Source organism: Actinokineospora terrae (assembly GCF_900111175.1).
Classification (GTDB): Bacteria; Actinomycetota; Actinomycetes; order Mycobacteriales; family Pseudonocardiaceae; genus Actinokineospora; species Actinokineospora terrae.
Map to the genome: position 1 here is coordinate 403,701 of NZ_FOGI01000001.1, position 43,666 is coordinate 447,366.

A 43,666-nucleotide genomic window follows, 5' to 3' on the forward strand; every position below is an offset into this window, starting at 1 on the left:
CCTGTCGCACCGCGTGGTCACCAGCGACCCGGGCGACGAGGGCTACCTCAAGTGGTTCCGCCAGGAAGAGGGCTTCGTCGGCTTACCGGACGGGCGCAAGTCGCTGCGCCTGGAAGCGGTGCGGGAACTCGACTACAAGGGCAAGTTCCGCCGGGTCCGGGTACCGGGCACCCGGGTGATGGACCTGGGCACCCCCGAGCTGTTCATGATCGCGCAGGGCTTCAACAGCGACGACGCCGAGCGGCTGGGCTTCAAGCAGGAGGACGTCAAGGTCGACCACCACGACGGCCGCGGCGCCGTCGTCGCGCAGGCCGACTACCTGGCCGGGCTGATGGAGCTCAACGTGCACGGCCGCCTGCGCCGCCGGATCGCCTCCGAGTTCGACAAGGACGGCACCGAGTACTGGGTCCGCCAGATCGCCGTGGGCCACGAGGACGACCCCGAGGTCGGCTGGATCCTGGTGCAGGTGCCCGACTTCAAGACCTTCGACCCGGTGCTCGCCGGGCTCGTGCAGCCGGGCACCGACCGCAAGTCCAAGGAGTACCTGGGCGCGCACCAGCACCTGCTGCGCGAGTTCTACCTGGAGCAGGTCGCGCTGATCACCGAGATCCCGGTGCACGAGCTCGACGAGATCCAGATGCCCTACGGCCCCAAGCTGTTCAGCCTGGTGGAGCGGGTCGGCGCGGACGCGCAGGTCGCCACGAACGGTGTGGTCGCCGGGGATTCCTTCGGCAACGGCCACTTCCTCACCAGCGGCGGCGCCATCACCGGCATGGTCGGGCACGCCTCCCGGGTGTACCGGTACTGGGTGGACCGCGACGCCGGTGTCGCGCCGGAGCAGGCCATCCGCGGTCTGGCCGAGGCGATCAAGAAGGACACCGACGGCTGGTTGCACGTCAGCGCCCAGGAGTTCAGCCAGGCCGTGCCGATCAACTTCGGCCAGGAGCGGATCGCCGCGATCGAGAAGCAGACCGGGCGCTCCAGCAGCCTGCGCGCGCACACCATCGACGCGACCCGCCGCCACCGGCACTCGCTGGTGCCGCTCAACCCGTCCGACTGGCGCAGGCTGGTGATCTACGCGGGCAGGCTGCACACCCACGACCTGCCGCCGCTGCTCGACACCCACCCGCTGTGCCGCGACACCGACGAGGTGCTCATCGCCGACCCGAGTGCCACAGCCGACTCGAATGCCACAGTCGAGCCGGATGTCACCGCTGCCCCGATGGCGGGTGTCGCGCGGTCGTGAACGAGCAGCAGAACCCCGACCACGTCCAGCGGCCCAAGGGCGACGCGTTCGGGTCACTCGGGGAGACCGTGGCCGCGCGCACGCTGCGGGCCGGGCCGTTGCGCACCCTGCGGGAGCGCCAGCAGGCCCTGGTCGTGCTGTGCGTCGGCACCCTGATGATCATCCTGGACGCGTCGGTGGTCAACGTCGCGCTCCCGTCCATCCGCGCCGACCTGGGCTTCTCCGAGTCGGACCTGGCGTGGGTGGTCAACGCCTACCTGGTGCCCTTCGGCGGGCTCCTGCTCTTCGGCGGCAGGCTGGGCGACATCGTCGGCGCCAAACGGGTGTTCCTCGGCGGCCTGGCGCTCTTCGGCGCCGCCTCGGTCCTGTGTGGACTGGCCGCGACCAAGGAGGTGTTGGTCGCCGCCCGGTTCCTGCAAGGCGTCGGTGGCGCGCTGGCGTCGTCGGTGGTGCTCGGCATGATCGTGTCGATGTTCCCCAAGCCCAAGGAGCAGGGCAAGGCGCTGGCGTTCTACGCCTTCGTCGCCTCGGCGGGCGCCGCGATCGGCCTGCTGGTCGGCGCGCTGCTCACCGAGGGCGTCGACTGGCACTGGATCTTCTTCGTCAACGTGCCGATCTGCGTGGTCACCGTGCTGTTCGCGGTGCGGCTGCTCAACGACCGGCGCGACGAGGACACGGTCGGCGTGGACGTGACCGGCTCGGTGCTGGTCGTCGGCTCGCTGATGCTGTGGGTCTACACCATCGTCCAGGCCGTCGACCACGGCTGGACCTCCGGGCGCACCCTCGCCCTCGCCGGTGGCGCGCTGGTCCTGCTGATCGGCTTCGCCGTGCGGCAGCGGATGGCCAGGCACCCGTTGGTGCCGCCCGAGGTCTTGCGGGCGCGCAATGTCGTGTGGACGAACGTGACGCTCGCGTTGGCGGTGACCGGCCCGACAGCCACCTTCTTCCTCGGCGCGCTCTACCTGCAACAGGTGCTGCGGTTCAGCGTCGTCCAGGTCGGCCTGGCGTTCCTGCCGGTCGCGGTGACCATCGCGGCGGTGACGCTGAAGCTGGCGCCGAGGGTGATGCGCAAGGTCGACCCCAAGCAGGTCATGGTGATCGGCCTGGCCTGCCTCGCGGCGGGCCTCGGCGCGCTCGCGTTCATCCCGGTCGACGGCGTGTACGCCGCGCACGTGCTGCCCGGTCTGCTGCTCATCGGCCTCGGCACCGGCCTCGCGGTCCCCGCGACGCTGGCGGCCGCCGTCGCGGGCGCCACCCGGTTCGACGCCGGTGTCCGCTCGGGCCTGGTGAACACGACCCAGCAGTTGGGCGCCGCTGTCGGTCTCGCGGTGCTCGCCACGGTCGCGACCACCCGTGCGAAGGACCAACTCGGCGCGGGTGCGGCGGTCGACTCGGCGCTGACCAGCGGCTACAGCCTGGCCTTCGTCGTCGGCGCCGGGATCATGCTGGTCGGCCTTGCCGTCGCCGCACTGCTGGTCAGGCCCGCGGTGCCGAAGACGGCGCCGACCGAGCTCGACCCGACGCTGCGCCGGACCCCGATCGAGGGCGCGCCCACCCTGGCGGGCGCCAAGGACGCGGACTTCCTGGCCCTGGGCCTCAGCGGCGCCAACATGACCGCGATGCTGTGGTCGATCGCGATGGGCAAGCGCGCCGTGGGCGTCGACCTGCGCGGCGACCCGTACATGGCGGTCATGCACTGGAACATCCGCGAGGACATGTACCACCACCTCAGCGAGATCGACCGGCTGATGGCGCAGCGCTTCGGCGCGGACCGGCTGCCGCGCCGCGGTGACGGGTCGCCGTTCCTGCTGGGGGAGTGCTTCTACAACCCCGACCCGGAGAGCCCCGGCGACGCGCGCGCCGACGAGGTCGTCTCCGGGTGGACGCCGGACTCGCACATCGCCGGTGTGGTGCAGAAAGCCGAGTTCGTCGACGACCGCTACGTCGACGGCAAGCCCGCCCGCACCGTGGAGGCTCTCGGTGAGTACACCGCCCCGGCCGCGCCGGACCCGAGCCGGATCGGCCGGGACATGGGCGAGGTGCTGCGGGAGCGCTCCGGCTTCCAGACCGGCGCGCAGGAACTGCTGATCATCCTGCGCCGCTACCTCAAGGCGATCGAGAAGATGGACCTCGCCGCAGGCGTCGAGCCGCGGTGCAGGCTGTTCCGCTTCCACCGGGTGGTCGAGCCGACCAGGCGCGGCCGCGGCGAGCCGGACGGCTTCACCCGCGACGCGGACGGCCGGGTCCGCGTGCACATCGAGGCGATCCGCGAGATGGACGGCAAGCGCAGCTACGGCCGGGTCCGCGCGCCGGGGACGAAGGTCATCGACCTGGGCGTGCCGGAGCTGTTCATGGTCGCCGAGGGCCTGCACAGCGCGGACGCCAAGCGGCTGGGCATGGAGTTCGACCACCGGCTGGTCGACCACGGCGACGGCCGCGGCCCGGTCCGGGTGGAGGCCGACTACCTGGTCGGGCTGATGACCATCTACGTCGACAGCCGCATCCGGCAGCGAGTCGCCTCCGAGCACGACCGCGACGGCACCGAGTACTGGGTGCGCCAGGTCGCCATCGGGCACGAGGACGACGCCGAGATCGGCTGGATCGGCGCGCAGGTGCCGGACTTCCGCACCTTCGACCCGATCCTGGCCGGTCTGGTCCCGGAGGGGACCGACCCGGACTCGCCGGAGTACTTCGCCGGGTACCAGCACCTGATCCGCGACTACTGGCTGCGCCAGGTCTCGATCATCACCGAGATCCCGCTCAGCGACGTCCGGCGCACCAGCATCGCCTCCACGCCGACGCTGTTCACCGTCGAGGCCAAGTCCGGTGTGGACGCCCTGGTCGCGCGCAACGGTGTAGTGGCGGGCGATTCGTTCGGCAACGGCGACTTCCTGACCAGCGGCGGCATCAACACCGGCATCCTCGGCCACGCCGCGCGGGTGCTCACCTACTGGCGCAGGCGGGCCGAAGGGGCCGACACCGACACCGCGATCCGCGAGCTGGCCGACGGCATCAAGGCCGACACCGACGCGTGGATCGACGTCAGCCTGCCCAACTTCGCCCAACCGCCGCGCCCGTGCGCCGGTGACCCGGCGGCGTGGCAGCGGGTGATCGAGGCGACCAGGGCGCACCGGCGCGCGATCGCCCCGGTCAACCACCGCGACGAGTGGAGCCGGATCAACGTGTTCGTCGGCAGGCTCTACAGCTACCGGCTGCCGGACCTGCTGCCGACGCACCCGGCGACCAGGCCGGAGACCGCCGAGGCGCTCGCCCTGTCGATGACCGGTCGCGCCTCGGTGAACTCCGCGACCGGCCGCGACGACCCACTGCCCTACCACCACGAACCATCCACTCAGGATGGTGCGTCGGGGATGGCCATGGTCGACGTCTGAGCCCCGGCTCCGGAAGTTGTCGAAACGCTGTTCCCGCAAGGGAAGTCGAGCTATGCTCGGACAACCGGTGACGCGAGCCCGCACCGGTTGTCCGAGCCGCAGTCTTGTCCCAGCCGCAGTCCGGTGCGAGCCACAGTCCCTTGTCGACCTGAGTGACGGGTGCCCATGTTCCATTCTCCTGTGAGTGCCACGGCCGATCCCTCGCAAGCCCCCGCCACCTTCGACACCATCGTGGTGGGCAACGGCGGCCTGGGCCTGTCGCTCGGTCTGGTGCTGGCCCGGCGCGGCCAGCGGGTCGCGGTGGTGGGCGAGGCGAGCAGGCCGTTGGCCGCGTCGGTCGCCGCGGGCGCGATGAACGGCTGCTTCGGCGAGGTCACCCCGACCCTCGTGCGCAGTGAGTACGGCAGGCTCAAGCTGGCGATGGACGTGCGGGCCACGTCCCTGTGGGACCAGTGGGCTCAGTCGCTCATCGAGGAGTCCGACGAGACCCGCATCCGCAGCGCCACCGGCACCATCGTCATCCTCAACACCATCGGCGTGCCGGGGATCGACAGCGCCGGGTACGCCGCGATCCGGCAGGCGATGCAGGACTACAAGGAGCCCTACGAGGACCTCGAACCCGAGGACATCGAGTGGCTCGCGCCGGAGCCGAAGTCCCGGCCGCTCAAGGCGATGTTCATCCCCGGCGAGCACGCCGTCGACACCCCCGCGTTGTTGCGCGCCTTGCCCGCTGCGTTCACCAGGGCCGGGGGAGTGCTGGTCGACGCGCATGTGGACCGCGTCGTGCTCGAGGGCGGCCGCACGACCGGTGTGGTGCTGCGCGGCGACGGCAAGGTCCTCTCCGCCGACAACGTCGTGCTCGCCGCGGGTGTCTCGTCGCATGAACTGCTGTCCGCTGTGGACCCCGAGATCCGCGACAAGATCCCGTCGATGGTCGCGGGCGGCGGCGTGTCGCTGCTGGTGCGCACCGAGAACGGCCTGATCCCCGACTCGGTGATCCGCACCCCGAACCGCGCCTTCGCCTGCGGTCTGCACGTGGTCCCGCGCGGCGACGGCGTCATCTACCTCGGCGCCACCAACGAGGTGCTGCCCAAACCCATCTCCACCGCCGCGATCGGCGAGGTCAACCTGCTGCTCAGCGGCATCAGGCAGATGCGGGCCGACTTGGTCAACGGGCACATCCTGAAGATCAACGTCGGCAACCGGCCGATCCCGCTCGACGGCTACCCGCTGCTGGGCCCCGCCGGGGTCGACGGGCTGTGGCTGATGACCGGCACCTACCGCGACGGCCTGCACCAGTCGCCGATGCTGGCCGAGGAGATCGCCGCCCGCGTGCTGGGCGAGCCCCACGACACCGACCTCGACGTGTTCACCCCGGTCCGGCCGCCGTTGCAGTCGATGACCAGGGAAGAGGCGTTGGAGACAGCGGTCACGCACACCATGGCCGTCGGCGTCGAGCACGACTGGCACCTGCCGGAGGACTTCCCGCCGCTGATCGAGGAGCAGTTCCGCCGCTCGTTCCGCCAGGTGCTCGACGAGATGGACCACGACTTCGTCCCGCCGCCGGAGCTGCTGTTCTTCGTGGAGGACGAGATCCACGACGCGCTCCGCCGCTACTACGACGCGCACCGCTAGAGAAGGGGCCGAGACCATGTGGCGCACCCCGGACATCGACCGGACCCCGTTCCCCGCCGGGGGTGACGAGCGCGCGCTGCTGCTGGCGTGGCTCGACCACAAGCGGGAGACCTTCCTGTTCAAGATCTCGGGCCTGACCGAGCAGCAGCTCAAGACCGCCAACGCCGAACCGTCCACCTTGACGCTGCACGGCCTGCTCCGCCACATGGCCGACAACGAACGGTGGATCCGCCGCCTGTTCACCGGTGGACCCGACGACGACTGCTTCTTCACCGACGACAACCCCGACGCCGCGTTCACCGACCTCTCGGGCGCGGATCCCGAGGCGGACTACGGTGTCCTGCTGGCCGAGATGGACCACGTGCGAGCCGCGCTGCCCACTCGGGACCTGGACGAGGCCGTGGTCGACGAGGACGGCGACAAGATGACGCTGCGGGTGGCGGTGTTGCACGTGCTGGAGGAGTACTCCCGGCACACCGGCCACGCCGACCTGATCCGCCAACGACTCGACGGCGCGGTCGGTCACTGACGATTTCCCTTGTGCGCCAAGGAGGGCGGCCCGAATCGGGTCGCCCTCCTTGGCGCTTCACGAGTCTTTGAAGAGAACTTCACAGAGACGTGAGTCTTTCACCGGTTAGGTCGCCATCAGGTCGGGTAGGTCACCCAAGAGCAAGGAGTGCACAGGTCTTCGCCGCGAGCGGACCGGCGGCGGGTGAGGGAGGCGGGATGTTAGGCAGGCGCGGATTCCTGGGGGCGGCGGCCTCAGCGGCGGTGGTGGTGGGGTTCGACCCATCGAGCCGCATGTGGGTCACCGGAGCCGAAGCCGCCCCACCTTCCGCGCCGTCGTTCGACCGCATGCCACCGCTGGACGGTCAGCTGGTGATCGATGACGCCGCGCGTGCGGCCGTGGCGACCGACCTGGGCAACATCGTGCACCGCAAGCCACACGCGGTACTGCGGCCCGGGTCCGCCAAGGACATCGCCACCGTGGTCCGGTTCTGCCGGGAGCACCGCCTCAGCGTCTCGACGCGCGGCCAAGGGCACACCACGCACGGGCAGGGCCTGTCGAACGGTGTGCTCATCGAGAACAAGCACCTCAACCGGGTGCACTCGCTGACCCCGCGCACTGCCGTGGTCGACTCCGGTATCAAGTGGATGGACCTCACGAAGGCCACCTACGCGCAGACTCCCAGGACGACACCGCCCACGCTGACTGCCTACACAGGACTGTCCGTGGGTGGAACCCTGTCCGTGGGCGGGATCGGCGGTCTGGTCGGCGGTCTGAACTCCGGGTTGCAGGTCGACCACGTGCGCGAGCTGGAGGTCGTCACCGGCACCGGGGATGCCGAACGCTGCTCCCGCACGCAGAAGCCGGACCTGTTCGAGGCCGTGCTCGGGGGACTCGGCCAGTGCGGGGTCATCACCAAGGCCACGCTGGACCTGGCCCCCGCCAAGGAGAACGCGCGCACCTACGCCCTGGAGTACGGTGACACCGCCGCGTTCTGCCGGGACCTGCGCACGCTCATCGACCGCCAGGGCGTCGACCACGTCTACGCCGAACTCTTCCCGCCCGGCACCACGGCCACCTACAAGCTCTACGCCACCGCGTTCTTCGACGGCACCCAGCCCGACAACGCCGCCATCACCCGGGGCCTGTCCGCCACTCCGCAGATCACCGACGCGGGCTACCTCGACTACGCCTTCACCATCGACAACGCGATCGACGAGCTGCGCGCGACGATGGGCTGGGACCGGCTCATCAAGCCCTGGTACGACATCTGGCTGCCCGGCTCGACCCTGGAGAACTACCTCGCCGAGGTCGTCCCGACGCTGACCCCGCGCGACATCGGCCCGTACGGCGCCGGACTGATCTACCCGCAGCGCCGCTCCCTCACCACCAGGCCGTTCCCGCGGCTGCCCAAGGCGGACGGTACGCGGTGGGCGTTCGTGCTCGACATCAACACCGTCGCGGAGAAGGCGGGCCCGGACCCGGCGTTCGTCGAGGAGATGCTGGCCCGCAACGCCCGGATGTTCGCCCGCGCCCGCGACGCGCACGGCGCGACCCTGTACCCGATCGGCTCGGTCCCGTTCACCGCGCGGGACTGGCGGCTGCAGTACGGCGACCGGTGGCAGGCGTTCCAGGCGGCCAAGCGGCGCTACGACCCCAGCGGCATCCTCACTCCCGGGCCCGCCATCTTCGGCTGACCGGGGCGCGAACCGGGACCGGTGCCGCACAGTCCGGCTCGGCTGAGCCCGGCACGAAGTCGGGTGAACGAAGACGCACGTGGCGTTCGCGACCGAAAGGGGACACGGTGAACCGACTGGACATCGCGCTCACAGTCAACCACATCGCCATCCAGACCGACGACGTCGAGGCCACTATCGCCTGGTACGCGGAATTCCTCGGCACCAGTGTGGAATGGGAACTCGACGAATTCTCCGACCTGACCCTCTCGCGCCTGCCGGGAATCGGGCGGTTGGCCGAACTGCGCGCCGGGGACGTCCGGCTGCACGTGTTCGACCGGACCGAGCACAGCGGGCACGGCCCGGGGCCGCTCGACCACCAGTTCCAGCACGTCGGCATCGTCGTCGACGACGTCAAGCACCTGGAGACGTTGCGCGAGCGCTGGCTACGCGCCAAGGAGACCACCGACGTCACCTGGCAGCGCGAGGAACCGCCCTCGGACATCGTGATCGACTCCTCCGGGATGAGCAGCCTCTACGTCCTGGACCCCAACGGCCTGGAGTTCGAGTTCCTGCACTTCGCCGAGGCGGACTCGTGACGCACGACCGCAGGCGCCCCCAGGCGTCCACCGACCCCGCGCTCCAGCCGCGGCTGCTGTTCCTCCCCGCGACCGATGGGGACTACGCGGACAGCGACGACACCGCGCACGGTGCGGACCTGGACCACTTACCCGACTACACGCTGTTCGGCACACGCCCGGTCGAGGCGCGGCGGGTGTTCTGGTACCGCTGGCTCGCGGGCCACCAGATCTCCTTCGCGCTGTGGCGGGCGATGAGCGATGTCGTGAGCCGCCGCGGCGACGACCTGCCCTCGGAGCGCGAACTCGAGGTGCTGACGTCCTGCATCGACGGCTACAGCGCCATGCTCCTGTACTCCGCCACCGTGCCCCGCGACCACTACCACGCCAACATCCGCACCAGGATGGCGTTGCAGCACCCGTCGTTCAGCGGCGCGTGGGCCCCGGACTACAAGCCGATCCGGCTGCTGTTCCGCGGCCGGTTCGACTGGCAGGACGACCCGTCGTGCCGGGAGCTGGACGAGGCGGTGGCCCGCAACCGCCGCACCCACGACTTCATCGCCGACCACCTCGTCCCCGATGGCCGCTCGCTGCTGCAGAAGTCCGCCGGGACCGTGCGCCAGGGCGTCTCGCGGGACAAGGAAGACCTCTACGACAACTTCTTCCTGACCATCCGCCGCCCGGTCGGCCACGCGGAACTGGTCACCCAGCTCGACGACCGCGTCGCGGAGCTCGCCGAGGACCTGGCGCACCACGGCCTGTACCCGGAGGTCGACGGCAGGCACCACCCGGTGGTCACCGGTCGGCCGGACCCGGCGCTGCGGCCGCTGGTCGCCGAGATGCCCGCCACGCTGCGCCGCGCGGCGCACCTCGTCGCCGGGATGCGCTACGCGGGAGCCCGATCATGACCGCGGTTCATGTGGGTGCCATGAGGTTCGGCGTGGTCGTGCTGCCCGAGCACGAGTGGAAGGTCGCCGAGCAGCGCTGGCGCACCGCCGACCAGCTGGGCTTCCACCACGCCTGGACCTACGACCACCTGATGTGGCGCTGGTTCGCCGACCGCCGCTGGTACGGCGCGATCCCGACCCTCACCGCGGCCGCGACGGCCACCGACACCATCGGCCTCGGCCTGCTCGTGGCCACCCCGAACTTCCGCCACCCGGCCGCGCTGGCCAAGGACCTGGTCACCGTGGACGACGTCGCCAACGGCAGGCTCGTCTGCGGTCTGGGCGCGGGTGCTCCCGGGCACGACGCGAGCCTGCTCGGCCAGCCGCCGCTGGACCCGCGCACGCGCGCCGACCGTTTCACCGCCTTCGTCGACGTCCTGGACCGGCTACTGGTCCAAGGTGACGTGGACGAGTCCTCCGACTGGTACACCACGGCGAACGCCACGTTCCACCCCCGCGCGGGCCAGGGCGAGCGCCTGCCGTTCGCGGTGGCCGCCGCCGGGCCGAAGGGCATGGACCTGGCCGCGCGGTTCGGCCGCTACTGGGTCACCTCCGGGCCGCCGAACGACTTCGACCCCAAGCCGCTGCGCGAGATCATGCCGGTGCTCAAGCGCCAGCAGGCCGCCGTCGACGCCGCGTGCGAGCGGGCGGACCGGGACCCGGCTTCCCTGCGCAGGCTGCTGCTGGCCGACGCGGCCGTGGGTGGCGTGACCTCGTCGGTCGCCGCGTACGAGGACGCCGCCGGTGACCTGGCCGACGCGGGTTTCACCGACCTGGTCGTGCACTGGCCACGCCCGGACCAGCCGTACCGGGGCGACGAGCAGGTCGTCGTCGACTTCGCCGAGAAGCACCTGGCAGGTGTGGCATGCGCGTGACCGAGACCCGAGTGACCACAGTGGACCTGTTCGGCGCCGCGCCCGGCCGGGGCAGCGCCCTCGACGTCCTGTTCCCCGGCGACCCGGACGAGGCCGCCCAGCACGCACGCGAGTCGCGGGCCGACGAGACCGTGCTGGTCAACCTCTGTGACAGGGCCGAGCGGACCTTCGCCTCGCAGGTGTTCAACGCCAGCGGCGAGACGCCGTTCGCCGCGCACTCCCTCGCGGGCACCGCCGCGCACCTGGTCAGCGCGGGCAGGCTCGCGCCGGGCTCGGTGGGCCGGATCTCCGACGCCGGGTGCCAGTGGCTGTGGACCGACGGCCGCGAGGTTCGCGTGCCGTTCGACGGTCCCGCGGTGCACGAGGAGATCACCGGCGAGGTGTTCGAGCCCTACGGCGGCACCGCGATCACGGCCGGGGTCGGCAGGGCGTTCACCTTCGTCCAGGTCGAGCGGGACCCGCGGGAGTCGCCCGCCCCCGACCTGGACCTGATGTGGGCGAACAAGCGCACCGACCTCACGCTGTTCCGCTGGGACCGCGAGCGCGGCGAGGTGCTGGCCAGGGTGTTCGCCCCCGGGTTCGGCATCCCGGAGGACGCCGGGTGCCTGCCCGTCGCCGCGGCGCTGGGTGTGCTGGCCGTGGCGCTCGACGCCGAGCAGCAGGGCGCGCCGGTGATGGTCCGCCAGGTGACCGAGCGCGGCACGGAGTCCGTGTTCACCTGCGTCAGCGTGGTCGACGACAGCACCGCGACGGTGAACGTGATCGGCCGGGTCTGGGGCGCCGCGGACAGGGGAGGGCAGCGATGACCACGCGACCGGAGATGTGGGGGAGTCGGGGCGCCACCTCGTCGACGCACTGGCTGGCGAGCGCGGCGGGCGCGTCGATGTACGACCACGGCGGCACCGCGTTCGACGCCGCCGTCGCCGCGGGGCTGGTGCTCCAGGTGGTCGAGCCGCACCTCAACGGGCTCGGCGGCGACGTGAGCATCGTCTTCCACGACGCGGCGACCGGCACCACCCGCGCCATCTGCGGCCAGGGCCCGATGCCCGCGACCGCCTCGATCGAGGGCTTCCAGGCACTCGGCCTGGCCACGGTCCCCGGCAGCGGGCTGCTCGCGGCCACCGTCCCGGGCGCGTTCGGCGCGTGGATGCGGCTGCTGGAGGAGCACGGCACCCTGCCGCTGCGGACGGTGCTGGAACCGGCCGTCCACTACGCGACGACCGGTGTGCCGCTGCTGCCCAAGGCGGCCGAGATGATCGCCGCCGTCCAGCCGGTCTTCGCCGAGCACTGGACTGAGTCCGGCCGCGTGTTCCTCGACCGCGACGGCCGCGCACCCCGGGCCGGGCAGCGGTGGCGCAACCCGTACCTCGCCGACACCTACCGGCGGCTGCTGGCCGAGGGCGAGGCCAACGGCCGGACCCGCGAGGGCGTGATCCGCGCGGCCTCCGACGCCTTCTACCGGGGGTTCGTCGCCGAGATCGTCGACGACTACGTCACCGGCAACGCCGTGCTCGACGCCACCGGCGACACCCACGCGGGCCTGCTCACCGGGCAGGACCTGGCGCGCTGGACCGCGGACGAGGAAGCGACGCTGACGCTGGCCTTCGGCGACCGGGTCGTGCACAAGGCGGGCCCGTGGACCCAGGGGCCGGTGTTCCTCCAGCAACTCGCGCTGCTCGACGGCATCGGCTCAACCGACTTCCTGGGCGCGGACTACGTGCACCGGATGACGGAGGTGACCAAGCTGGCCTTCGCCGACCGCGAGGCCTGGTACGGGGACCCCCGCTTCACCGACGACCTCACCCCGTGGCTGCTCGACCCCGACTACAACCGCGCCCGCGCCGCCCTGGTCGGCGACACCGCGTCCCTCGACCTGCGTCCGGGCGTCATCGCGGGTCGTCAGCCCAGGCTGCCGGACCTGCCGCTGGGCGAGCTGGAGCCGACCGACCCGCCGTGGCTGGTGCAACTGCGCGAGGGCATCCCGGTGACCGTGCCGGTGGCGCTCCTCGCGACCCAGACCAGCGGCGACACCTGCTGCGCCACGGCCGCCGACGACAGGGGCAACCTGGTGGCCGCCACCCCCAGCGGTGGATGGCTGAAGAGCTCGCCGGTGCTGCCGGGCCTCGGGTTCCCGCTCGGCACGCGCGGGCAGATGGCCTGGCTGGACGCGGGGCACCCCAACGCGCTGGTCGGCGGCAAGCGGCCGCGCACCACGCTGAGCCCCACGATCGTCGAACGCGGCGGCCGCGGTGAGCTGGCTTTCGGCACCCCCGGCGGCGACCAGCAGGACCAGTGGACGCTCCAGGCGTTCCTCGCGCACACCGCGTTCGGGCTCGGGCTCCAGGAGAGCGTGGAGGCCGCCGCGTTCCACAGCGACCACGTGCCGACCTCGTTCGCCCCCCGCCGCGCGGCGCCCGGGGTGATCACCGTCGAGTCCGGCGTCGGCCGGGACGTGATCACCGCGCTGGAGGCCAGGGGGCACACGGTGAAGGTCGTGCCGGACCAGACCTTGGGCAAGGTGTGTTTCTCCGCCGTGGGGACCGACGATTCCTGTCGGGCCGCCGCCAGTCCGAATGGAAATCAGGCATACGCGATCACGCGATGATTGTTGACCTCGATCTGACAGTTGTCTGATGGTCGCCGAGAATGGATTCCGGATACCGTCAACGCAAGCCGAGATAGCGGAAGGAGGTTGCCATGTCCGTGCCCGGGGAAGTGAACGGTGGGTTCGCCACCGGTGATCTCATCCACCTCAACGGCAATTCCCTCGGTCCGCCGAGGACGGACCTGCTCGACCGGCTGGGCACCGTCGTGTCCGAGCAGTGGGCGAGGGGGCAGGTGCGGGCGTGGTTCCGCGACGGGTGGCTGGATCTGCCGCGCACCGTGGGCGACAAGCTCTCGCCGCTGCTGGGTGCCGCGCCGGGCCAGGTGGTCGTCGCGGGCGACACGACCTCGACCACGCTGTTCAACGCGCTGGTCGCCGCGTGCAGGCTGCGGGACCGCCCGGTCGTGCTCGTCGAGGGCGACGCCTTCCCGACCGACCTCTACCTCGCCGCGTCCGTGGCGCGCCTGCTCGGCCGTGAACTGGTGGTCGAGTCCCGCGACGGCTTCGACGCCTACCTGGGCGAGCACGGGGACCGGGTCGCGGTCGCGCTGGCCGCGCCGGTCGACTTCCGCACCGGGCGGCGGCGCGACATCGGGTCGACCACCGCGCTGTGCCACGCGGTCGGCGCGCTGTCGGTGTGGGACCTCTGCCACGCCGCCGGTGTCCTGCCCACCAACCTGGACACCAACAACGTCGACCTGGCCATCGGCTGTGGCTACAAGTACCTCGGCGGCGGCCCGGGCGCGCCCGCGTTCCTCTACGTCGCCGAACGCTGGCAGTCCGAAGTGGACTTCCCGCTCGCTGGCTGGCACGGGCACGCGGAGCCGTTCGCCATGACGCCGGACTTCGTCCCGGCCACCGGCATCGACCGTGGGCGCAACGGCACGCCGCCGCTGCTGAGCCTCGTCGCGCTCGACCACGCCTTGGACCCGCTCGTGGCGGTCGGCATCGACGAACTGCACCGGCGCGCCAAGGCGCTCGGAGAGGCCTTCCTGGACGCGTTGCGCCCGGACGTCGAGGTGGTCTCACCGCGCGATCCCGACCAGCGCGGCGGACATCTCGCGCTGCGCGTGCCCGACGCCGACGCCGTCGAACACGGCCTGGCGGAACGGAACGTACTCGTCGATGCCCGGCCACCCGACCTGATCCGCGTGGCGTTCGCGCCGCTGTACGTCACCCCCGAGCACGTGCGACGCGCCGCCGAGGCGATCCATAGCGTGCTCTCGCCGCCGAACTGACGCCGTGGAGGTACCACCATGACCCAGGCGCCGGAATACGTCGCCTATGCCCGCATGGACGAACTGCACGAACTGCAGAACCCGCGCAGTGACGCCCGCGGCGAGCTGAACTTCATCCTGCTCAGCCACGTCAAGGAACTGCTGTTCCGCGCGGTCACCGACGACCTCGACACCGCGCGGGCCGCCCTCGGGCGCGACGATGTCCCCGACGCCTGCCTCGCGCTGGCCCGCGCCGTCCGCACCCAGCGGGTCCTGGTGTCCTGCTGGGAGTCGATGAACGGCATGTCGGCCGACGAGTTCGTGGCGTTCCGGCACGTGCTCAACGACGCGTCCGGCGTGCAGTCCTTCGCCTACCGGACGCTGGAGTTCGTGATGGGCAACCGCCCGCGCGACAAGGTCGAAGCGACCTATGTGGATGGACACCCGCTGCTGCGCGCCGAACTGGCCAAGCCCTCGCTCTACGACGCCGCTCTGGCGCACCTGGCCAGGCAGGGCTACGCGGTCCCGACCGATTGCCTGGAGGAAACTCCCGCGCGGCAGCATGAACTGAGCGCGGGCGTGGAAGGTGTCTGGTTGGAGGTGTACCGCGACCCGGCCAAGCACCACGCGGCGCACCGGCTGGGCGAGGCGCTGCTGGAGGTCGCCTACCAGTTCTCGCACTGGCGGGCCACGCACCTGCTCGTCGTGGAGCGGATGCTCGGCGGCAAGAACGGCACCGGCGGCAGCGACGGCGCGCCCTGGTTGCGCGCCATCAACGAACACCGGTTCTTTCCCGAGCTGTGGACCTTCCGCACCCAGCTCTGAGCCGGAACTCAAGCGACACCGACCGAACGGGAGGGAAGGATGAGGGAGCTCGGTAGGGAGATGGCGACAGGGGCCCTCCAGGACGCGCGGCGCCTGTGCGACCAAGACCAGGTGTTCACCCTGCACGGCAAGGAGTGGCACCAGCTGGCGGGTGTGGTGGGCAGCGAGTACAACACCTCCACCGGGTTGTTCGCCGAGTGGCTGCCGTACGCGGGCGCGGCGAGCATGCTGGAGATGGGCTGCGGTTGCGGGGTCGCGGCGGTGACCGGGGCGTTGGCGGGCTGCCGCGAGGTGGTCGCGGTCGACATCAACCCGCACGCCGTGGCCAGCACCAAGCTCAACGCCGAGCGCTACGGTGTGGGTGACCGGGTCGACTGCGTGGAAAGCGACCTGTTCGCGGGGCTCGAGCCGGACGCCCGGTTCGACCTGGTGTTCTGGAACTCGCCGTTCATCGACGGCGACACCGAGCGCGCGGACGGCGACTACTTCGCCGACCACTTCTTCGACCCCGGCTACCGGCTGCACGAGCGGTTCCTCACCGAACTGCCCCAGCGGCTCACCGACAGCGGCCGAGCCTTCCTCGGTTTCAGCTCGGCGATGGGCGACGCCGACGAGGTCGCCGCGATCGCCAAGCGCAACGGCATGGACATGCGGCCATTCCGGTCGGAGAGCTTCTCGGTGCCGCGGCAGGAGATGGGCACCGCCGAGGTGTTCCAGCGCGCCGCGGACGAGCGGGGTGAGATCGTCATCGACCTCTCGCTCGTGGAACTGGTCCGATGACCAAGGCGATGACGGACCTGCCGCCGTTCACCGAGCCCCACGTGGCCCCGCGCCAGTGGGACTACCTCCGCGACGCGCTGGAGAACGGCAAGCTCGACGGCAACGGGCCGTACACCGAGCAGGCGGCCGCGGTGGTGCGCAGGGTCACCGCGGCCGCAGAGGTCCTCCTCACGCCCTCGTGCACGCACGCGCTGGAGATGTCGGCCATCGCGCTGGACATCGAACCCGGCGACGAGGTGATCGTCCCCGCGTTCTCCTACGCTCCGACGGCGTGCGCGTTCGCCCTGCGTGGTGCCCATCTGGTCTATGTGGACAGTCACCCGGACACGCTCAACGTCCGCGCCGACCACATCGCCGCCGCGATCACCGAACGCACCAAGGCGATCGTGGTGCTGCACTACGCGGGCGTGCCGTGCGAGATGGACCCGATCATGGCCATCGCTCGCGAGCACGGGCTGGCCGTGGTGGAGGACTCGGCGCAGGCGTTCGGCAGCACCTACCGCGGCCGCCCGACCGGGAGCTTCGGCCGGTTCGCCGCGCTGAGCTTCCACGCCACCAAGAACGTGCACTGCGCCAAGGGCGGCGCGCTGCTGGTCAACGACCAGGCCGACACGGACCGGGCGAAGATCATCCAGGACCGCGGCACCGACCGGCACCACTACTTCCAGGGCCTGGTCAAGGAGTACCAGTGGGTCGAGCTCGGCTCCAGCTCCATGCTCAACGAGCTGCTGGCCGCGCTGTTGGCCGCGCAGTTGGAGACTTTCGACGAGGTCCAGGCCATCCGCGGCCACTGGTGGAACACCTACGACGCGACCCTGCCCGGCTGGGCCCGCGAGCACGGGGTGGCGACGCCGCACATCCCGGCGCACACCACCCACTCCGCGCACCTGTACCACCTGGTACTGCCCACAGAGGACTCGAAGTCCGCGCTGCTCGACCACCTGGCGGCACAGGGGCTCACGGCCACGGTCCACTACCTGGCCCTGCACGACACGCCCGCCGGACGCCGCTTCGGACAGCCCGGCCCGGGTGGGTGCGCTGTCGCGGAAACGCTGCCGCGCAGGCTGATCCGCCTGCCGATGCACGCGGGCATGGCGGCCGACTACCAGCGCCGGGTCATCGACGCGGTCATCGACTTCCGGCCATGACCGCACCAGCACCACCGAACTGACCGCTGAACGGAAACGGAGAGACGATGCAGCACACCCGTGTGACACCGGTCCGATCCTGCCGGGTCTGCGGTGCCGACGACTGGCACACGTTCCTCGAACTCGGCCGGGTCCCGCTGGCGAACTCGTTCGTCACCGACGAGTCCGTCCCCGAGGAGATCTTCCCGCTGGCCCTGATGTCCTGCCGCGAGTGCAGGCTGATGTCGCTGACCCACGTGGTCGACGAGCACGACCTCTACGACCACTACTTCTACGTCAGCTCCCCGTCGCGGCTGATCCACCGGCACATGGAGGGCCTGGCCAAGCACTACCGCGGCGCGCTCGACCTCGGGCCCGAGTCGCTGGTCGTGGAGATCGGCAGCAACAACGGCGACCAGCTGGCGAAGTTCCAGCAGCACGGCTGCCAGGTGCTGGGCATCGATCCGGCGCAGAACATCACCGCGCAGGCCCGCGACCGGGGCGTGGACACCCGCACCGACTTCTTCACCGCCGAGGTCGCCAAGACCGTGCGCGGCGACCGGGGCCGTGCCGACCTGATCATGGCCAGGCACGTGATCGCGCACATCGACGACCTGCACGACCTGGTCGCGGGCGTGCGGGAACTGCTGGCGCCGGACGGGTTCTTCGCGCTGGAGGTGCCCTACCTGGTGGAGCTGATCAACCGGCGCGCCTTCGACACCGTCTACCACGAGCACCTGTCGTACTTCCTGGTCGGCACGCTCAAGCGGCTGTTCCAGGAGTTCGACATGCGGGTGGTCGACGTCGCCGAGTTCGACGTGCACGGCGGCTCCATCGTGGTCACCGTCGCGCACGACAGCTCGCGGCACCCGACCAACCCCGACACGGTCGACGCGCGGATCAAGGCCGAGGAGCAGGCGGGTCTCTACCGCGACGACGCCTACGACGGGTTCGCCGACATCGTCGACAACCTGCGGGCCGCGCTGCGCGCAGGCATGCTCGACCTGCGCGGCGAGGGCCTGCGGATGGCCGGGTACGGCGCCTCCGCCAAGGGCGTCACGCTGCTGACCACCAGCCAGGTCCCGCCCGGCTCGCTCGAGTTCTGCAGCGACACCACCCCGGAGAAGCAGGGCACGCTCATCCCCGGCCTCGGCATCCCGGTCGTCTCACCCGAGCAGGCCCGCGCGCAGGAGCCGGACGTGTACGTGCTGCTGGCCTGGAACTACCGCGACGAGATCCTGGCCAAGGAAGCCGACTTCCTGGAGCGCGGCGGCCGGTTCTTCGTCCCCATCCCGCAGCCGCGGCTGGTCGGCGCCGAGGAGCTCGCCGCGTCGGCGGGCGCGGTGACGACGGGGGCCCGCCGATGAGCCAGCAGACCATCGCCGCCGCGGTGGAGCCGAAGGCCGATCTCGGACCGCTGGTGCCGGTGCTGTTCGGGTTCTCCGCCTTCCAGCAGCTGCGCGCGGCCTCGGAGCTCCAGCTGTTCGAGTACCTGACGCTCAACGGCCCGTCGACCGTCGAGCAGGTCGCCGACGGCTTACGCCTGCCGGTGAAGTCGGCGCGCAAGCTGCTGCTCGGCACCACCTCGCTCGGCCTCACCGACCGCGGGGTCGATGGTTACGTCCCCGCCGGGCCGCTGCGCGAGGCGCTGGAGGACGGCACCTGGCCGTTGATCCGCAACATCATCGACTTCCAGCAGCGGCTGTCGTACCTGCCCGCCAAGGAGTACGCGGAGTCGCTGCGCACCGGCAAGAACGAGGGCATCCGGCACCTGCCCGGCACCGGCGCCGACATGTACACCCGCCTCGAGCAGACCCCGGAGCTGGAGAACCTGTTCTTCCGGGGGATGAACTCCTGGTCGGAGCTGTCGAACCCGGTGCTGCTGCGCCAGGTCGACTACCGCGGTGTCGGGCGCCTGCTCGACGTCGGCGGCGGTGACGCGGTCAACGCGATCGCGCTGGCCACCGCGCACCCGCACCTGCGGATCACCGTGTTCGACCTGGAGGGCGCCGTCGAGGTGGCCAGGGACAACATCGCCGCGGCCGGGCTCGAGGACCGGGTCGACGTGGTCGTCGGCGACATGTTCGGCGGGGAGCTGCCCGGCGGGTACGACATGGTGCTGTTCGCCCACCAGTTCGTCATCTGGTCGCCGGAGCAGAACCAGGCGCTGCTCAAGCGGGCGCACGACGCGCTGCCGCCCGGCGGCCAGGTCGCGGTGTTCAACGCCTTCGCCGACGACGACGGCCGTGGCCCGCTCTACTCCGCGCTCGACAACGTCTACTTCGCGACGCTGCCCTCGGTGGATTCGACCATCTACGAGTGGCGCGAGCACGAGGAGTGGTTCACCGGCGCCGGGTTCGCCGACATCACCCGGGTCAGGGGCAACAGCTGGACCCCGCACGGCGTGCTCCTGGGGACCAAGAGCCATGGCTAGTGCCTTGCTGGACCGTGAGTACTCCCCGAGCTCGGTAGCCCGCGACCCGGAGGGGTCGTTGCGGCACTACCGGGCACGGGGGGACGCGGCACGTTCCCGACTCGTAGTGCACGAGGCCGTGCCTTACGGCGCCGACCCGGGCGAGCGGTGCCACGTGTTCCCGGCTGGCCCAGAGGCGCTCGTGTTCGTGCACGGCGGCCACTGGCAGGAGTCCGGCATCGACGACGCCTGCTTCGCCGCCGAGGACACCGTGGCCCAGGGCCTGGCGTACGTCGCGGTCGGCTACGGGCTCGCCCCGGCGCGGACCGTACCCGAGATGATCACCTCGGTGGCGCGGGCGCTGCGCTGGCTGGTGGAGACCGGGCCGCGGTACGGCATCGACCCGGCCCGGCTGCACGTCGCAGGCAGCAGCGCGGGCGCCCACCTGCTCGCCGCCGCCCTCACCCGCCCGAGCACACCCCGGGTCCGCACCGCATGCCTGGTCAGCGGCCTCTACGACCTGACCGAGATCCCCCACACCTACGTCAACGACGCCGTGGGCCTCACCCAGGAACAGGCCGAGGCCCACAGCCCCCTCACAATGCCCGCCCCCCGCTGCGACTCGATCCTGCTCGCAGTCGGCCAACACGAGACCGGCAGCTACCTACGCCAACACGCCACCTACGCGGCACACCTCACCGCCCTCGGAGTCCCGGTCACCGCACGAATCGTGCCCGACCGGGATCACTTCGACCTGCCGTTGGACTTGGCCGACCCGTCCACCGCTTTCGGTCGGGTCGCCGCGCGGCACCGAGCCGCTCGGACACAGGAGGGGAGGTGAGTTCGTCCCGATGAAGTGCCTGATCACCGCCATGCCAGTGCTGCCGCACCCGCGCGCGCTCGGGGCCCCGGTCACCGCACGGATCGCGCCCGACCGGCATCGCTTCGACTCGCCGTTGGACTTGGCCGACTCGTCGACCGCGTTCGGCCGGGTCGCTGCGCGGCACCGGGTCGCTCGGGCACAGGAGGGAAAGTGTTCAGCCCGATGAAGGACCTGATCACCGCCATGCCAGTGCTGTCACACCCGGGCGCGCTCAGGGTCTCGGTGATCACGCGAATTGTGCCTGATCGGGATCGCTTCGACTTGCCGCTGGACCTGGCCGACTTGTCGACCGCTTTCGGTTGCGTGTCATGCGGTATCTCGCCGCTCGGACACAGGAAGGGGAGGTGAGTTCGTCTCGACGAAGTACCTGATCACCGCAGGGCCGGTGTTGTCGCACCTCGGCGCGCTCGAGGCGCCGAACACCGCGCCGATTGTGCCTGGTCGGGAGCGCTCCGACCTGCCACTGGACCTGGCCGACCCGTCCACCGCTTTCGGTCGGGTCGCCGCGCGGCACCGGGCCGCTCGGACACCGTGAGGAACCCGGACACAGAAAGGAACGGCGAGCTCGACACCATGAGGTACCTGATCACTTCCATGCCGGTCCTGTCGCACCTGTTGCCGTTGGTGCCGTTGGCCCAGCAGCTCGTGCTCGACGGCCATGATGTGCTTGTCGCGACCAGTGGGGCTGCTGCCGACGCGGCCCGACGCGCGGGGCTCACCACGGTGGACGCTGGTGGGTCCCGTGACGCGCGGGCGCCGTATGACCGGTTGCTCGACATCATCGAGAGTGGCAATGCCGGGCATGGGCCGGTCGACGAGGACTCGCTCACGTTGCACGGCGAGTACTTCGGTGAGGTCGGGCTGCGCATGCTCGACGACCTGCTCGACATCGGCCGGGCGTGGGGCGCCGACGCTATCGTCTACCCGGGGATCCACTCCGCCGCGCTCGTCGCCGCCCACCAGCTCGGGGCGGTCGGCGTCCTGCACGGCTACGGCTCGCCGTTGCCGACCTTCGAGCCCGCGCTGGCGCACATCCTCGCCTCCCGCCCCGACCTGCCGGACCGGGTCCCCGAGGCGGCGGTCGAGATCGACGTGCTGCCGCCGTCGCTGCCCAACAACGCCGAGCTGCCCTGGACCAACGGCGTCCCCGAGCACCGGCTGACCATGCGGTACGGGTCGTTCAACGGCGCCGCCGACGTGCCGCGCTGGCTGCTGGGTGAGCGCGCGGTGCCCAGGATCGTGCTGACCTGCGGGTCCGCCGAGGCCCAGTCCCGGCGCGGCGCGACCTACCGGACGATCATCGAGGCGCTCGGGGGCACCCCGTGCGAGGCGGTGATCCTCGCGGGCAGCGCCCAGCTCGACCTGCTGCCCGACCCGCTGCCGTCGTGGGTGCGGCTGGAGCGGTGGCTGCCGCTGAAGTTCACCCTCGACCACTCGGACACGATCGTGCACCACGCGGGCTCCGGCACGGTGCTGACCGCGTTCGACTCCGGCCTGACCCAGGTGGGCATCCCGATGCCGGGCACGGTCAGCGTCGGCAACGCCCAGTCCATGGCCGCCTCCGGCGCGGGCACCATGCTCGACCTGAACGCCCTCGACTCCGACGAGCTCGCCAAGGCCGTGGTGACCGCCCTGACCTCGCCGGAGCAGCGCGCGGCGGCACTGGCGGTACAGCGCGAGATGCACGACATGCCGTCCGTGCGGGAGGTCGCCACCAGGGTCACCGCGATCGTCACCGAGCAGGCAGCGAAGGTCGGGGGGCGGCGATGAGAGCCGCGGTCGTCGGCGGCGGTCCCGCCGGGCTGATGACCGCGCTGCTGCTCGCCCGGCGCGGCGTGGCGCGGGAAGTGGTCGTGTGGGAACGCGACCGTGAGGAGAACGCCGGGTTCGGCGTCATCCTGCCCCCGGAGGCCACCGAACTGCTGCGCCGCGCGGCACCGCACCTGGCCGATGAGTTCGCCGAGCACGTGGTGCGGTGGCAGACCACGACCGTCGAACGCGAAGGCGACTCGTGGACCACTTCCGCCACACCGGACCTGGCCGCGATCGCGCGCGCCACGCTCAACCGGTTGCTGTGGCAGGAATGCGCGTCAGCGGGGGTGATCCTGCGGGAACGAGTGGCGCCGCGACTGTCCGCGTTGGCCACGTCCTACGACCTGGTGGTCTGCGCGGACGGCGCGGGATCCCTGGCCGACCAGGCCGGGTTCGAGGTGTCGCTGGAGCAGGTCGGTCCCCGCTACGCCTGGCTGGGGCTCGACGACGCCGTGGACGGGTTGACGTTCCTGACCCGGCCGGTCGCGGACGGCCTGTTCATGGCCCACGCCTACCCGTACAGCGCCACCGCGAGCACGTTCCTGCTGGAAGGCCCGCGCGCCATCGACCCCGACGACATCCGCGCGCTGTTCGGCGTGCGGGTCAGCACCGGCACCGGTGACGACACCTACCAGTGGCGCACCTTCCGCGAGCGAACCGTGCGGCCGTGGGCGCTGGGCAATATCGTGGTCGTCGGAGATGCCGCGCACACCACGCACTACTCGATCGGCCACGGGACCTACCTCGCGTTCGCGGACGCGGAGGCGTTGGTGGACGCCGTGGCGGGCGCGGACACGGCGGCCGGGGCGCTGCGGGACTACGAGGCGCTGCGGCGTCCGGTGGTGGAACAGGCCCAGGGGTTGGGCCGGGCGAGTGCCGAGTGGTTCACCCGGGCGGTGGACGAGCTCGACCGACCTCTGAGCCGGTTCGCCGCTAGCCTGCTGACGCGGGGCGGCCGCCTGGTGCGTGCTCACGAGCCGTAAGCCGCCAAGCGCCGCCGAAATCCCTACCGAGGAAGGACTTCCGCCTGTGAACAGTGCCCGGCCGCCGCTGGTCGTCCACGACGCTCGCACCAACAACCTCACCGGTGTGACCGTGAGCATCCCCTCGCCCGCGCTCACCGTGGTGACCGGCGTGTCCGGGTCGGGCAAGTCCTCGCTGGTGTTCGAGACCATCGCCAAGGAGTCGCAGCGCCAGCTCAACGAGGTCTTCCCGTTGTTCATCCGCAACCGGTTGCCCAAGTTCGAGCGCCCCGACTTCGAGCGGATGGAGAACCTGGCCCCGGCCATCGTGGTCGACCAGCGCAACCTGGGCCGCAGCGCCCGATCGACGGTCGGCACCCTCACCGAGGTGCACGCGATGCTGCGGGTGTTGTTCTCCCGCCACGGGAAGCCGAGCGCGGGTGAGTCCACCGCGTACTCGTTCAACGCCCCGGACGGCATGTGCCCGGAGTGCGAGGGGCTCGGCGAGGTGCTCACCGTCGAGGTGGACCTGTTGCTGGACAAGACGAAGTCGCTCAACGAGGGCGCCATCACGCACCCGAACTTCGCCGTGGGCACGAACTACTGGAAGCGCTACGCCACCGCGCACTACCACGTCGAGCAGCCCGCGAAGAAGCTCGGCAAGGAGCTGTTCGACGCCGACAAGCCCGTCAAGGACTACACCAAGGACGAACTGGAACTGTTGTTGTACGGCAGCGACTTCCAGACCGACCGGCTCGACGACCTGGGCAACGTCGCGGTCAACGACTACGAGGGCCTGGTCGACCGGTTCACCCGCCGGTTCGTCAAGCCGGGCCTGGACTCGCTCAAACCCAACGACCGCAAGCACGTCGAGCCGCTGGTGGACAAGAAGCCCTGCCGCGCCTGCAAGGGCACCCGGTTGGCACAGGCGGTGCTGAAGTCGAGGATCGACGGCCACAACATCGCCGACCTGTCCGCGTTGCAGGTGACCGACCTGATCGACGTGCTGCGCAAGATGGAGAAGACCATCGGCGACGGCTCGGTGCTGCGTCCGCCGATCGCGGCGTTGACGCGCATGGACGAGGTCGGGCTCGGCTACCTGTCGCTGGACCGCTCGTCGCTGAGCCTGTCCGGCGGCGAGGGGCAGCGGCTCAAGACCGTGCGGCACCTGGGATCCAGCCTCACCGGCATGACCTACGTGTTCGACGAGCCGAGCGTCGGGCTGCACCCGCGCGATGTGGAGCGGCTGATCACGCTGCTGCACCAGTTGCGGGACAAGGGGAACATCGTGCTCGTCGTCGAGCACAACCGCGCCGTGATCGAGGCCGCCGACCACGTCATCGACATCGGCCCCGGCGCCGGTGCACGCGGCGGCTCGGTCACCTTCGAGGGCACGGCGGCCGCGCTGGCCAAGAGCGACACCGTCACCGGTCGCGAGCTGCGCAAGCCCATCCCCGAGCGCGAGCCGCGCGAGTTCACCGAGCACCTGAAGGTGCGCAAGGCTTCCCTGCACAACCTGCGCAACGTGGACGCCGACTTCCCGCTCGGCGTGCTGACCGTCGTCACCGGCGTCGCCGGGTCGGGCAAGAGCACATTGGCCACCAAAGTGTTGCCGCGGCAGCACCCGGACGTCGTGGTGATCGACCAGAGCGCCGTCGGCATCAACCCGCGCTCCACACCCGCGACTTACGCCAAGATCTGGGACCACATCCGCACCCTGTTCGCCCGCGAGCACGACGTGAAGCCCGGCCTGTTCAGCTTCAACGCCGAGGGCGGCTGCCCCACCTGCAAGGGCCGGGGCACCATCACCAGCGACATGGCCTACCTGGACCCGGTCACCGTCGTCTGCGAGACCTGCGGCGGCCGCCGGTTCGACCCGGCCGTGCTGGCGTACAAGGTGGGTGGTCGCTCGATCGCCGACGTGCTGGAGACGACCATCGAGGAGGCCGTCGACCAGTTCTCCGACGAGACGGTCACCGAGCGGCTCAAAGCATTCCTCGACGTCGGCCTCGGCTACCTGACCCTGGGCCGGTCGCTCTCGGAGCTCTCCGGCGGCGAGCGGCAGCGGGTGAAGCTGGCCAGCAGGCTCACCGCGAAGGGCTCGGTCATCGTCTTCGACGAGCCGACCTCCGGCCTGCACATGGCCGACGTGCGGCACCTGGTCGACCTGTTCGACCGGATCATCGACGCGGGCAACACCGTCATCGTCATCGAGCACGACCTGGACGTGGTCAAGGTCGCCGACTGGGTGATCGACCTCGGCCCCGGCGCGGGCTCCGAGGGCGGCGAGATCGTGTTCACCGGCGTGCCCGCCGACCTCGCCAAGCAGAAGAACAGCCTCACCGGACGCCATCTAGCCAAGGAGAGGAGCTGACAGCCCATGACAGCCACCACCCAGGCCAGGGCAGCCCAGCCTGGAGCAGTCACCACTGACACCATCCACGACGCGTTCATCCGCACTGCCCGAGAGCACGCCACCAGCGAGGCGATCTCGGATGGCACCACCACGCTGACTTACGCCGAACTGGACGCGGTCACGAACCAGCTCGCCCACGCGCTGCGCGACCGCGGCCTCATGCCGGGCCAGCGGGTCGGCGTGCACCTGGACCGCTCGCTCGCGACGTACGAGGTGTTCCTCGGCGGCCTCAAGGCGGGTCTGGTGGTTGTGCCGTTCAACCCGGGGCACCCGGCCGGGCACAAGGCGCGCATGCACCGCGTCGCCGAGCCCGCGCTCACCCTGGTCGACGGTGCAGCGGACGGCCTGCCCGCGGACACCTGCTTATCCATCACAGACCTGCTCGACGCCGCGCGGTCGTCACCCACCGACCCGCTGGGCGTCGAGGTGGACGCGGGGGAGCCCGCGTTCGTGCTGTTCACCTCCGGGTCGACCGGCGAGCCGAAGGGGGTCGTGCTCGCGCACCGGGGGATCGCCCGGGTGTCGCGGCACCTCACCGGCTTCACCCCCGGGCCCGGCGACCGGTTCCTGCAGCTCGCGCAGCCGTCGTTCGCCGCCTCGACCACCGACATCTGGACCTGCCTGCTGCGCGGCGGCAGGCTCACCGTGGCGCCCCAGCAGGTCCCGCCGCTGGGCGACCTCGCCCGCTTGATCGCCGCCGAGGGCACCATGGTGCTCAACCTCCCGGTCGGGCTGTTCACCCTGCTGGTGGAGCACCACCCGGCGGCCATCGCCCAAGCGCGGTCGATCATCGTCAGCGGCGACTTCCCGTCCGTGTCGCACCTGGAGCGCGCGCTCGACCTGGTCGGCGGCGACCTGTTCAACGCCTTCGGCTGCACCGAGAACTCCGCGCTCACCGCTGTCCACAAGATCACCGCGGCCGACCTGGCCTGCGCCGAGGTCCCGGTCGGCTTGCCCATGCCGACCGTCGAGCTGACCGTGCGCGACGAGCACCTCGCCGAGTGCCCGCCCGGCCGGATCGGCGAGCTGTGCATCGCGGGGGACGGCGTCGCCATCGAGTACCTGGGCGACCGCGAGCTGACCGACCGCAAGTTCACCGAGCACGACGGCCGTCGACTGCTGCGCACCGGCGACCTGGCCAAGCGCACCGACGACGGCGAGATCGTGCTCGCGGGCCGCACCGACCAGATGCTGAAGGTGCGCGGGTTCCGGGTGGAGCCGCGGCAGGTCGAGGTGGCCGCTGAGGAGTTGGCCGGGGTGCAGCGCGCCGTGGCGCAGGCCGTGCCGAGCGACGGTGCCGCCGACCAGCTCGCGCTGTGGTGCCTGCGGGCGCCCGAGCACGAGACCGGCGAGCGCGAACTGCTCGACCACCTGCGGTCGGCGCTGCCCGACTACATGGTCCCCACAGTCGTCCAGTTCCTCGACACCTTCCCGCTCAACGCGAACGGCAAGGTCGACCGCAAGGAACTCTCCGCCCGCCTCGCCAACCGGGCCAGCGAACCCGCGGCCGAGGCTTCGGATGACCGGTTGGCGGAGACGGTCCGGTCGACGCTGGTCGAGGTCACCGGCGACGCGCGCATCGGCCTGGACGACCGCCTGATCGAGGCAGGCGTCACCTCGCTGCACCTGATCGACCTGGGCGCGCGGCTGGAGGAGATCGTCGGGGTCGTGCTCGGGCCGGACGAGATCGTCGACGCGGGCACCCCGCGCGGGATCGCCGAGCTGGTCCGCACCAGGCAGGCGCGGCGCTGAGATGACTCTCACCGACTCCGCGACCGAGCGGTTCCCCACGTCCCCGGCCCAGGCGGGCCTGTGGTTCGCCAGCACCTACGGCGACGACCCGACCGCGTACAACCAGCCGCTGGTCCTGCGCCCCCGGGTGCCGCTGGACCACGCCCACCTGGTCGAGGCGCTGCGCGTCGTGCACCGCGACCACTCGGCGTTGCGCACGGTGTTCGAACTGTCCGAGCCTGCCGGGGACGTCCGGCAGGTCGTGCACGCGGACCTGCCGCCGATCGTCGACGTGCGGGACCAGCCGCGTGAGCACTCGGGCTGGGTGACCGAGCAGGTCGCCGAGGTCGCGGGCACCGTCTTCGACCTGCGCGACGGGCCGCTCGTGCGGGTCCGGCACCTGCGGTTGGGCGACGAGGGCACGAGCGTGCTGGTGTTCAACGTCCACCACACGGTGTTCGACGGGATGTCCTGGAAGCCGTACCTGAGCCAGGTGGAGGCCGCGTACACCGCGATCGCCGCTGGTCGGGAGCCTGAGCGCACCGCTAGGCGGCAGGCCGTGGAGTCCTACGCGCGGTGGGCCGAGCGCGCGGACGCCCCGACGACGGCGGCATACTGGCGGGACAAGCTCGCCGACGCCCCCGTCGCCACGCCCATCGGCCTGCCGGGGGAGGGGCGGGCGCGGAACGTCACCCGGCACCTGGTGCTGGACGCGGAGCTGACCACGCGGCTGCGGGAGTTCTGCGCGGCCGAGGGGTTCACGACGAGCATGGTGTTCGTCGCCCTGTACTTCCTGCTGCTGCACCGGCACACCCGCCAGGAAGACGTGCTGGTCGGCATGCCGGTCACCGTGCGGGAGGGCGCGGACGCCGGGGTCGTCGGGCACCTCACCAACACCACCGTGCTGCGCCACCGGCTCGCCGAGGACGCGACCGCGCGGGATGTGCTGCGGTCGGTGAAACGAGAACTCCTGGAGGTCCTGCGGCACCGGCACGCGCCTCTGGAGGCTGTGGTGGGTGACCTGCGTGGGCGGCGGGGTGGGCAGGGCGGGGTGAATGGGCAAGGCGCGACAGTTGATCTGTTCACCGCCATGGTCACCGTGATGCCCGCCGAGGCGCGGCGCTTGGACCTGCCGGACTGGGGGGTCAAGACCTGGGACTACACGCCGGGCGGCGCCAAGTACGACCTGGCGCTGGTCGTGGACGAGTCGCCGGAGCACTACACGATGATCGTCGAGCACAACTCGCGTTCGGCCGAGGGCGGTGCCTTCACGGGCCATCTGGTCGGGCGCCTGGAGACGCTGCTGCGCGGGGTCGTCGCCGAGCCGGACGCGCTGGTCCGGGACCTGCCGTGGATCAGCGCCGAGGAGCGGCGCGCCCTCGCCTCGTTGTGCGAGCGGCAAGCGGACGCGCCCACGCTGGGAACCGAGGTGGCCGACGACCTGCTGACCGCCGCCATCGCCGAGGCAGGCGCGGACACCGCCGTGGTCGCCGATGGCGTCGAGACCACCTACGCCGAGCTGGACAAGCGGGTCGACTCGATCGCCGCCGGTCTGGCCGCCAGGGGAGTGGGGGAGTCGCGGCCGGTCGCCGTGCTGCTGTGGCCCGGGTTGGACCTGGTGACGACCATCCTCGGGATCCTGCGCGCGGGCGGCAGTTACGTGACCTTCGACGTGGGGCAGCCCAGCGAGCGGCTGAACTTCGCCCTGGGTGACTGCGGCGCGCGGATCCTGGTCAAGGCCGCCGATGTCGAGGTGGACCTGCCCGACGAGCTCGACGTGGTGTCGCCATCCGATGTGGACAGTGGGCAGCCGTTCGCCGCCACGGTGCGGAAGTCGCCGACCGACCCGGTGTATACCGTCTACACCTCGGGTTCCACCGGACGGCCCAAGGGGGTCGTGCTGCCGGAGGTGACCCTGACCAACCTGGTGCGCAACCAGGCCGCGATGTCGGCCGGGCGCCGGATGCGCACGCTCCAGTACATGTCGCCCGGGTTCGACGTGATCGCCGAGGAGGTGTTCGGCACCCTGTGCACCGGCGGCACGCTGATCATCCCACCCGCAGCCACCCGCACGGACTTCGTCGCGTTGGCCGAGTTCCTCGCCGAGCACCGCGTCGAGCGGGCGTTCTTCCCCTATGTGGCACTGCGTGAACTCGCCGCCGTGCTGCGGTCGTCCACAGTGGACCTTCCAGGCCTGTGCGAGGTGTACGTAACCGGCGAGCGGCTGACCATCACCGACGACCTGCGCGCCATGTTCAAGCGCTACCCGGACGCGCGGCTGAGCAACATCTACGGGCCGTCCGAGGCCCACCTGTGCACGGGGGAGGAGCTGCCCGCCGACCCCGACGAGTGGCCCACGCTCCCGTCGATCGGCAGGGTGGTCGCGGGGGTCGACGCCCGGGTGCTCGCGGACGGCCGGCAGGTGCCGTTCGGTGTCGAGGGGGAGCTGTGCGTCGCCGGGCCGGTCGTGTCTCCCGGGTACATCGGGTTGCCGGAGAAGACCGCCCAGGCCATGGTCGATGACCCGTTCGCCCCTGGTCAGCTGATGTACCGCACCGGAGACGTAGTGGTTCTCGCCCCGGATGGCCGGTTGCACTTCCGGGGTCGTGCCGATGATCAGGTCAAGATCCGGGGTTACCGCGTGGAGCCCGGCGAGGTCGAGGCCGTGCTGGAACGCGTGCTGGACATCGAGGCCGCCGTGGTGGTCGTGGTTCCCGCCGGTGCCGACCGCGCGTTGCACGCGTTCGTCCGAGGCGCCGAGCCGCCCGCGGACTGGCGCGCGCTGCTCGGCGCGGACCTGCCCGGGTACATGATCCCGCGCCAGGTCACGCGCCTCGACACCATCCCGGTCACGCCCAACGGCAAGACCGACCACCGCGCGCTGCGCGCCTGGCTCGACGAGCACGAGGAGGACGCGCCCGCTGCCGAGGTCACCTGGACCGACGCGGAGCGCGCGATGGCGGACCTGTGGACCGAGGTGCTGGGTGACGCGCCCGCGGACCCGGATGCCGACTTCTTCCTGCTGGGCGGCCATTCCCTGCTCGCGGCCAGGCTGCACCGGCTCGTCCGGGAGCGGCTCGGCGCGGACGTGCCGCTGTCGGCGTTGCTGAACACGCCGACCGTGCGCGGCATGACGGCGAGCCTGGGTGACCGCGGCGCTCCCGTGGCACCGGATCTGCGGGCCGAGGCCCAGCTGCACGACCTCGTGGTCGGCGAGCGCCAGGAGCCGGTCGACGGCATCGTGTTGCTCACCGGTGCCACGGGATTCCTGGGCAGCCATCTGCTCGACGAACTGCTGCGCCAGGGCCGCCGAGTGTCCTGTGTGGTCCGTGCGGACAGTGTCGAGGCCGCGCGGGGTCGGCTGCGCGAGGCTTTCGACAAGTTCGCCATCTCCACCGGGGTCGACCAGGTCGGCATCGTCCTTGGTGATCTCAGCCAGCCGCGGCTCGGACTGGGGGAGGGGTTCGAGGCGCTTGCCCGGTCGGTGAGCGAGGTCTACCACGCCGCCGCGCACATCAACTTCGTCGTCCCGTACCACACGGTGAAGCGCACGAACGTCGACGGACTGCGTCACCTGCTCGACTTCTGCGGGATCAACCGCACCCCGCTGCGGCTCATTTCCACCCTGGGCGTGTTCCCGCCGGACTCCACACCGGACCCCGTCGCGGAGGACACGATCCCGGGCGACCCGGAGTCGCTCGGGATCGGGTACTCGCAGAGCAAGTGGGTCGCCGAACACCTGGCACTCCAGGCGCGGGCGGCCGGTCTGCCGATCACCCTGCACCGGGTCGGTCGGATCGGCGGGCACAGCCGCACCGGCGCGTGCAGGCACGACGACTTCTTCTGGTTGCAGCTCAAGGGCTTCGCCCTGCTAGGCCGGTTCCCCGAGGACATCACCGACGCGCCGCCGGTCGACCTGCTGCCGGTGGACAACGTCGCCGAGTCCATCATCCGGCTCTCGGACGCCGCGGTGGACAACGAGAACTGGCACGTGCACCACGGTGTCGGCCTCACCTGGCCTGAGATCATCGACTCGCTGCGCGAGCAGGGCCACACCATGACCCCCACCACGCGGTCGGAATGGCTTGCCGCGCTGGAGGAGCAGGCGCAGGACGACGACCAGGGCGAAGGCCTCGGCACCCTGGTACCGCTGATGCGCGAGGGCGTGATGCGGCTGGGCACGCACACCTTCGACAACGCGTGGACGAGGCGTGCCCTGGCCGATCTTGGGTACCCGCAACCGGAGCAGGACACGGGGTGGGTCCGCCGGATGTTCGACTACTTCCGGGCGAACGGCACCGCGCCGCGGCCTGACGCAGCCAACCGGGGAGGTCGCGATGCCTGAACACACGACACGCTCAGTGGTGATCATCGGAGCCGGACCGGTCGGCTGCGCCCTGGCCACACTCCTGCGGCGCCAAGGCGTCGCGGTGGACGTCTACGAACGTGGCGGTGAGTCCTCGGGCGGCTCCGGCCACTCGTTCAACCTGACCCTCACCTCGCGTGGGCTGGACTGCCTACCGCGTTCGGTCAAACGGCGCCTTTACTTGCAGGGCGCGGTACTCACCAAGCGGATCATCCACCACCGCGACGGCGCCATCTCCACCCAGCCGTACGGCACCGACGACGCCCACCACCTGGTGTCCATCCCGCGTGGAGTCCTCCAGGACACCTTGCGCGACCAGGCCTTGCGGGCGGGCGCGAGGATCCACTACGAACACGCGTGCGTCGATGTGGACACCGCGCGTCCGGCTGTCCTGTTGCGCGACCGCCACGGTGCCACCGGGTGGGTCGAGGCCGACCTGGTGGTCGGGTGCGACGGTGCCAACAGCTCGGTCCGCGAGGCCATCGCCGCCGCGCACCCGACCGAGATGTGGGTCACCCGCGACCACATCGCCCACGGCCACGCTGAGATCACCATGGACTACGCCGACGCCGACCCCACCGGCATGCACCTGTGGCCGCGCGGCGACCACTTCCTCCAGGCGCAACCCAACCGGGACCGGACGTTCACCACGAGTCTGTTCAAGCCGGTGGAAGGCGAGTCCCGCGAACGCCACTTCGCCGAACTGCCGTCCCCGGACGCGGTCAGCGACTACTGCGCCACCGAGTTCCCGGACGTCGTGGCCCGGATGGCCGAAGTGGAGCACGACCTCACCGATCGTCGGCCCGGTCGCCTGCGCATCATCAGCTGCGCCCCGTACCACCACCGCCGGGCCGTCCTGGTCGGCGACGCCGCACACGCCGTGGTGCCGTTCTTCGGCCAGGGCGTGAACTGCAGCTTCGAGGACACCGCCGCGTTGGCCGCCCTGCTGGCGAGGTCCCGGTTCGCCTCGGCGTCCGGTGACCCGGTGGACGTCACGCTCGCCAGGTACAGCGCCGTGCGGGTCAGGGCCGGGCACGCGTTGGCCGACCTGTCGCTGCGCAACCTGGAGGAACTGTCGGAACAGGTGGACAGCTCGACCTTCCTGGCCCGCCGCGCGTTGGAACGGCGGCTGCACGAGCTGCACCCCGACCTGTTCACGCCGTTGTACCAACTGGTCGCGTTCAGCACGACGTCGTACGACACCGCGCAGCGCGTGCACCAGGAGTTCAGCACCGCCCTCGACCGGGTGTGCGCGGGACGGGACCTGCGGCTGGAGCGAGACGCCATCATCGCCGAGTTCGCCAAGCGCCACGGCAGGGGCCGATTCACTCTCCCCCGCCGCCCGCCCCCTCGCCCCGCCGGGCATCGTTCCCGGCTTGGCGACTGATGGCTCCTCTAGACCTGGTTCGCCGACGCCGCTTCGTCGAGTTCGGCGGCGCTGTCAGTGCTGTCGACCGCGCTGTCAGTGCTGTCGGGGTCGGCGCGGGCGTCGTCGGTGAAGCGGAAACCGACGCCGCGCACGGTGACGATCCAGTGCGGCGAGCCCAGCTTCTTGCGCAGGCTGCTGACGTGGGTGTCGATGGTGCGGCTGGCCAGCGCGGTGATCTCGGCGTCGACGCTGTCGTACTCCCAGACCCGGCGCAGCAGCTCGGCCCGGCTGAACAGCCGCTCGCACTCGCTGGCCAGCAACAGCAGCAGCTCGAACTCCTTGCGAGTGGTCTCGACCACCCGGTCGCCGACCCGGACCTCGCGCAGCGTCGGGTGGATCCGCAGCTCACCGGCGGTGATCGTCGGCGGCGAGAGCACCCGCGCGCGGCGCAGCAGCGCGCCGAGGCGGGCCACCAGTTCCCGGCTGCGGTAGGGCTTCTCCACGCAGTCGTCGCACCCGGCCTCCAGCGCCAGGACCCGCTCCAGCTCGGAGAAGGACGCGAAGCCGATCATCGGGACGTCGCTGGTGGCGCGCAGTTCGCGGCACAGGGTGAGGCCGTCGAAGTCGGCCAGGTCGAGGTCGACGAGCACCACGTCGACCTCGCGGTGCGCGGCCATCGCGGCGGCCCCGGTGGTCACCGCGACGGGTTCGAACCCGTGTCTGCGCAGATCCACGACGGTCTCCTCGGCACCGTCACAGTCTGCGACAACTAATACCCGCGGCCCACCACCCAGCACTGTCCTTCCCCCTCCGGTCGAATGGGGACAACCCTAAAGCCTTCGGGCAGAGGGCGCAGAACGTGCATGAAGTACTTGATTGAGTGAAATACCTGTGGTGAACGCGCGGTATCTTCGGCGAATGGCGTATTCACCGGTGCTGCGCGTGCAGTAGGAATCGCGGGTCCGGTCGTCGGGCCCGCCCGGCCGAGAGGACCAGTGATGAGCAGCGAACCGGGGCAGTCGGTCGCGCACCGGCAGCCCACCCGGCCCTGGCGCGGCCTCGCCCTGCTGACCTTCCCGCTGATCGTGCTGGCCCTCGACGTCAGCGTGCTGTTCCTGGCGGCGCCCGCGCTCAGCCGCGACCTCGGCGCCAGTCCCACCGAGCTGCTGTGGATCACCGACGTCTACGGGTTCTGCATCGCCGGGTTCCTCATCGTGATGGGCGTGCTCGGCGACCGGGTCGGCCGCAGGCGGCTGCTGGTCATCGGTTGCCTGGCCTTCGCCGGGGCATCCGTGCTGGCCGCGTTCGCGCCCAACGCCGGGCTCCTGATCGCGGCCAGGGCACTGCTCGGCCTCGCGGGCGCCACCCTGATGCCCTCGACGCTCGCGCTGATCCGGGTGCTGTTCCCCGACGACGGGCAGCGGCAGCAGGCGATCGCCATCTGGATGACCACGTTCTCCGCGTCGGTCGCGGTCGGCCCGGTCGTCGGCGGCCTGGTCATCGACCAGCTGTGGTGGGGCGCGGTGTTCCTGTTCCCGGTGCCGTTCCTGGTCGTGTTCGCCGCGCTCGCGCACCGCGCGCTGCCGGAGGAGCGCGCCGAGGACCCGGCGCCGCTGGACCTACCCAGCGTGGGGCTGATCGCGGGGACGATGCTGGGCGCGGCGTACGCCATCAAGTCCGCCGCCGTGGGTGAGCTGGGCGTGCTGACGGTGGCGGTGTTCGTGGTCGCGGTCGCCGCCGGGGTCGTCGCGGTGCGCCGCCAGTTCACCACCGCGCACCCGCTGATCGAACCGACGCTGCTGACCAACCGCAGGCTGCTGGCCGGTCTCGGCCTGCTGCTGATGGGCATCACGGCCGTCAACGGCTTCTACTTCCTGGTCCCGCAGTACTTCCAGCACGTCCAGGGCCGCTCGGCGTCCGCCACCGGCCTGCTGATGCTGCCCCTGGCCATCGCCGCCGTCGTGGCCTCGCTGTCGGTCCCGCCCCTGCTCGGCGCCATCCGCCCACCCTTCCTGGTCGCGGGCGGCGCCACCCTGTCCGGCGCGGGCTTCGTCGTCCTGGCCCTGCACTCCGGCCCGCTGCCGACCCTGACCCTCACCCTGCTGGGCTGCGCGATCGTCGCGGGCATCAGCGCCATCGGCGTCGTCATGACCGACCTGGTCGTCGGCCTGGCCCCACCCCGCCACGCGGGCGCCGCCGCGGGCCTGTCCGAGACCGCGGGCGAACTCGGCGTCGCCCTGGGCGTGGCCATCATGGGCTCCATCTCCGTGTTCGCCTACCGCACCGCCGTCCAGACCTCCCCAACCCCCCTCGACCCCCGGACCCGCACCGCCATATCCGACTCGATCGCCACCGCCCGCACCCTCGCCGACAATTCCCCGCCCCACCCCAACACAATCCTCGACGTGGCCTCCACCGCATTCATCTCCGGCCTCTCCTGGTCCGCGATAGCCGCCGCAGCGGCCATGGCCGTGTGCGTCGTATTGGCCCTCACAATCCTCCGAACCACACAAACCCCGCCGCCGGAGGAATGAGTCATTCGCTCGTGAACATTCACGCGCCGCGGATTCGCGTTTGTCAGGTATGCGTCCAGTGGACACAGGTCGCGGCGACTCGTCCGATGGAGGTCACTTTCCCGCCAGGCGGAGCCCCGGGGCGAGCAGGTGCGCCACGATGATCGCGATCTGCTCGTCGGCGCGGTCTCCGGGTGGGGATGATGACAGACCAGAGCCAGTCCGCTCGTCGGCCCGAGGTGGTCAACACCGTCACCGGGACCGTCTCCGGGGACGTGGTGCAGGCCGACTCGGTCGCCATCTACTCCGTCGACGCCGACCAGTTCGTCGCGGGCCGCGATGTCCACCTGCACTTCCGGGACGGGTTGCGCGGCGTGCGGGGCGTGGTGTCCGGGCCGGTCGCGGACCAGTGCCCCTATCCGGGGCTGGCCGAGTTCGGTCCGCACCAGGCCCAGTGGTTCTTCGGTCGCGGCCACCTGGTGACGACCGTGCTGGAGCGGCTGGATCGACGGACGAGCGCGGGCGGCCCGTTGCTGGTGGTCGCGCCATCCGGTGCGGGGAAGTCGTCCCTGCTGCGGGCCGGGGTCCTGCCCGCGCTGGCCCGCGGGGCACTGCCGGGGTCGCGCGCCTGGCCGTCGTTGTTGACCACACCGACCGAACAGCCGGTCCTGGTGCTGGCGCGGTACCTGGCGACGCTGGTCGGCATGGATGCCCGGCGGACGGCCGAACTCGTGGTCCGCGGGCCCGCGGTGGTCGTGGACCGGGTGCGGGCCGCGTTGCGGGCGTCCGGGCCGCAGGTGCGGCTGGTGGTGATCGTCGACCAACTGGAGGAGTTGTTCACCGTCTGCGCGCACGACTGGCAGCGGGTGGCCGTGCTGGACCTGCTGGACAGGTTGGCGCGGCACGGGCCGGCTGGCGAGCCGCCGGTCGCCCTGGTCCTGTTCGGACTCCGCGCGGACTTCTACCCGAGGTGCGCGGACTACCCGCCGTTGCGCGCGGCCGCGCTCGACAGCCAGGTCCTGGTCGGGCCGATGACCGAGACCGAGCTGCGTGAGGCGGTCCTGTTCCCCGCGCACCGCGAGGGCCTGACGGTGGAGCCGGGCCTGGTCGAGTTGCTGCTGCGCGACCTGGGCGCCCTGCGCGACGGTGCGGACACGCCCACCGGTCAGGCGGGCAGATTGCCACTGCTCGCCCACGCCCTCCGGGTGACCTGGCAGCAGCGCCACGGCTCGACGTTGACCGTGCAGGGCTACCAGAGCACCGGTGGGATCGCCCGCGCGGTCGCGACCACGGCGGAGGACATCTTCCGAAGGCTCTCACCGCAGGACCAGTCGCTGGCGCAGTCGGTCTTCCTCCGCCTGGTCGCCATAGCCGAGGGCTCCGAGAACACCCGCCGACGCGTCCCCCGCTCCCACCTGCTCGGCATCACCCCTGCCAACGCCCGTCCGCTCTCGGCCCCCTCGGGGCAGTGGGTGTCCTTCGCCCAGGCTGCCCCCTTCGGCTCTGCGATTCCCGCTCCTGGGGCTGCCCCGGGGCACCCGCACCCGCCGTCCGGCTCACCGGGTACCACCGCCGGGCATCCCGTCGACGCTTTCCCCGCGCGGACCGCCGAACCCGGCCCGCCCGTGCGCAAGCCCGCCCGTACGGCCGCGGTGATCGACGCGTTCACCCACGCCCGCCTGCTCACCCAGACCACCGACACCGTCGAGATCACCCACGAGTCCCTCCTGCACAGCTGGCCCCGCCTGCACGACTGGATCACCCACAACCGCGCCACCATCCTGCTCCGCCAACACCTCGACGACGCCGCCCGCTACTGGGAGTCCTCCGGCCACGACCCCACCACCCTCTACCGCGGCGGCCAACTCGCCACCGCCCAGGAGTGGGCCGAGCACCGCACCGACCTCACGGCCCTGGAACACCGCTTCCTGCGCGCCAGCACCGATTCCGCCCACGCCACCCTCGCCGCCGCCCGCCGCACCAACCGCCGCCTCAGCCGCCGCCTGACCGCAGTCGTGCTGATGCTCGTCCTCGCACTGGCCGCGGGAACCGCCGCCGTCATCGAACGCGCCAACGCCGAACACGAGCGAAACCTCGCCATCTCCCGCCAACTCGCTGCCAACTCCCGCTTGGCCATGGCCAAGAACCCCCGCGAAGCGATGTCCTACGCCCTCGACGCCTGGCGCACCGCCCCCACCTCGGAGGCCAGGGGCGCGTTGCTGTCCACGCAGTCGCTGGACTACGAGGGCAGGCTGCTGACCGGCATGGAGTCTCCCGCGCTTGCCGTCAGCCCTGATGGTTCGATGGCCGCTTTCGGTGGTCCCGACGGCCAGATCCAGTTGTGGAACACCCGTACCCGCCAACGATTCCCCGCGTCCTTCCCCAGCCAGGTCGGTGTCGTCCACTCGCTCGCCTTCTCCCCGGATGGAACCATGTTGGCCGCGGCGTCCTACCTGGTTCCGGGGGAGTCGAACGGCCCGCACCTGCTTGTGTGGCAGGTCCCGACCGGAGTGCTGGTCTCCACCGTCCCCGGTGTCTTCACCGTGAAGTGGCGACCGGATGGGCAGGCGCTGCTCAGTCTCGACGAGTCCAACTTCCAGGACGTCGTCGAACTGGATGTCCGCTCCGGTCGAGTGCTCCGGCGGATCGTGATTCCGGCGGAGGAATCGGTTCCCGCCCTGGCCTACAGCCCGGACGGCGACCTGATCGCGACGGGGACCTCGGCGGGGGTGGTCGAGGTGTACCGGGCCGACACCGGCACCCGGCTGCACCGGCTCACGACGGACGGGCCGACCGGGACCGTGATGGCGATCGCCATCTCGGCGCGCGGTGTCCTGGCGGCGTCCAGCCCCGCGTCGCACATCCGGCTCTGGGACGCGCGGACCGGGGCGAGGATGGGTGACCTGGGCGCGGGCGATGTCGGCGGGCGGACGATCGGACTGGCCTTCCTGCCCGGGGTGGACCTGCTCGCGACCTCCTCGATCAGGGGGGAGATCGTCCTGTGGGACACCAGGTCGTCGAGGGTCCACAGCACCATCGCGGTCGGCTCCGAGATGGTGTGGGACCTGGTCATGTCACAGGACGGTTCGACCATCCTCACCACGGCCGCGAGCGGGGAGGCCACGGTGCTCGGCCGCGGTGCGAGGTCGCACGACGGGAGTTGGGCGCGCAACGAGGTCTGGGCGGTCACCGGGCTCGCGGTGTCCCCCGGTGGAGACACCGTGGCCTCGGCCGATGCCGACGGCACCCTCCGCCACTGGGACATCGACGACCGGTCGGCGATGCCGCTGCTGCGCTTGCTGTCCGTGGTGCCCGAGTCCGCGGATCCCCCTGGTGCGAAGGTGGTGTTCGGCCCGGACGGCACGGAGGTGCTGGCAAGCGCGGGCGTGCGGGTCTGGTGGCCGGGGCGGGCGCTGTCCGGGACGATCGCGGCGCCGGGACGGGTGTTCCTCGACGTGCGGGTCTCACCGGATGGCAGGCTGATCGCTGCCGTGTCGGTAGACCTTACGGGGCAGACCGGCAGGCGCGTCCACGTGTGGGACTCGCGCAGTCTCGTCCCGGTGGCCGAGTGGTCGCCCGCCCCGCACGAGATGATGGGCACTGTGCTGTTCACGCCGGATGGTGCTCGCCTGTTGGTGGAGTTCAGCTCCACTGTCGATGCCGTGACCCGACACGGCATCCGTGCTTGGACCGTCGACCCCGTCGCGGTGCAGGCGGACCTCATCAACACCGACATCGGCATCGGGGGGATGAAGATCAGTCCGGACGGGCGCACGGTGGCCACCGGTCACGACGATGGCCGGGTCCGGCTGTGGGACGTCGACACCGGGGCCAAGAAGGGCGAGTTCGGCGAGCACACCTCGCTGATCCGCACACTCGCCTTCGTGGACGACCAGACCCTGGTCACCGGGACCATCAACGACCCCGTCATCCGCCAGTGGAACTACACCACCGGCGAACTGGTGGCGCAGATCGAAGGGCATCGCGGTCCGCTGAACGTCGTCGCGGTGGCCAAGGGCGGGAAGGTGCTGGCCTCGGCGAGCGCCGACAGCACGGTGGGGGTGTGGGACCTCGACCCCGAGGTGGTGGCGGCGCGGGTGTGCCGGATCCTGGCTGATGACGGGCGCGGCTGTTCGTAAATGGGTTGCGGGGCCGGGGACACTGGGGGCCGGACCTAGAGAAGGGAGGGCTGAGCCATGTACCGCACGCACATCGCGCTCGTGTCCGCCCGGGACAGTCGGGACTGAAACCCGGGGACGGGCGCCTCCACACTGGAGACTGCCTTGACGAACTACCAGCAAGACCTGGTCCTGCGGCCCCTGAGCGGGCCGGAGGAACTGCACCTGTTCACCGCTTTCCCCTACGTCCTCAACGACGAGATCCCCCGGGACCTGGACTCGGGTCGCCGCAGGCCGGAGTGGCTGTGGGTCGCCCTGCGGGGGGAGCGCGTCGTCGCCCGGGCCGGGTGGTGGTCGTGGCCCGGGAGTGAGCACCCGGTGCTGATGGACGTCTTCGACGGCGACAGCGAGGACGGGGTGCGGTTGTTGGAGACCGCCCTCGCGACCCTGGTCCCCGCGGGGACCAAGCCGCCGGAGTACGGCCGGTTCCTGACCCCGGACTGGCGGGACGACCCCGAGACCAGGCGCGGCGTCGAGGACCGGATGGCCGTCCTGGAACGCGTCGGCGCCACGCTGTTCGTCGAGCGGCTGCGGCTCGAATGGCGCCCCGGCACGCCCATCCCCGAGCTCACCGGCCGCCTCGCGTTCCGGCAACCGCACGACGCCGACGAACTGATCGGCCTCATGACCGAGGTCCTGGACGGCACCCTCGACGCCCACAGCCGCGACGAGCTGACCAGGATGACCCCGGACGAGGCCGCGCGCGAGCAGTACCACGACGAACTCGAGCGCTACGCCAGCCCACACGACTGGTGGCGGGTCGGGACCCTCCCCAGCGGTGACCCGGTCGGGTTCGTCATCCCCGCGCACAACGGCTACAACCCGGTCATCGCCTACATTGGGGTCCTGCCCGCGCACCGCGGCCGCGGCCACGTCCACGACCTGCTCGCCACCGGCACCGCCCTGCTCGCCGCCGAGGACGTCCCCCGGATCCGGGCCGCCACCGACGTCGAGAACGTCCCGATGGCGGCCGCGTTCGCCCGGGCGGGCTACGTCACCTTCCAACGCCAGATCGACATGACCTGGCGCTGATCGACAAGCCCGTTCCCGGCCCACCTTGGGTCGGGAACGGGCCTCGCCGGTCGGTGCCGCCAACTACGATCCTGGCCGTGACGACAGAGATCGAGGCGTTGTTGGCAGGCGGCAACCGGGCGCTGTCCGTGCCGCTGCCACCCGGCCGCGTGGTGTTCCCCGAGGAAGGCGGCGACCGGCCCGCCCTCTGGCTCAGCGACAAGCCCGCCGCGCCGGGACTGTGGGCCGCGTTGCGGCAGGACCACGCCCGGTCCGGGCTGTGGCCGCTGCTGCTGGACGCCCTGGACGACGAGGACGAGGAGTACCGGCCGTGGGGCAACGGTGAGGTGCTGCCCGACGAGATGACCTCGCCCGCCGACCACGACGTGGCCGCGCTGCTCGCGCGGTGGTGGGACGAGGCGACCGCGCACGACGAGGACGACCTGCTCTCACCCGCCGAGCGCCAGGCTGTCACCAGCCCGTACGGCCGCCAGTGGCCCGGTCGCGCCCCCGCGCCGAGCGCCACCGCGGACCCGGGCCGCACCGCCGACGACCTCGCCCACCACCTGCTCGCCGGGCACTGCTCGCTGCGGCTCGGCCTGGTCGCCGCCGACCGAGGCGCCGACGCGCCGACCGTGGCGGGCTGGACCGGCCCGACGAACCACATCGCCGACACCGGCGCCGTCTCGGCCGTCCTGCGCGACTGGGAGGACCGCTTCGGCGCCCGCCTGGTCAGCGCCGGGTTCGACACCCTGCTGCTCAGCGTCGCCGCCCCACCCACCACCCACGCCGACGCCCTGGCCGTCGCCGCCGAGCACTTCGCGTTCGCCCCGGACAACGTGTGGCAGGGCGAGGAACCCAACACCCTCTACGCCTACGCCCAGCGCCTCGTCGGCGACCACTCGTGGACGTTCTGGTGGGACTAGCGCCCTGGTGGGGCTAGCGCGCTGGTGGGGCTCGTAGGGGGCGGCGGTGTAGACGGTGTCGTTGAGCTTCTCGTCGAACATCAGCTGCGTGATCAGCGCCTTGGTGTTGTCGATGTGCACCATGGCGTGGATGTGCACGGTCCGGCCGCGGTACCAGCCGGGCCAGATGGTGGTGAAGCGGACGATGCCCTGGGCGTCGGTCACCTGGGCACCGCGCAGGTAGTCGCACTCGCCAACAGCGCGGCCGGATCATCCCCCACGGCCGCCGCCGCAGCAGCTGCCTTGGTGGTCGTGGTCGCACCGGTCCCCGACCCCTTGCCGCCGCAGGCCGCCGCCACACCGGCCAAGGTGAGTCCACCGAAGACCAACGTGCGTCGACTAACCCGCTTACCCTCTTCGTCATCCAGGGCCCGGGACCTCATCGTGGACATCGACTTCCCTGCCACCGCAGCGACCTCGACCGACGCTACCGGCCTTCCCGCTATCCGGCAGTCCGAAGTGGAACGACCTGTTGCAGCCGGTGCCTAGGCGGTGCCGGTCAGGCGTGTTCGCAGTGCGGTGAGTTCTGCTTCCGTCAGGCCGTTGTCCAGCAGGAAGTCGGGCATGGTCAAGGCGGTGATGGTGGCGGTGAGGGAGGCCTCGATGGTGGTGTCGTGGGTGGCGAGGAGTTCGGTGATCACGTCGAGTTGGGGGCGGTCGCCGAAGTCCTGGGGGCGGGTTTTCATGCGGGCGTAGGTGAGCAGGTAGTCCGCGACGATGTCGGCGGGGGTGGCGGAAGCCAGGGTCAGGAGGATGAGGGCGAGCAGGCCGGTGCGGTCCTTGCCGCCGGCGCAGTGGAAGACGACGCAGCCGGGGGCGGCGGTGGCGATGGCGCGGACGGCGGCGATGACCGGTTCCGGGTGCTCGGCCAACTGCGGCGAGTAGTACAGCGGGGAGGCCAGGTAGTCGACCTTCAGCCAGTGGTCGTAGAACGGGGTGCCGAGCGGATCCAGCGGTGTGCGCACGGTCGTCATCCCGGCGGGCCGCAGATCGGGCTCCTGCTTGTACTCCTCAGGGCTGCGCAGGTCGACCACCGTGCGAACCCCATACGCCCACGCCGACGCCCATCCGCTTTCGCTCAGCGTGGTCGGCGCCTCCATCCTGACCACCGCGCCCAGCCTGGCCTGCCCCAGCCCGCCCAAGTCACGGACATTGACGCACCCGTCCCACGCGAGTTCCCTACTCATACCCACAAGACGCCAAACCCCAACGCCCGGTTGCCCGCCGAACGCCCCATCGAGCACTCCCAGCCCACCACCCCCAGCCCGGCGACGCACCCGACCGCCTCACCCGGTCACCGCCCCGGCCCTGCCCGCCGAGGCCCCTCGCGCGCCCAACTGCTCGATGGAGCGGACTTGTCCCGCACGCAGGGACAGCACCAATACCGTCACCCCCACCTAAGCCCCACCCCGACGTGCTCGATGGGGCGGACTTGTTTCGCGTGGGGGGACGGCACCCGTAGCGTCGTTCGCGGACAGGGCCATGCTTTTCGGCCCCTGCTTTGCGGTCCTGCCACGGGTGTCGTAGGGGCCCCGCGCGAAACAAGTTCGCCCCATCGAGCACCCCCCCCCCCCCCCCCCCCCCCCCCCCCCCCCCCCCCACCGGAAGCTAAGCCCACCTGCGCCGATGGTACTGC

The 43,666-nt window shown here is 71.2% G+C and carries 30 protein-coding genes (1 of these 30 running past the window's edge); 28 read left to right on the top strand and 2 right to left on the bottom strand.

Translation table 11 applies throughout. The features are described from left to right. The 23 genes from BMY07_RS01675 to BMY07_RS01795 form a co-directional block, all read left to right on the top strand. Positions 1 to 1,246, top strand: partial view of an FHA domain-containing protein gene (locus tag BMY07_RS01675; protein WP_177215380.1) — the 3' portion only. 722 nt of this gene lie to the left of the window's left edge; 1,246 of the gene's 1,968 nt are visible here — the last part of the coding sequence; its start codon lies off the left edge, out of view; the stop codon is at positions 1,244 to 1,246. After that, on the top strand, positions 1,243 to 4,638 hold the full coding sequence (locus BMY07_RS34755) for an MFS transporter (protein WP_245782129.1): 3,396 nt from the start codon (positions 1,243 to 1,245) through the stop codon (positions 4,636 to 4,638). Before BMY07_RS01675 ends, BMY07_RS34755 begins: the two co-directional genes overlap by 4 nt. A gap of 180 nt (positions 4,639 to 4,818) precedes the next feature. Next, on the top strand, positions 4,819 to 6,273 hold the full coding sequence (locus BMY07_RS01685; protein WP_218150560.1) for an NAD(P)/FAD-dependent oxidoreductase: 1,455 nt from the start codon (positions 4,819 to 4,821) through the stop codon (positions 6,271 to 6,273). A gap of 16 nt (positions 6,274 to 6,289) precedes the next feature. After that, a complete protein-coding gene (locus tag BMY07_RS01690; RefSeq protein WP_092774592.1) occupies positions 6,290 to 6,802 on the top strand; it encodes a mycothiol transferase in 513 nt (170 codons plus the stop codon). Between the two features lie 197 nt (positions 6,803 to 6,999). Next, positions 7,000 to 8,478: an FAD-binding protein gene (locus BMY07_RS01695; RefSeq protein ID WP_245782130.1), complete on the top strand. Its 1,479-nt coding sequence runs from the start codon at positions 7,000 to 7,002 to the stop codon at positions 8,476 to 8,478. A 107-nt stretch (positions 8,479 to 8,585) separates the two neighbouring features. Next, positions 8,586 to 9,056 (top strand): VOC family protein, encoded by a 471-nt coding sequence (locus tag BMY07_RS01700; protein WP_092774593.1) that lies wholly within the window; start codon positions 8,586 to 8,588, stop codon positions 9,054 to 9,056. Beyond that, entirely contained in the window at positions 9,053 to 9,943 is an 891-nt protein-coding gene (locus tag BMY07_RS01705) for an L-tyrosine 3-hydroxylase (protein ID WP_092774594.1), read from the top strand. Before BMY07_RS01700 ends, BMY07_RS01705 begins: the two co-directional genes overlap by 4 nt. After that, positions 9,940 to 10,857 (top strand): LLM class flavin-dependent oxidoreductase, encoded by a 918-nt coding sequence (locus tag BMY07_RS01710; protein WP_245782131.1) that lies wholly within the window; start codon positions 9,940 to 9,942, stop codon positions 10,855 to 10,857. The genes BMY07_RS01705 and BMY07_RS01710 overlap by 4 nt, the downstream gene beginning before the upstream one ends. Further along, positions 10,854 to 11,663 carry a phenazine biosynthesis protein PhzF gene (locus tag BMY07_RS01715; RefSeq protein WP_245782132.1) on the top strand — a complete coding sequence of 270 codons (810 nt, stop codon included), beginning with the start codon at positions 10,854 to 10,856 and terminating at the stop codon, positions 11,661 to 11,663. The genes BMY07_RS01710 and BMY07_RS01715 overlap by 4 nt, the downstream gene beginning before the upstream one ends. Then, the gene (locus BMY07_RS01720) at positions 11,660 to 13,462 is read left to right on the top strand and encodes a gamma-glutamyltransferase family protein (protein ID WP_092774596.1); all 1,803 of its coding nucleotides are present in this window, start codon (positions 11,660 to 11,662) and stop codon (positions 13,460 to 13,462) included. The genes BMY07_RS01715 and BMY07_RS01720 overlap by 4 nt, the downstream gene beginning before the upstream one ends. Before the next feature lie 92 nt (positions 13,463 to 13,554). Continuing rightward, positions 13,555 to 14,700: an aminotransferase class V-fold PLP-dependent enzyme gene (locus BMY07_RS01725; RefSeq protein WP_092774597.1), complete on the top strand. Its 1,146-nt coding sequence runs from the start codon at positions 13,555 to 13,557 to the stop codon at positions 14,698 to 14,700. Between the two features lie 18 nt (positions 14,701 to 14,718). Then, a complete protein-coding gene (locus BMY07_RS01730) occupies positions 14,719 to 15,504 on the top strand; it encodes a tryptophan 2,3-dioxygenase (RefSeq protein ID WP_092774598.1) in 786 nt (261 codons plus the stop codon). A 39-nt stretch (positions 15,505 to 15,543) separates the two neighbouring features. Beyond that, a complete protein-coding gene (locus BMY07_RS01735) occupies positions 15,544 to 16,284 on the top strand; it encodes a methyltransferase (protein ID WP_092774599.1) in 741 nt (246 codons plus the stop codon). After that, entirely contained in the window at positions 16,281 to 17,432 is a 1,152-nt protein-coding gene (gene rffA / locus BMY07_RS01740) for a dTDP-4-amino-4,6-dideoxygalactose transaminase (RefSeq protein WP_092774600.1), read from the top strand. The genes BMY07_RS01735 and rffA overlap by 4 nt, the downstream gene beginning before the upstream one ends. 47 nt (positions 17,433 to 17,479) lie before the next feature. Further along, positions 17,480 to 18,778, top strand: coding sequence for a class I SAM-dependent methyltransferase (locus BMY07_RS01745; RefSeq protein ID WP_092774601.1), 1,299 nt, complete (start codon positions 17,480 to 17,482; stop codon positions 18,776 to 18,778). Then, the gene (locus BMY07_RS01750; protein ID WP_092774602.1) at positions 18,775 to 19,845 is read left to right on the top strand and encodes a methyltransferase; all 1,071 of its coding nucleotides are present in this window, start codon (positions 18,775 to 18,777) and stop codon (positions 19,843 to 19,845) included. Before BMY07_RS01745 ends, BMY07_RS01750 begins: the two co-directional genes overlap by 4 nt. Next, positions 19,838 to 20,665, top strand: a complete 828-nt coding sequence (locus tag BMY07_RS01755) for an alpha/beta hydrolase (protein ID WP_092774603.1) — start codon at positions 19,838 to 19,840, stop codon at positions 20,663 to 20,665. Before BMY07_RS01750 ends, BMY07_RS01755 begins: the two co-directional genes overlap by 8 nt. Before the next feature lie 615 nt (positions 20,666 to 21,280). Further along, entirely contained in the window at positions 21,281 to 22,477 is a 1,197-nt protein-coding gene (locus tag BMY07_RS01770; RefSeq protein ID WP_092774606.1) for a glycosyltransferase, read from the top strand. After that, positions 22,474 to 23,502 (top strand): FAD-dependent monooxygenase, encoded by a 1,029-nt coding sequence (locus BMY07_RS01775; protein WP_092774607.1) that lies wholly within the window; start codon positions 22,474 to 22,476, stop codon positions 23,500 to 23,502. Before BMY07_RS01770 ends, BMY07_RS01775 begins: the two co-directional genes overlap by 4 nt. A 46-nt stretch (positions 23,503 to 23,548) precedes the next feature. Continuing rightward, the gene (locus BMY07_RS01780; RefSeq protein ID WP_092774608.1) at positions 23,549 to 25,855 is read left to right on the top strand and encodes an ATP-binding cassette domain-containing protein; all 2,307 of its coding nucleotides are present in this window, start codon (positions 23,549 to 23,551) and stop codon (positions 25,853 to 25,855) included. 6 nt (positions 25,856 to 25,861) lie between these two features. Beyond that, positions 25,862 to 27,649 carry a non-ribosomal peptide synthetase gene (locus BMY07_RS01785; protein WP_092774609.1) on the top strand — a complete coding sequence of 596 codons (1,788 nt, stop codon included), beginning with the start codon at positions 25,862 to 25,864 and terminating at the stop codon, positions 27,647 to 27,649. 1 nt (position 27,650) lies between these two features. Then, a complete protein-coding gene (locus BMY07_RS01790) occupies positions 27,651 to 31,973 on the top strand; it encodes a non-ribosomal peptide synthetase (RefSeq protein WP_092774610.1) in 4,323 nt (1,440 codons plus the stop codon). Then, positions 31,966 to 33,381 carry an FAD-dependent oxidoreductase gene (locus BMY07_RS01795; protein WP_092774611.1) on the top strand — a complete coding sequence of 472 codons (1,416 nt, stop codon included), beginning with the start codon at positions 31,966 to 31,968 and terminating at the stop codon, positions 33,379 to 33,381. The genes BMY07_RS01790 and BMY07_RS01795 overlap by 8 nt, the downstream gene beginning before the upstream one ends. Before the next feature lie 8 nt (positions 33,382 to 33,389). On the opposite strand, the gene BMY07_RS01800 is transcribed toward BMY07_RS01795, so the two are convergent. Beyond that, entirely contained in the window at positions 33,390 to 34,097 is a 708-nt protein-coding gene (locus BMY07_RS01800) for a response regulator transcription factor (protein ID WP_245782133.1), read from the bottom strand. Positions 34,098 to 34,361: 264 nt separating this feature from the next. Here BMY07_RS01800 and BMY07_RS01805 point away from each other — a divergent pair, with 264 nt between their 5' ends. From BMY07_RS01805 to BMY07_RS34055, 5 genes are all read left to right on the top strand, one after another. Next, entirely contained in the window at positions 34,362 to 35,897 is a 1,536-nt protein-coding gene (locus BMY07_RS01805; protein ID WP_092774612.1) for an MFS transporter, read from the top strand. A gap of 182 nt (positions 35,898 to 36,079) precedes the next feature. Beyond that, on the top strand, positions 36,080 to 40,015 hold the full coding sequence (locus BMY07_RS01810; protein ID WP_143073302.1) for an NACHT and WD repeat domain-containing protein: 3,936 nt from the start codon (positions 36,080 to 36,082) through the stop codon (positions 40,013 to 40,015). A 144-nt stretch (positions 40,016 to 40,159) separates the two neighbouring features. Beyond that, on the top strand, positions 40,160 to 41,086 hold the full coding sequence (locus BMY07_RS01815; RefSeq protein ID WP_092774614.1) for a GNAT family N-acetyltransferase: 927 nt from the start codon (positions 40,160 to 40,162) through the stop codon (positions 41,084 to 41,086). A gap of 77 nt (positions 41,087 to 41,163) precedes the next feature. Continuing rightward, positions 41,164 to 41,991 (top strand): DUF4253 domain-containing protein, encoded by an 828-nt coding sequence (locus tag BMY07_RS01820; protein ID WP_245782134.1) that lies wholly within the window; start codon positions 41,164 to 41,166, stop codon positions 41,989 to 41,991. A 55-nt stretch (positions 41,992 to 42,046) separates the two neighbouring features. Beyond that, positions 42,047 to 42,214 carry a hypothetical protein gene (locus tag BMY07_RS34055; protein WP_177215381.1) on the top strand — a complete coding sequence of 56 codons (168 nt, stop codon included), beginning with the start codon at positions 42,047 to 42,049 and terminating at the stop codon, positions 42,212 to 42,214. 301 nt (positions 42,215 to 42,515) lie between these two features. Here BMY07_RS34055 and BMY07_RS01830 read toward each other — a convergent pair whose 3' ends face one another. Then, complete coding sequence (locus tag BMY07_RS01830) at positions 42,516 to 43,217, bottom strand: tyrosine-protein phosphatase (protein WP_092774615.1); 702 nt, start codon at positions 43,215 to 43,217, stop codon at positions 42,516 to 42,518. Positions 43,218 to 43,666: the final 449 nt, after the last annotated feature.

Bases quoted from the DNA above. Each gene is read 5' to 3' on its own strand.
- BMY07_RS01805 (WP_092774612.1), top strand. From the start codon at position 34,362: ATGAGCAGCGAACCGGGGCAGTCGGTCGCGCACCGGCAGCCCACCCGG.
- BMY07_RS01690 (WP_092774592.1), top strand. From the start codon at position 6,290: ATGTGGCGCACCCCGGACATCGACCGGACCCCGTTCCCCGCCGGGGGT.
- BMY07_RS01830 (WP_092774615.1), bottom strand. From the start codon at position 43,217: ATGAGTAGGGAACTCGCGTGGGACGGGTGCGTCAATGTCCGTGACTTG.
- BMY07_RS01745 (WP_092774601.1), top strand. From the start codon at position 17,480: ATGCAGCACACCCGTGTGACACCGGTCCGATCCTGCCGGGTCTGCGGT.
- BMY07_RS01725 (WP_092774597.1), top strand. From the start codon at position 13,555: ATGTCCGTGCCCGGGGAAGTGAACGGTGGGTTCGCCACCGGTGATCTC.
- BMY07_RS01795 (WP_092774611.1), top strand. From the start codon at position 31,966: ATGCCTGAACACACGACACGCTCAGTGGTGATCATCGGAGCCGGACCG.
- BMY07_RS01720 (WP_092774596.1), top strand. From the start codon at position 11,660: ATGACCACGCGACCGGAGATGTGGGGGAGTCGGGGCGCCACCTCGTCG.
- rffA (WP_092774600.1), top strand. From the start codon at position 16,281: ATGACCAAGGCGATGACGGACCTGCCGCCGTTCACCGAGCCCCACGTG.
- BMY07_RS01695 (WP_245782130.1), top strand. From the start codon at position 7,000: ATGTTAGGCAGGCGCGGATTCCTGGGGGCGGCGGCCTCAGCGGCGGTG.
- BMY07_RS01730 (WP_092774598.1), top strand. From the start codon at position 14,719: ATGACCCAGGCGCCGGAATACGTCGCCTATGCCCGCATGGACGAACTG.
- BMY07_RS01785 (WP_092774609.1), top strand. From the start codon at position 25,862: ATGACAGCCACCACCCAGGCCAGGGCAGCCCAGCCTGGAGCAGTCACC.
- BMY07_RS01775 (WP_092774607.1), top strand. From the start codon at position 22,474: ATGAGAGCCGCGGTCGTCGGCGGCGGTCCCGCCGGGCTGATGACCGCG.
- BMY07_RS01755 (WP_092774603.1), top strand. From the start codon at position 19,838: ATGGCTAGTGCCTTGCTGGACCGTGAGTACTCCCCGAGCTCGGTAGCC.
- BMY07_RS01735 (WP_092774599.1), top strand. From the start codon at position 15,544: ATGAGGGAGCTCGGTAGGGAGATGGCGACAGGGGCCCTCCAGGACGCG.
- BMY07_RS01710 (WP_245782131.1), top strand. From the start codon at position 9,940: ATGACCGCGGTTCATGTGGGTGCCATGAGGTTCGGCGTGGTCGTGCTG.
- BMY07_RS01810 (WP_143073302.1), top strand. From the start codon at position 36,080: ATGACAGACCAGAGCCAGTCCGCTCGTCGGCCCGAGGTGGTCAACACC.
- BMY07_RS01790 (WP_092774610.1), top strand. From the start codon at position 27,651: ATGACTCTCACCGACTCCGCGACCGAGCGGTTCCCCACGTCCCCGGCC.
- BMY07_RS01770 (WP_092774606.1), top strand. From the start codon at position 21,281: ATGAGGTACCTGATCACTTCCATGCCGGTCCTGTCGCACCTGTTGCCG.
- BMY07_RS01750 (WP_092774602.1), top strand. From the start codon at position 18,775: ATGAGCCAGCAGACCATCGCCGCCGCGGTGGAGCCGAAGGCCGATCTC.